The organism is Pseudomonas sp. WS 5412, assembly GCF_012985615.1.
GTDB lineage: Bacteria > Pseudomonadota > Gammaproteobacteria > Pseudomonadales > Pseudomonadaceae > Aquipseudomonas > Aquipseudomonas shahriarae.
In genome coordinates this window covers 1-56590 of record NZ_JAARMB010000020.1, presented here as the reverse complement: position 1 = coordinate 56590, position 56590 = coordinate 1, and the positions used below count along the sequence as shown (strand labels likewise).

The window sequence follows — 56590 nt, the reverse complement described above, 5'->3', positions numbered from 1 at the left end:
CGCTTTGCTGACGCTCGATTGGGTAAGCGAAACCATCTCCGCCGCCTGTGAGAAACTGCCTTGGCGCACCACTTCGACAAAGGCTCGCAGCGTTCGCAGGTTCATGACTATTCCATTTGCGACTTGAATGAAGTTGTAAAAGTTGTTTTTACCATGAAATGCCTTTGACTATCCTCCACCCACCGTTTTCTTTATTCCGGGGCCTCACTGTTCATGATCATTTCGTCCGCATCGGATTACCGCGAAGCCGCACGCCGCAAACTGCCGCGTTTCCTGTTCGACTATATTGACGGTGGCGCGTACGCCGAGCACACCCTCAAGGCCAACAGTTCGGACCTGGCAGACATCAGCCTGCGCCAGCGTGTCCTGCGCAACGTCGAGAGCCTGAGCCTGGAGACCACGCTGTTCGACCAACCGCTGGCGATGCCGGTGGTCATGAGCCCGGTAGGCCTGACCGGCATGTTTGCCCGACGCGGGGAAGTCCAGGTGGCCAACGCGGCGGCCAATAAAGGGGTGCCGTTTTGCCTGTCGACCGTGTCGGTGTGCCCGATCGAGGAAGTAGCGTCGCAGACGGCGCAGTCGATCTGGTTTCAACTGTATGTATTGAAAGACCGCGGCTTCATGAAAAACGCCCTGGAACGTGCGCAAGCCGCCGGGGTGAAAACCCTGGTGTTTACCGTCGACATGCCCACCCCCGGCGCCCGCTACCGTGATGCCCACTCCGGCATGTCCGGCCCGTACGCCGCCCAGCGGCGCATGTTGCAGGCCGTGACCAAACCGGCCTGGGCGTTTGATGTAGGGCTGATGGGCCGCCCCCACGACCTGGGCAATATCTCCAAATACCTGGGCAAACCGACCCACCTTGAAGACTACATCGGCTGGCTCGCTACCAACTTCGACCCCTCCATCAGCTGGAAAGACCTGGAGTGGATCCGCGAGTTCTGGAAGGGCCCAATGATCATCAAGGGCATCCTCGACCCACAGGACGCCAAGGACGCGGTGAGTTTCGGCGCCGACGGCATCGTCGTGTCCAACCACGGCGGCCGCCAGCTCGATGGTGTGTTGTCCACCGCCAAGGCTCTGCCTGAGATTGCCCAGGCGGTTGGCAGCGACCTCACGGTGCTGGTGGACTCCGGGGTGCGTTCGGGGCTGGACGTGGTGCGCATGCTCGCCCTCGGCGCCCGTGGCGTATTGCTGGGACGAGCGCCTGCTTATGCGCTGGCTGCCGATGGCCAGCGCGGTGTAGAGAATCTGCTGGATATCTTTGCCAAGGAAATGCGCGTGGCCATGACCCTGACCGGGGTTACGTCGATTGCGCAGATTGATGAGTCAATCCTGGTGCGCGGGCAGATCTGACCCGCCAGCCTCAGGCTTCGCTGATTTTGCTGACACTGGTGATCTGTCCATTCCAGACCATCTCGTAATGGGCGGCCTGGACAATCGACGACACCGGCCTGGGTGTCAGCAACGCCCAGCAGTGATCGCCTTCTGAGCGCACCGACAGGTAACGAAGGCCGGGACAACCGGCCTTCTTTAGCGCGCCCCCCAAGCGCTGGGCGTAGCTGTAGTCGTCAGGGTCGTAGATCGGATCGCTCATCGGCACCGACGTCGCATCCTTCATGGCGTCGCCGGCAAAGGTGCAAGACAGCCCACGAAAAACAAAGCGCTCATAGTTAAGGCCATGAACTCCGGACCAATACTGGTTCTGGTGATAACGCACTTCTGCCAGTGCCGTCTCGACCGTGGCCGCCAGGTACAGCACGCCAAAATCACCCGCGCTGAAACGCGATCCGGCCGGATTGACGTGGGTGAACGGGGCAATGGCGTAGGAACATCCCACAATCCCGAAGGGGATTTCCCTACGGGGTATCAGCTCGATCCGACCGACCTCATTGCCCAATCGTGGGTTGGTCAGGGCCTGGATCTGATAGAGCGCCTCAAACTCGTCGGCATCCGCCACATCGTCAAACAACGCAATCGGCGGGAATTTGGAATTGACCAGGCGATAGGCGTGCAACGGCCCGCTGGGCAAATCGCCCAACTGGCTCACCTTCACCATTGCGCACCACGCAACACGTCAATACGGCGGAAGGTCTCGTACAGGGAAATCATATCGCCCTGGGCCATAACCTCGAGGGGCGAGCGCCCGTTGAAAAACGCATTGTCGTTGGCCATCGCCGCAAAGCCGTACACGTTCTCGGGGTTATCGAACACCATGCGCAGCGTGGCGTGGATGTTCAGCACAAAACTGATGCGCTGCATCTGGTCGGCATCCAGGCTCACCGACCACGCGGCATCGCGCTGCCGCGCACGGGTATAAGTGCTGCGCGAGATACGCAGGATGCGACAGGCCTGGTCGCTGCTGGCCTGCCATTTTTCCAGGATGCCCACGGCCGCCCGGAGTCCGGCGACACATTGCTCCCGGGTGAAGGGCTGTGCTTGAAGGGCTAGGCTCATGGTTGCCACCTCGGAATTAATCTATAGATTCAAATATAGACAATATGAGTCTACAGAGCAAACCAGCGTTGGATAAACGTCAGCTATTACAACCAAAACCATCAGCAGTGTGGTTTTTGTATTTCGAATCGCACTTTACCGCCTGATGGGTGAGAATGGTTCCCGTCTACCTCTTCCCAATCTCTTTGTGCACGAGCCCCCAAGAAATGGAATTCAACGCGCCTTCTTCGTCCCGCTGGCTCCTGGCCTTGTTCGGTGCAAGCCTGCTGTCACTGTCCGGCTGCCAGAGCCACACCCCCGAACAGGCGGCAGCCTCAGCGGCAGCACAGCTGCAACAAAAAGACGAAAAATTCGTCACTACGTTCCAAACGATATTGCGCGGCTATGCCCTGGCCGCCAATGAACAGGAACTGACGGGGGTGATGAATATGATCCTGACCGTCGATGCGCAGAACCACGTAGTGGACTGCTCAGCCCAACGCGGAACCCTGCTGCCCAACGAGGGCCAGAACAACCTGCGCCAGGCAAAGCTGGCCAAATTGGTCACCGAACTGTGCTGGACCACCTTGTTTCCCGAAGTCTCGCCCAAGGTCTTCGCCGATGCCAAGGACACCCAAAAGATTATCGCCCCCATGGTGTTCACCCCTCTGATTGGGCTTTCGGAAGAACAGCAACAACTGCAGAAAAAGCGCATCGACCTCTACCGGCAGATCCGCTTCTTCCGTGAACAATTGTTTGTCGGGCATGACCCCCAGAGTATTGGCGTCGCGAGCTTCCACTTCATCGCCGATGCTCAGGGCAAAGTGAGTGAGTGCATGGTCAACCTGAATCAAAGCCCGTACCGCTCACAAGGCTTCAAGGTAGATAGCGCGTTGCAGCAGCGCCTTGTCACGCAGTGCAAACGACTGGACTTGCGACAGATGCCGGGGTTTGCCAACTATCCTCAAGGCCTGCCCCAGGGTTACGTGGAGGTGGACTACAGCCCTTGGATGAATGGAGCCAAGCAGCTTTGAGCCTAGGGTTGGGGCACGGTTCAGGGGCAGCCGAAGCCCATCTTCAGCCGATCGACATCAACCCACCCACGAAATGAATGGTCGCCGCAGACGGCTGCATGTCTAACCGGCAAGCAGCACGTCACGCTCCCAGAGAGCCCTGCGCGTGCTTTTGCACCAGGCAAAAAAAAACCCGGAAATCCTCACTTACGTGGGCCTTCCGGATTTTCTAAACCGCCAAAAATGGTGGGTCGTGTGGGATTCGAACCTACGACCAATTGGTTAAAAGCCAACTGCTCTACCAACTGAGCTAACGACCCGCTGTGTGGTGGCGCGTATAATACTGATTTCTAAGGATTATTCAACACCTTATTTTAAATAAATCAGAAATAACGCGTTGGGTCAGTAATTCCGGCCGCTTGGAAGCCTTCAGCACGCAGGCGGCAGCTGTCACATTTCCTACAGGCACGACCATCATTGTCCGCCTGGTAGCAGGAAACAGTCAGCGAGTAGTCGACACCCAGCCTTACACCCGCCTTGACGATATCCGCCTTGCTCAGGTTTTGCAGCGGCGCCTGGATACGGAAGCCGTGGCCTTCTACGCCGGCCTTGGTCGCCAGGTTGGCCATACGCTCGAACGATTCGACGAACTCTGGGCGGCAGTCCGGGTAGCCGGAGTAGTCCACCGCGTTGACGCCGATAAAGATGTCACGGGCGTTGAGCACTTCTGCCCAGCCCAGGGCCAGCGAGAGGAACACGGTGTTACGGGCCGGCACATAGGTGACCGGAATGCCCTCTGTGGGCGCCTCAGGCACGTCGATGGTGTTGTCAGTCAAGGCCGAGCCGCCAATACCATTGAGGTTCAGGCCGATTACCTTGTGCTCCACCACGCCGAGGTCGCGAGCAACCCGGGCGGCGGCGTGCAACTCGGCATGGGAACGCTGGCCGTAGTCGAAACTCATGGTGTAGCAGCTGTAACCCTCGGCACGGGCCATCGCCACCACGGTGGCGGAGTCAAGGCCGCCGGACAGCAGGATTACCGCACGTTTTTGATCAGTCGTTTGTTCAGTCATTTCAGCGTCCCGGCTCGTCATTCCAAAGGTATTTATGCAGCTGCAATTGCAGGCGCACCGGCAGGTTGTCCGCAACCACCCAATCAGCGAGGTCGCGAGCGTTCAAGTCATGGTGGCTTGGAGAGAACAACACCTCGCCGGCGCGTCGGTCCAGGCCGTACTGGATCAGCTTGGAGTTGGCCCAGTCATAGTCGTCCCGCGAACAAATGACGAACTTGACCTGGTCGTTGGCCGTCAGCAGCTCGATGTTCTCATAACGGTTGCGATGCGCCTCCTTGGAGTCCGGGGTTTTCAAGTCAACCACTCGGCTGACGCGAGGATCGACCGCGGAAATGTCCAGGGCACCACTGGTTTCCAGCGACACTTCGTAACCGGCGTCACACAGCTGCTTGAGCAAAGGAATGGCATTGGGCTGGGCCAGGGGCTCGCCGCCTGTCACGCAGACGTAGCGCGGCCGGAAGCCTGCAACCTGCTCCAGGATGTCGTCGAGGGTACGAATGGTGCCGCCGCTGAAGGCGTAGGCGCTGTCACAGTACTGGCAGCGCAACGGGCAGCCGGTGAGGCGCACAAATACTGTGGGCAGGCCGGCAGTGCGCGTTTCACCCTGTAACGAGTAAAAAACTTCGGTGATGCGTAATGTGTCTTGCATAGTCGCCACGGGCGTAACAGCTAAACAGGCTGTCCGCCTCCGTCAGGCACTTCATGGGATCCCGGCAAAGCGTGAACCCCAAAAAGCGTATTTCATAAAAGGGCGTGGATTCTAACGAAAAAACCCGCGACAGGCGCGGGTTTCTTCCAAGCGGGACAGCAGTGCTTACAAACGCTGCAAATCGCGCTGAGCCAACTGGGCAGCAGAGGTCCCAGGATATTGGGCCACTACTTGCTGCAGAATGCCTTTGACCTTGTCGGTATGACCCAGGCGGCGCTCTACGTCAGCCAGTTTGTACAACGAATCAGGCACCTTGGCATGCTTGGGGTAAAGCTGGCTGACCTTGGCAAACGCCTGGCCTGCACCTTGCAAATCACCCTTGGCCAGGTTGACCTCACCCAACCAGTACTGGGCATTGCCCGCGTACTGGCTGTTTGGATAACGTCCCAGGAAAGCGGTGAACGCTTTGCTGGCCTTGTCGAAGTCCTTGGCTTTGATCAGGTCGAAGGCTGCATCGTAATACAGCTTTTCCTTGGCCGGATCAGCCGGTTCGCTGCTGGCTGCAGGGGCCTGTGCGGCGCCTGCGGCTGCACCACCGGCGGCGCTTGCAGCGCCACCGGCAGAAGAATTCTCAGGAGTCGCGGCAGGTGTAACGCCGGTTCCTATACGCCGATCAAGATCCTGGTATCGCTCCAGGCCTTCTTGCTTCAGGCGGTTCACTTCATTTTGCAGAACCTCAATCGCACCTTGTTGCTGTGCCAATTGATCCTGCATGCGTTGCAGCTGGTTAAACAGCTCGCCCTGTGCCGAGGGAGCGGCAGTAGCCGCTCCCCCTGCATAGGCGCCGTTCGTGCCATAACCTGCTGGTGGATAACTACTCCCACTATTGTTATAGCCAGAGTTGCTATCTTCCACGGGAACCGCAGCCCACACCGCAAGCGGTGCGAGGCTGAGAGCCAATACGGTTACTACACGACGGCACGTTCGCATGACGAATTACTTACGCAGTTCGACGCGACGGTTTTGAGCCCAGGATTGCTCGTCGTTGCCGGTAGCAACTGGACGCTCTTCACCGTAGGAAACCAGTTCCAGCTGAGCTGGGGAAACACCTTGCAGTACCAGGTAGCGCTGAACGGCTTTCGCACGACGCTCGCCCAGTGCCATGTTGTACTCACGAGTACCACGTTCGTCGGTGTTGCCTTCCAGAACAACGCGAGCGCCGTTACCTTTCAGGTCTTTCGCGTGAACGTCCAGAGCGCGCATGGCTTCTGGCTTCAGGTCCGAACTGTCGTATTCGAAGTAGAAAGTGGTGATTGCGCGCAGAGCAGCTTCTTCGCTCAGGGAGCCGTCAACTGCACCAGTGTTAGCGCCGTAACCAGCGTTTGGATCAACAGCTGCGCCTTCACCGGCATTGTCGCCGCCTTTAGACGAGCAACCAACGGCTACGGACAGAGCCAGAGCCAGAGCAGCAAACTTACCAAACTTCAGCATTTCCATCGTGAAACTCCTAATGAACCCCAGTGTGTTAAGTACTTCTTTTTGTAGCGCCGCGTCAGTTCAGGTAAGGGGACCAGGATGGTTCTCTGACTTCGCCTTGTGCGGTAGGAAGCGGGAGCCTTACGCGTCCATTAATGGACACGAGCATCAAGACTCCCCGGCCCTGCTGGCGGGTGGCGTAGATTACCATGGTGCCGTTGGGCGCAACAGTAGGCGACTCATCAAGAGTGCTATCTGTGAGGATTTTTACGCTTCCGCGCTGCAAATCCTGGGCCGCCACCTTGAAATTAGTGAAACCATCCTGGCGATGAATCATTACCAGGGTCTTTTCATCAGCCGAAAGCTTCGGATTGGCGTTGTAGTTACCGATAAAGGTCACACGCTCCGCACCACCACCGCCAACACTGCTCTTATAGATCTGCGGTTTGCCGCCACGGTCTGAAGTGAAGTAGATGGTCGAACCATCCTTGCCCCAGAACGGTTCGGTGTTGATGCCAGGACCGGAAGTGACGCGGGTGATCTGGCGCGAACCAAGGTTCATCACGTAGATATCCGGGTTACCGTCCTTGGACAGCACGAATGCCAGGCGATTGCCATCCGGCGACCAGGCTGGCGCGCCGTTCAGGCCTTCGAAGTTGGTGATCTGCTCACGGCGACCGGTATCAATGTGCTGAACGAAGATGCGCGGACGCTTCTGTTCAAACGACACGTAGGCGATACGCTTGCCATCCGGGGCAAAACGCGGCGACAGGATTGGCTCGCGCGATTGCAACAGAGTCACTGCACGGGCACCGTCGTAGTCCGAACGTTGCAGGGTGTAGCGGGTGTTGTTCACCGAGAAACGCTCAGCCGTCACGTACAGGATGCGGGTGGAGAACGCACCTTTGATACCGACCAGTTTCTCGAACGATTGGTCGGCGATGTAGTGCGCCATGTCCCGCAGTTGGTCGACGCTGCCCGACACGCTACCGGTCAGCACTTGCTGCTCGGTGGCCACGTTGAACAGGGCGTATTGCACCTGCAAGCGACCGCCTGCTGGAACGATGCTACCTACCATCAGGTACTGGGCGCCCAGGGCTTTCCAGTCACGGTAGATCACTTCGCTGCCTTGGGTCGGCTGGCTGATCATGTTCTGTTTCGGAATTGGCGCGTAGTAACCCGAGTTGCGCAGGTCATTACCAATGATTTCCGCCATATCGTCCGGCAGCACGCTGCCGCCCTGCCAGCCAAACGGTACAACCGCAATCGGAGTGGCCCGATCGCTCCCGCTGGTTACCAGGATGTTCTTTTCATCCGCCGCCGCTATCCCTGCCATGCAGCAAATAACGACAAGCATTCCTCGAAGAAGGTTTCTCACAAGGCTAGATCCTCAGGTGTGAATGTCATCTTGAATGAACGATAGGGAGCGAAGTCGCTTGGTTTCATTCCCTGCATCTCGGTCAGCCGGCCAATATTCTTGACCGCTGCAACCGCCGAACTGTCGAACGAACCATCGCCACTGGACTTGGCCACGCTGACCGAAGTCACCGTACCATCCGGCAACATGCCGATCTGCAGCACGACTGTCATGCCTTTGCGTGCCGAAGGTGGACGTGTCCAGCCCTCCGCTGCGCGCGCGCGAATCAGATCGTCGAAACTGCCCGCGACTTCATCACCACGTTCATCGGCCAAGGCTTGCTGACGTTGCGGCGTATCGGAAAGCAAATCTGCCAGGGCCTGGGCCTTTTTATCTTCGGCGGATTTGCGCGCTGCTTCCTGGGCCTTTTTCTTGGAGGCGTCGGCGGCAGCTTTCTTCTTCGCGTCGTCGGCGATTTTCTTCTTCGCCTCGTCTGCTTCAGCTTTTTTCTTGGCGTCTTCGGCGGCTTTCTTCTTCGCGTCTTCGACTATCTTCTTCTTGGCTTCTTCAGCGGCCTTTTTCTTGGCCTCTTCTTCAGCCGCTTTCTTGGCTTCTTCTTCAGATTTCTTCTTGGCTATATCAGCCAATTGTTTCTCTTCGGCTTTTTTAGCTTCGGCAGCTTTCTCGGCTTTCTTGGCTTCATCAGCCTTTTTCGCCTCGTCGGCCTTCTTCGCTTCGTCAGCCTTTTTCGATTCCTCGGCCTTTTGAGCCGCCTCGTCTTTCTTTTGTTCCGCAGCAGCCTTCACCGCTTCCTGCTCGACCTTCTTCTGTTCCATCTGTTCGACTTCAGTCTGGCGCGCAGCCGACTTCTGGGCCTCACCCGCAATCTTCTGATTGGTCTGGGTGGTGGCCTGACTTTTCGATTTCAGCTGATACAGGGTCGCCTGCACGATCGGCTTGGCTGGCGGCAGCTCCGGGGTCATGGCAAAGCTGACAAACAGCATGCCAAACACCAGAACGTGCAGGGCTATTGCCCAGACGCTAGGCCAGAAGAAGCTTTCCGAGGCGGACGGCTCTCGCTGTTGCTGCATCAGGGCGCCTCGGTAATCAAGCCAACATTACCGACCCCGGCTTTCTGCAGCCCGCCCATGGCGCCCATGACGGAGCCATAGTCGACCGACTTGTCACCGCGGATGAACACCTGGGTGTGCTTGCCGCCTTCGTTGCCGGCGCGGATGATTTTGGTCACGGCGTCGGTCATTTGCGGCAAGGTCATGGCCTTGTCCTGCTGCTTCTGGGTATCGACTTCGCTGCCAAGGTTCCAGTAATAGGTCTTGTCAGCCTTGATCGAAATGGTCAGGACCTGGGTGTTGTTGTCCTGCGGCAAGGCTTCGCTGGAAACCTTGGGCAGATCAACTTTCACCCCCTGATTGAGCATCGGCGCGGTCACCATGAAGATCACCAGCAGCACCAGCATCACGTCGATGTAAGGCACTACGTTCATCTCGGCGACCGGCTTGCGCTTTTTGCGAGCTCGAGCGATTAAAGCCATTGGGAATTACCTGCTTATTCTTCGCTGGTGTGCACTTTACGGTGCAGGATCGCCTGGAATTCATCGGCGAAGGTGTAGTAACGGCCAATCAGGGTTTCGCTGGTGGCGGCGAAACGGTTGTAGGCGATTACTGCGGGGATTGCAGCGAACAGGCCGATGGCAGTGGCGATCAGCGCTTCGGCGATACCCGGGGCCACGGTGGCCAGGGTCGCTTGCTGGGCCGTTGCCAGGCCACGGAAGGAGTTCATGATGCCCCATACGGTACCGAACAGGCCGATATACGGGCTGACCGAACCGACGGTGGCCAGAAATGGCAGGCTCTGCTCGAGTTTTTCTTCCTCACGGGAGATCGCTACGCGCATCGCACGGGCCACGCCTTCCATGACGGCTTCCGGGTCAACGCCGGACTGCTGGCGCAGGCGGGAGAATTCCTTGAAGCCGGCGCGGAAGATCTGCTCGACGCCCGAATCCGGGTCCGGGTTGCTGCCCGCCTGGCGATACAGCTTGGACAGGTCGATACCCGACCAGAAGCGCTCTTCGAAGCTCTCCAGGGCACGTCGACCGGCACGCAGCAGGTTGCTGCGCTGAAAAATCATGACCCATGAGGTAACCGATGCGGCTACCAGGGTCAGCATGACCAGTTGAACCACGACACTGGCATTGCTGACCAGGCTCCACATGGAGGAATGGTCGACGACGGTAGGTTCCACGCTAAATCTCCTGCTTTGATTGTTGACCCGCGCCGCTCACGTTGGCAAAGGCCGCACGTAGAGTTTCGGGAATGGCCCTGGGTTTCAAACTGTTGGTGCGCACACACGCCACCAGGAACTGCCCCTCACAGAGCAGCGTTGCATCCGTTGCCCGCCTGACCTGCTGTTTAAAGCGCAGGCTGACACGGTTCAATTCGATTACTTCCGCGCTGACCAGCAATTCATCGTCCAGTCGCGCCGGCGCGTAGTAACGGGCCTCGCTGGAATGCACGACAAATAACAGGTCCTCCCCTGCCAGCTGGGATTGGGCAAAGCCCAGCTCCCGTAGCCGCTCGGTTCGAGCCCGCTCCATGAACTTTAGATAATTGACGTAATACACGATGCCGCCCGCATCGGTGTCCTCGTAATAAACGCGACAGCGATGTGCGAACGACTGATCCCCGTTTTGCGCGCGCATACTCTAGTGCTTACTCCTCAGGTTGCCAATCCGGCCAGGCAACTGTTTTTCATTCTCTGCAGCATTTCTAACGAAAGAATGACGACGCCAGCCACTAGGACAGCACAAACGTCGAATAAATCGACCCGCCATACCTTTTTAATCGTCCACTGCATCGAGGAATTCGTCTACCACAGGCATCTCCCCCAATCGTGACGGAATGTTTAACCCAAAGTGCAAATACGCATGGCGCGTGACCACGCGGCCCCTCGGCGTGCGCATGATGTAACCCTGTTGAATCAGGTACGGCTCCAGCACATCTTCGATGGTATGGCGCTCCTCACTGATCGCCGCCGCCAGGCTGTCCACGCCCACTGGCCCGCCATCGAACTTCTCGATCATGGTCAACAGCAGGCGCCGGTCCTGGTGGTCAAAGCCATGTTCATCGACATCCAGCAGGTTCAGCGCCAGGTCGGCCACGGCCTTGGTGATATGCCCCTTGGCCCGCACTTCGGCAAAATCGCGCACCCGCCGCAGTAAGCGGTTGGCGATCCGCGGCGTGCCACGCGCCCGACGGGCAATCTCGAAGGCACCCTCAGGGTCCAGCGGCAAGCCGAGAATCCCTGCCGACCGACTGACAATCGTCGCCAGATCGGCAGTGCTATAAAACTCTAGACGTTGAACAATGCCGAAACGGTCTCGCAACGGATTGGTCAGCATGCCGGCACGGGTGGTGGCGCCGACCAGAGTGAAGGGCGGCAGGTCGAGCTTGATCGAGCGCGCCGCCGGCCCTTCGCCAATCATGATATCCAGCTGGAAATCTTCCATGGCCGGGTACAGCACTTCTTCGACGATGGGCGACAGCCGGTGGATTTCGTCGATGAACAGCACATCATGGGGTTCAAGGTTGGTCAGCAACGCAGCCAGGTCGCCGGGGCGCTCCAGCACCGGACCGGAGGTGCTCTTGATCGACACCCCCATTTCCTGGGCGATGATATTGGCCAGGGTGGTCTTGCCCAGCCCCGGCGGACCGAAGATCAACGTATGGTCCAGGGATTCGGCACGCCCGCGCGCCGCCTGGATGAACAGCTCCATCTGCTCACGCACAGTGGGCTGGCCGATGTAGTCGGCAAGGCTCAGGGGGCGGATGGCCCGGTCCTGGACCTCTTCACGGTCGCGAGGGCCGGTGGCCGCAATCAGACGATCAGCTTCAATCACTTAAATCATTCCCTTCAGGGCTCGGCGGATCATGTCTTCAGCGCTCAGGTTCTTGTCCTTGATGGCCGACACTGCCTTGCTGGCTTCCTGCGGCTTGTAGCCCAGGGAGATCAGCGCATTGACGGCATCGCTTTCGGCACTGGCGACCTGGGCCGCCGGCATATCCGGCTGGTTCGGCACCAGGGCAAACATGCTGGGCGCCACTTCCCAGGCTTTGAAGCGGTCCTTGAGCTCCACCAACAGGCGCTCAGCGGTTTTCTTACCGACCCCTGGCACCTTGGTCAGCGCCGAGGTGTCCTGGGCCGAAACGGCACGTACCAGTTCGTCCACTTCCAGGCTCGACATCAAGGCCAGGGCCAGTTTCGGGCCCACACCATTGAGGCGGATCAGCTCACGGAAGAAGTCACGGTCGCGCTTGCCGATGAAACCATAGAGTAGTTGCGCGTCTTCGCGCACCACCAGATGGGTGTGCAAGGTTATCGGCTCACCGACCGACGGTAGGCGGTACAGGGTGGTCATGGGCACTTCCAGCTCATACCCCAGCCCGTTTACATCCAGAATCAGGTGCGGCGGCTGTTTCTCAGCCAGGGTGCCGCGCAAGCGTCCAATCACGGTTCAGATCCTTAAAGCTTGAGGTCAGATCGAGGCCCGACCATAACGATTGCGCTGATGCTATCAGAGACGCAGGCGCCCGCCACGACTGCGTGCCGTGCCAAGGCCATGGGGCAGCAGACTGGAACGGGTATGGGCATGGCAAATGGCAATGGCCAGGGCGTCAGAGGCGTCGATCTGTGGCTTGGAGGTGAGTTTGAGCATATGCATGACCATCATCTGCACCTGCTCTTTATTCGCCGCGCCGGTACCGACCACCGCCTGCTTGACCTGGGTCGCAGTGTATTCGGCGATTTCCATGCCCTCCTCCGCCCCGGCAACAATGGCTGCGCCCCGCGCCTGGCCCAGCTTCAAGGCCGAGTCGGCATTTTTGGCCATGAACACCTTTTCAATGCCCATGGTCACCGGCCCGTAGGTCTGGATCACTTCACGCACACCGCGATAGACGATCTGCAAACGCTCGGCCAACTCGCCGGCGCCAGTGCGGATACAACCCGACGCCACGTAGACGCAGCCACGCGGGGTGTGCTGCACCACGCCAAAGCCGGTGATGCGTGAACCGGGGTCGATACCTAGGATTAAAGTCATAACGCCTGCAGGTTGGGTAAACACATTTTTTGATACAGCGAAGATCCAATGTGGGAACGGGCTTGCTCGCGAAAGCGGTGTTTCAGTCAACGCATGTACTGACTGACCGCTTTCGCGAGCAAGCCCGCTCCCACATTTTGGTCTACACCAGCCTTCAGACTAGCTGTGCGGCCACGTCTTCTGGAATGTCGGCGTTGGAGTAGACGTTCTGCACATCATCCAGGTCTTCAAGCATATCCAGCATCTTGAGCACCTTCTGCGCGCCGTCCAGGTCCAGTTCGGCACTGGTGGTCGGCAGCATGACGATTTCCGCGTCGGTCCCCTTGAAACCAGCGGCTTCCAGGGCGTTACGCACCGCGTAGAAGCCGGCAAACGAGGTAAACACGTCGATGGAGCCGTCTTCGTTGGTCACCACGTCGTCGGCATCTGCCTCCATCGCGGCTTCCATCAGCGCATCTTCATCCGTACCCGGCGCAAAGGTAATCTGCCCCTTGCGCTCGAACAGATAGGCCACCGAGCCATCCGTGCCGAGGTTACCGCCACACTTGCTGAACGCATGGCGCACGGCCGCCGCAGTACGGTTGCGGTTGTCAGTCATGCACTCGACCATCACCGCGACGCCGCCCGGGCCGTAGCCTTCGTAGGTCAGCTCGACCATGTCGTCGGTATCCGCCGCACCGGCGCCACGGGCCACGGCGCGGTCGATGATGTCGCGACTCATGTTGGCGCCCAGGGCCTTGTCCAGCGCCAGGCGCAGGCGCGGGTTGGAGCCTGGATCACCGCCACCTTGGCGGGCAGCAACCGTCAGTTCACGAATCCACTTGGTGAAGATCTTGCCTTTTTTGGCATCCTGACGCTCTTTGCGGTGCTTGATGTTCGCCCACTTGGAATGGCCAGCCATAACACAACTCCGAAATTCTCTAGAAACCTTTCAATCCCGCCCCAGGCGAGATTTCCCTCTTTTAAACGCAAAGGCGCATCCGAAGATGCGCCTTTTTGACTGCGTACAACCTTATCGCGCTTTCACGCCGCAGCCTTACTCAGCCTTCGGCGCCTCGCGCAGACGGATGTGCAGCTCGCGCAGTGCCTTGGCATCCACCACACCTGGAGCCTGGGTCATGACGTCCGCAGCACTCTGGGTTTTCGGGAAGGCAATCACTTCACGGATCGACTGGGCACCGGTCATCAGCATCACCAGGCGGTCAAGGCCGAAGGCCAGGCCACCGTGGGGTGGAGCACCGTATTTCAGGGCATCGAGCAGGAAGCCGAACTTCTCTTCCTGTTCCGCTTCGTTGATGCCCAGCAGGCGGAACACCGACTGTTGCATCTCCTTGCGGTGGATACGGATCGAACCGCCGCCCAACTCAGTACCGTTGAGCACCATGTCGTAGGCACGGGACAGCGCGCCGGCTGGGTTGGCTTCCAGCTCCTGTGGCGTGCACTTGGGTGCGGTGAACGGGTGGTGCAGGGCGCTGAAGCTGCCGTCGTCGTTTTCTTCGAACATCGGGAAGTCGACAACCCACATCGGGGCCCACTTGCAGGTCAGCAGGTCGAGGTCGTGACCCAGTTTGATCCGCAGCGCGCCCAGGGCTTCGCTGACGATCTTGGCCTTGTCGGCACCGAAGAACACGATATCGCCATCGACTGCGCCAACGCGATCGAGGATCACATTGAGCTTGTCTTCCGGGATGTTCTTGACGATTGGCGACTGCAGGCCTTCAACACCCTTGGCGCGCTCGTTGACCTTGATGTACGCCAGGCCCTTGGCACCGTAGATACCCACGAACTTGGTGTAGTCGTCGATCTGCTTGCGCGGCATGCTCGCGCCGCCTGGCACGCGCAGTGCGGCGATGCGGCATTTCGGGTCGTTGGCCGGGCCGCTGAACACCTTGAAGTCGACTTCCTTGAGCTGATCGGCAACGTCAACCAGTTCCAGCGGGTTACGCAGGTCTGGCTTGTCGGAACCGTAGCGGCGCATGGCCTCTTCGAAGGTCATGTGCGGGAACTCGCCGAATTCCAGACCCAGCACTTCCTTGAACAGGTTGCGGATCATTTCTTCGGTCAGGCCCATGATCTCTTTTTCATCGAGGAAACTGGTCTCGATGTCGATCTGGGTGAATTCCGGCTGACGGTCGGCGCGCAGGTCTTCGTCGCGGAAGCACTTGGCGATCTGGTAGTAACGGTCGAAGCCGGCGACCATCAGCAGTTGCTTGAACAACTGTGGCGATTGCGGCAAGGCGAAGAAGCTACCGGCGTGGGTACGGCTTGGCACCAGGTAGTCACGTGCGCCTTCTGGCGTAGCGCGGGTCAGGATCGGCGTCTCGACGTCGAGGAAGCCGTTCTCGTCGAGGAAGCGACGGATGCTGGTGGTCATGCGCGAACGCAGGCGCAGCTTCTCGGCCATTTCCGGGCGACGCAGGTCGAGGAAGCGATAACGCAGGCGGGTTTCTTCGCCAACGTCAGAGAACTCGTTGAGTGGGAACGGCGGGGTTTCCGACTCGTTCAGCACTTCGAGCTCATAGCCCAGGACTTCGATCATGCCCGACGCCATGTTGGCGTTGGTGGCACCGGCCGGACGCAGGCGGACCTTACCGGTGATTTTCACGACGTACTCGCTGCGCACGCGGTCGGCGGCGGCGAAGCTCTCGGCGCGATCCGGGTCGAATACCACCTGGGCCAGACCATCACGATCACGGATATCGAGGAAAATCACCCCGCCATGGTCGCGGCGACGGTGAACCCATCCGCAAAGGGTGATTTCCTGACCTTCCAGGGTCTCGTTCAGTTGGCCGCAATAGTGGCTGCGCATCATGGTAGTGGTTTCACTTCTCGTAATTCGAAATTCGGTGGAGTTCCTGCTCGGACACCGCACCTTTTAAGTCAGGCCACGGATAATGCAGGAGCTCGCGCGTAGAGTTCAACTCAGTCTGCTTTGTCGCCGCCCGCCAGATTCTTCTTGGCGCCGGTCTTGAAGTCGGTCTCGTACCAGCCGCTACCGCTCAGGCGAAAACCCGGCATGGACAGCATCTTTTTCAGCTCGGGCGCCTGGCAAGCAGGGCAATCGACCAACGGCGCGTCGCTGATCTTCTGAATGGCTTCCAACTGGTGACCACAGGAAGCGCATTGGTAATCGTACATGGGCATGGGATGTCTCGGCGATCACGTCATTGCTGCGCTGCGCCCGGGTAGAGCCGGTTGCGCAGCAAAGGGCGAGATTATATCCGTTAAATCGAGGCTGTGCAGCCGTGGCAACGTGCAACGCACTATATAGAAACACCCCTGCGGCTCCGGTCTCGGCTAACCCGGCTATATAAGGCCCGCCTGATTGACGGCTGAAGCCTGCCCTTTCAACGCATGAACCACACACACGACCCGGACCAGACCGCTGAAATTCTTCACCCCGCCATAACGCAAGTGCACCTCGCGATCCACGTAGGACAGCAACGCACTGACCGAACAGGTATTGATCCTGGCGATTTCGCCAAGAATATTCCAATACACTTCTTCAAGCCGCAGGCATGTTGAAAAACCATTCAACCGGACAGAGCGCGACAGTGGCCGTGCCAATGCCATATCGAACCCTTTGACGAAAGGGTCGATCTTTATCTTGTAGACGCCGGAAGTTTCCAGCACACCTTTACCCGTACTACGCGACATACACCTGACACTCCCTTGCCAAACGGCTCTTGAACAAACGGCTGTTATTGGCCGTTGAGCCTATAAAACATCAAGCAGGCAAGTGCAGCCAGAAGAAGGAGAGTTGTTGTGCGTAGGACAAGCCAACGCAGGTATCAGGAAGCAATCAGCTGAAGCCAGTGGCGCCTGCCAGGCACCACTGGCCTGCGGTGCTTACTTGCCTTCGAGCAGCGAGCGCAGCATCCAGGCGGTCTTTTCGTGGATCTGCATACGCTGGGTCAGCAAGTCCGCAGTCGGCTCATCGCTGACTTTATCAAGTAACGGGAAGATCCCACGTGCGGTGCGGGTAACGGCTTCCTGCCCATCGACAAGTTGCTTGATCATGTTTTCAGCACTGGGCACGCCTTCTTCTTCCTTGATCGAAGACAGACGGGCATAGATAGAGTAGGCACCCGGCGCAGGAAAGCCCAGGGCACGAATACGTTCGGCAATGGAGTCAACCGCCAGCGCCAGTTCGTTATATTGCTCTTCAAACATCAAGTGCAATGTACGAAACTGTGGCCCCGTGACGTTCCAATGAAAGTTATGGGTTTTCAGATAAAGTACATAGGTATCTGAAAGCAGCCGTGAAAGTCCGTCAACAATGGATTTACGATCTTCTTCGCTGATACCGATATCGATTGCCATGTCTATTCCCTTCAATTGATGAAAATTCATTGATCAGGTGCTTACCCACTCTAGCAAGAGTCCTCGCCTTGCGCAGCCCTACCGCCGCAGGTGGCCTGCGGCAAATCGCCCCTTTGCATCGCGCTCGACCAAAGGCGGCAAGGCCTGCCACGGTTAAAAACACCCGCACCTGTCTAGGACAAGGGTTTGCCGCACAAATGCGATGATCTTTGCAACGCCCTGAAACGCTTGATTTGAGAAGGCACAGGCTTTGCTGTTAAATAGGCTGCGTGTCGCCGCCGCTATTTCCTGCGGCAAGCGGCATAGGCTGAATAATCGCGCACGTGCCCAACGCCTCCCATTGTTCAGAAGCGAACCGTGCCAGTCAGCTCTTCCTTCGTGATCCGTCTTAACGTGAGTTAATCAAAATGTTGAAAATCGTCCACCTGCTAACGGGCGCTGCAGCGTTGCTGCTGTCCTTTATCCCGAGCCTGCAACCAGAAAGCCTGCCGTACCTGCAACAACACGACGCGCTGTACCTGGCTCTGTTCGGCCTTCTCAACCTGACGCTGGCGCCAGTGATTCCCTACTGGAACAAAGGCACACGCCATCAACTGCAAAACCTGGTCAGCGCCTTGCTGGTGCTGGCTGTCGTGGTACAAACCCTCACCCTCCTGGCCCCTATGCCTGAAGTCGGCGGCCATCCAGCCATCCTACTCAGCCTGGCCATTGCGGTGGTCGCGATCGTTCTTCACCTGGCCATCAGCTTCTACCGTTCGTCTGCCCCGGCCAGCTCGCAAAACTACGACATGACCAACCGGGATACCGGGACCGTTAAGTGGTTCAACACATCCAAAGGCTTCGGCTTTATTTCCCGGGACTCGGGCGACGATATCTTCGTCCACTTCCGGGCCATCCGCGGCGAAGGCCATCGCGTCCTGGTGGAAGGCCAGCGCGTGGAGTTCTCCGTGATGAACCGCGACAAAGGCCTGCAAGCTGAAGACGTGATCGCCGCCCTGCCGCGTCGCTGACCCCAGAGCAAGCCTCAAAAAAAACCGCGATGCAGCTAACACTGCATCGCGGTTTTTTATCGCCGGGACTTTTCCCGAACCCTCAATAATGAGGCGGTGGCGCTTCTTCCTCGGAAGACTCGAACTGCCCGCCCATTTCTTCCTGACGCTTGAGCAAGGCCGTCATCTGCAATTGCAGACGCTCTACCGCACGCTGCTGGGCGACCAGGATGTCATTCAATGTCTCGATGGTGTCGTCCTGGAAAGCCAGGCGGCTCTCAAGGTCCATCACGCGGTCTTGCAGGTCCATGGTTCAGTCCTGGGCAAAAATGAATTCGGGCGGCAGCAGCTCCCGCAGGCGGGTACGAATCAGCGCCACCTGATCGTCGCTATAAGGTACTGCCGGGTGCTTGCTCCAGACTGGTGCAGGCCAAGCCGCATCGTCACGTTTGCGCACAATCACGTGCACATGTAACTGGTTGACCACGTTACCCAGCGCACCGATGTTCATTTTATCGGCGCCGAACCCATCATTGAGCAACTGTGCCAACGTGGTGGTTTCGTGCCACAACCGGGACTGGTCGCCAGCGTCGAGCTGGAACACTTCGCTGATGCCGGCAATGCGCGGCACCAGGATAAGCCAGAGGTAGTTAGAGTCATTGGACAGCAGCAGCCGGCACAGGGGGAATTCCCCGATGGGCAAGGTGTCGTTTTGCAGACGTGGATCCAAGGCGAACACCGCAGTCACTCCGTTCGGCTAGTCAGTTTCAGGCGCCCAGCATACCTGCGAATGGCGACTGCTTCACGGGGCAATCCGCGCGACACCTGCGGCAATCGGCAGATGCACCAAAATGAGTCTTTTATGCCCTACATCGGGCAGGGGTTATCCGCCGATTACTCACTCCACAGGGTGGACCGGTAACATTTCTGACAGAAACGTATTTTTGCGCGTTCGAAATCCCGCACAGCCGGCACCACGAATTCCAAAAAAAACCACGCAAAAGCCCCGTTTTCAGGCGCTTTTCACAGATCCAACACATTTTTCACGAAAAAATGACATCCGCCCGGCAGTTTGAGCACGCTTGTTGCATTCACTCCCATATCGTCGACAACGGCACTTGCCAGGAAGGCAGTGTTTCACGATAAAAACAACAGTGAGTCAATACACCTACAGGAAGTTTTAAAACTTTGAACAGGGTACTTTGCACCCCTGTACAGGGTATTAAAGACAGTATTGAAGTTGTCAGTCTGGTGACAAACAGACTGTAGATTTGCGACATGGATCTAGCAATTTACGACAGCCTCGTAAAGAAGCTGAAAGGACAGATGTGCAAGTATCGCCAATTATTGCCAGCGTGCTATAAGTTTGCGCTGTCACAAAAAAGAAAGAGCCGCCCAGACAAAAATACAGGTGGGACGGCAGTACTCTTCCTAAAACCAAAGGAGCAAATCACGATGCGCGTGATGAAGTGGAGCATGATCGCCCTCGCTGTCTCAGCAGGCACCTCACAGTTCGCTATGGCGTCCGCCCAAGATGATGCCAAAGGCTTTGTCGAAGACAGTACCTTCAGCATCAACACCCGCGCCCTGTACTTCAGCCGGGATAACCGCAACAACAAGTCGGGTACAAGCTACACCCGGGAAAGCGGCCTGGGCTTCAACGGTTTGTACCAATCGGGTTTCACCCAGGGCACCATCGGTGTGGGTGTTGACGTAATCGGCCTGCTGGGCGTGAAACTGGACAGCGGCAGAGGCCGGAATGGCACTGGCTTGTTCCCGGAAGGCTCGGATGGCCGCTCAGAGGATGAGTACTCCAAGGGCGGCGGCGCCATCAAGTTCCGTCTCTCCAATACCGTGCTGAAAGTCGGCGACCAGTACACCACTGCGCCGGTCTTCGCGTCCGACGACAGTCGCTTGCTGCCGGAGCTGCCGCAAGGTATCTCGATCGTCAGCAACGAGATCAAAGACCTCAAGCTTGAAGCCGGTCACTTCACTTCCAGCGTTGCCCAGGCGCAAACCTACAGGGACAGTATCCTCGACTTCCCTGAAACCTCCCGGGGTATCAAGCAAGCCAATTTCGTGGGTGGTACCTACGGTTGGACGCCTGAGTTCACCACCAGCCTCTACTACTCGAAAGTCGAAGACTACTGGCGCAAATACTACGCCAACGTCAACTGGACCCATGCTCTGAGCGATGACCAGTCGGTGGCTGTAGACTTCAACATCTACGACACCAAGAGCGACGGTGCCGGCCTGCAACGCGCCTTCAAAGACAACGAGACCAAACTCGACAACCGTGCGTTCAGCTTGCAGGGTGCCTACACCATCGGTGCACACACCTTCACCCTGGCTGCCCAGAAGGTTACCGGTGACGGCGACTACGGCTACGGCATTGATGGTGGCGGCACAGTGTTCCTGGCCAACTCCGTCGCCCGTTCCGACTTTAACGCCGAAGGTGAAAAATCCTTCAAAGCCCGTTACGACCTCGACATGGCCACCTTCGGTGTACCTGGCCTGAGCTTCCTGGCTGCGTACGTCACCGGTAGCGGCGCCAATACCGCCCTGACCTCGAACGGCAAAGAGTGGGAACGCGACCTCGAAGCCAAATACGTGATCCAGAGCGGCCCGGCCAAAGACCTGAGCCTGCGTATTCGCCAAGCGACTTATCGTTCGTCTGATGGCGTTTACTACGGTTCTTCGTCGATCGACGAACTGCGTCTGATCGCGCAATACCCGCTGAATATCTTGTAATCGAAGATGCCCAGGGGCTTCGGCCCCTAATTAAAAAGCCGCTCACTGTTAACCAGTGAGCGGCTTTTTATTGCACTAATATTTCTACCGCTTAAATAACTAGCAAGCTAGCTATCTAGTTTGTTACCGCGATTAAACTTGACCATTCAGCCAAGTTCGATCCCTGCTCCCGTCATTACTTGGCAGGTGCTTCTTGCATCACGCGAATAACGCGCTGCGGGAATGGGATATCAATCCCTGCAGCTTTCAAGCGATCCCGCGCCAGTTCATTAAACATGAACATCACATCCCAATAATCTGCAGTCTTGGTCCATACGCGCAGGGAAACAGTGATCGAACTGTCGCCCAGGGTCGAAATCACGGCGACCGGCTCTGGGTCCGCCAGAACCCGTGGGTCCTTGGCCAGTTCCAGCAGCACTTCACGGGCCTTTTGCAGGTCGGCTTCGTAGTCGACACCTACGTCAAACACCACCTTGCGGGTCGGTTGGCGGTTGGTGTTGGTGATGATGCCGTTGGACAAGATGCCGTTAGGCACGATGACCGTCTTGTTGTCGCCGGTACGGATCACCGTGTGAAAGATCTGGATGCTATCGACGGTACCCGCCGTGCCCTGGGCTTCGATCCAGTCACCGATGCGGAACGGGCGGAACAGCAGGATCAGCACACCACCGGCAAAGTTAGCCAGGCTGCCTTGCAACGCCAGGCCAATGGCCAGGGTCGCGGCACCGATCGCGGCGACGAACGAGGTGGTTTCGACACCAATCATCGAGGCGACGCTGACAATCAGCATCACTTTGAGCACGATGTTCGCCAGGCTGGTCACAAAGCCCTGCAACGCCAGGTCAGCATTGCGCAGGGCCAGCAGGCGCCCTACCTTGTGGGTCAACTTGTTGATCAACCACCAACCAATGGCCAGGGTCAGCACCGCCAGCAATACCCGGCTGCCGTACTCCATGATCATCGGGACCCAGGCTTGGGAAGCCTTGATCAATTGATCCACTTCAGCATTCAAGTCCATCTAGATTCTCCTGTTTAGCACTGCATATAAAGGTCGCCACAGCAATTGAGCCCCGTAGGGCTCAATCGTTTCTGCAGGTTCTGGGGCGTGGGACGTCGAAATCCCTTACGGGTTCCCGAAAACCGGATCAGTCGCGGAAGTTGTTGAACTGCAGCGGCATATCAAAGGTCTTGGCGCGCAGGGCGGCAATCGCATCCTGCAAATCGTCGCGCTTCTTGCCGGTGATACGCACCTGCTCGCCCTGGATCGCGGCCTGGACCTTGAGCTTGGCGTCCTTGACGTGAGCGACGATTTTCTTCGCCAGCTCCTTGTCGATACCTTCCTTGAGCACCGCTTCCTGCTTCATCAACTTGCCCGAAGCGTAGGCATCCTTGACCTCAAGGCACTGCACATCAATCTTGCGCTTGACCAGGGCCAGCTTGAGGATCTCGATCATCGCTTCCAGCTGGAAATCGGCTTCAGCGGTCAGGTTGACCGTCAGTTCCTTTTCCTTGAACTCAAAGCTGCCTTTGCCTTTCAAGTCATAACGACGGTCCAGCTCCTTGACGGCGTTCTCGACGGCGTTGGTGACTTCGTGCTTGTCCAGTTCAGATACCACGTCGAACGACGGCATGTAGTTTCTCCAATAAAAAAGGGGCGCGGCTCAGTAAAGATGGAGCGCGCCTGGCTTGCGGGTAAAATGCCGGGGCATTATAACGACTCTTTACCCTGAGCTGCTTGGCTCACCCAGCGGCTTACGGAGCAAAATTGATGTCCACCACCTGGCATGTCCTCGGCGCAGGCAGTCTCGGCACATTATGGGCCACACGCCTGGCCCGCGCTGGCCTGCCCGTCACGCTGATCCTGCGCGATCAGGCGCGCCTGAGCCGCTATCGGGCATCTCCCGGGCTGACCCTGGTCGAGCAAGGGCATGCCCAGACTTATCCGGTGGCTGCACAAACATCCGACAGCCCCGAGCCAATTGATCGCCTGCTGGTCGCGTGTAAAGCCTACGATGCTCCTGGCGCTGTCGCACAGCTGGCACGACGCCTGACACCCAATGCCGAGGTAATCCTGCTGCAGAACGGCCTGGGCAGCCAGGATGCGGTTGCCGCCCTATTGCCCCAGGCACGCTGTATCTTCGCCTCCAGCACCGAGGGTGCGTTTCGGCAAAGTGATGGCAGCGTGGTATTCGCCGGCCACGGCTTCACCTGGCTCGGTGACGCCAGCCATCCCACGGCGCCGCTGTGGCTGGACGACCTGCACGCTGCCGGCATTCCCCACCAGTGGAGCACTGACATCCTCACGCGGCTCTGGCGAAAACTGGCACTCAACTGTGCGATCAATCCACTGACGGTGCTCTATCAATGCCGCAATGGCGGATTGCAGGCGCATCACTGCGAGGTGGCGACCTTGTGTGCCGAGCTCGGCGAGCTACTGACGTGCTGCGGCCAACCCGCGGCGGCCGAGAATCTGCAGGCCGAAGTGGAGCGGGTGATCCAGGCGACAGCGGCCAACTTCTCGTCGATGTACCAGGATGTGGCCAACGGGCGGCGCACCGAGATCAGCTATCTGCTCGGCCATGCCTGCCAGGCGGCCTTGCGCCATCGTTTGAGCCTGCCGCATCTGCAACAACTGCAGGTACGCCTGGCCGGCTACCTGGACGCACACGGATTGCCCAGCGACTGAGGCACGCGCTACCCTGCCAACTGGATCCTTGCCTGCGAACCACCTGATGCCACTGCGCCAGCGTCTCGAAAACCTCCCCGTCGGGCAGAAACTGCTGGCGGCCCTGCTGGTACTGCTGACCACCGTGCTGCTGGTGGCCAACCTGACCTTTATCAGCGCCGCCTATTGGATCTCCCAGGAAAGCATGGCCCCGCAAGCCTTGCAGGCAATTGGCCGGCTGGTTTCCAACCCCGCCCTCGCCGCGCAAGCCCTGGACTCTCCCGCCAACGCCGATGCCTTGCTCAACGAGCTGACCAGCTATTCGCCACTGCGGGCGGCGGCCCTGTATGACGGCGAAGGTAGTCGCCTGGCGCAACTGCAACACGGTGATCGCCTGCAACTGCCGGCGCACTATCGCGACATCGAGGCGTGGCGGGTTACCGAGTTTCGCAGCAATCAAGTCATCACCCTGCCCCGCCCCGGCCTGCCCTCAGGGCATCTGCTGCTGGTGGCCAGCAGCGAACTGCCAGTCGCTTTCTACACCGGCACCCTGACCGCCAGCCTTGGCATCCTGATTTTCAGCATCCTGCTGTGGATGGTGATCGCCCGGCAGATCAAACGCCTGATTACCCGGCCCATCCACGAGTTGGAAGAGTTGTCGCGCCAGGTCACCCGCGAGGAGAACTACGCCCTGCGGGCCGGTCGTGGCAACCATGACGAAATCGGCAGCCTGGCCGAAGCATTCAATACCATGCTGTCGCGCATCGAAGCTCGGGAGCAGCAACTCAAGCGCGCACGGGACGACTCCCAGGCCGCCTACGACCAGGCCCAGGGTCTGGCCGAGGAAACCCGGCATACCAACCGCAAGCTGGAACTGGAAGTGCAGGTTCGCAGCAAGATCGAGAAAAAACTCACCGGCTTTCAGAACTATCTCAACAGCATCATCGACTCCATGCCCTCCGCCCTGATTGCCCTGGACGAGCAGCTCTACGTCACCCAATGGAACCAGGAAGCCAGCGCCCTGTCCGGCACGCGCCTGGATGAAGCCCTGAACCAGCCGATCTTCCTCGCCTTCGAACCGCTCAAGCCCTATCTGCCCCAGCTCAAGGCCACGGTAGAGCAGCACACGGTGGAGCGCATCGAGCGCGTTACCTGGATCAAGGACGACGAACCCAAGCACTATGCCCTGACCTTTTACCCGCTGATGGGTGGCGCCGGGCGCGGGGTGGTGATCCGTATCGACGACATTACCCAGCGCCTGTCCCTGGAAGAAATGATGGTGCAATCGGAGAAAATGCTGTCAGTCGGCGGGCTCGCCGCAGGCATGGCCCACGAAATCAACAACCCGTTGGGGGCAATCCTGCACAACGTGCAGAACATTCGGCGACGCCTGTCGGCGGACCTGCCGAAAAACCAGGAGCATGCCGAGCAGGTGGGCGTGGAACTGGAAACGGTCAACCGCTACCTGCAAAGCCGCGAAGTACCGCAGCTGCTCGACGGCATCCAGCAAGCCGGGGCCCGTGCAGCGAAAATCGTCACCCATATGCTCAGTTTCAGCCGCCGCAGCAACCGCCAGATGGCGCCTTGCGACCTGCCGGCCCTGATTGACCAGGCCGTGGAAATTGCCGGTAACGACTTCGACCTGACCATCGGCTTCGACTTCAAGGGCCAGGCGATCATCCGCCAGTTCGACCCATTGCTGGGCCCCGTGCCGGGCACCGCCAACGAATTGGAGCAGGTCCTGCTCAACCTGCTGAAAAACGCCGCCCAGGCCATCCACCTGCGCGAAGACGACAGCGAGCCGGGGCGCATCATCCTGCGCACCCGGCTCAACCCACCCTGGGCCGAGATCCAGGTGGAAGACAATGGCATCGGCATGAGTGAGAACGTGCGCAAACGCACGTTCGAACCGTTCTTCACCACCAAGGAAATCGGCCAGGGCACGGGGCTGGGCCTGTCGGTCTCGTACTTCATCATCACCAACAACCACAAGGGCCAGATGGAGGTTCACTCCACCCTGGGCCAGGGCACCTGTTTCACCTTGCGCCTGCCACTGGCCGGCAGCCAGCTTGCCCCCCACGAACTGACTCAACTGGAGCACTGACCATGGGCTTTCGCCTGTCGAAAATTTACACCCGTACCGGCGACAAGGGCGAAACCGGCCTGGGTGACGGCCGCCGCGTGCCCAAGGATCACCCCCGGGTGGAGGCGATCGGTGAAGTGGACAGCCTCAACAGCCAACTGGGCCTGCTGTTGGCCGGCCTTGAGGAGCAAAGCGGCCAGCATCCCGCGCTGAACGATGTGATCGAGGTACTAACACCCTGCCAGCATCGACTGTTTGACCTCGGTGGCGAGCTGGCAATGCCGGTCTACAAGGCGCTCAATGCGGGCGAGGTGGACCGCCTGGAAGCCGCGATTGATCGCTGGAATGAAGAAGTCGGGCCTTTGGAGAACTTCATCCTGCCCGGCGGTTCGGCGCTGATTGCCCAGGCCCACGTGTGCCGCAGCCTGGCCCGTAGCGCCGAGCGGCGCTGCCAGCAACTGAATGCGCTGGAGCCGTTGGAAGGGGTGGGATTGGCGTATATCAATCGGCTATCGGATTTGCTGTTTGTGGCAGCAAGGGTGATTGCCCGGAGGCAAGGGATTGCGGAGATTTTGTGGCAGGCGGCGGCTAAGCCGCACTGAGACTCTGCGGGGTTTTGTATTGTTTGGCAGGGCCTCATCGCGGGCAAGCCCGCTCCCACATTTTGATTTGTGAGTACATTCAAGTGTGGGGGATTTTGTGGCAGGCGGCTAAGCCGCACTGAAATTCTGCAGGTTTTGTATTGTTTGACTGGGCCTCATCGCGGGCAAGCCCGCTCCCACATTTTGATTTGTGAATACATTCAAATGTGGGGATTTTGTGGCAGGCGGCTAAGCCGCACTGAAATTCTGCGGGTTTTGTATTGTTTGACTGGGCCTCATCGCGGGCAAGCCCGCTCCCACATTTTGATTTGTGAATACATTCAAATGTGGGAGCTGGCTTGCCTGCGATGGGGCCAGCAATGACAACTCACACCTCAGGCCAGAACACCCGAATCCCCGCCACACCCTGCGCCCCGCTCTCCCAGGCCTTCTCCCGCTCGTCAGGCCCAACCCCGCCCAACAGAAACACCGGTTTGCTGAAGCCCTTGATCAACTGCGCCGCCTCTTCCCAACCCAGAGGCTGCGCATCAGGGTGAGTCTGGGTCGGCTGCACCGGCGACAGAGTGACAAAATCCACGTCCATCAGTTCGGCCAATGCCAGTTCCTCGGCATTGTGGCAAGACGCCGCCAACCAGCGGTCCCTGGGCAACGGTCGGCCCTTGCTCGCGTATTTGCGCAGTTGCGCCGAGGTCATGTGCCAGCCAGCAGCCGGGAAATCACCGAGCCATTCAAACGGCCCCTTGAGCATCAATTGCGCCTTGCCAGCACACAGGCCTACGGCGTCCACCGCCAGGTCGCGGTATTTGGGGTCGTAGCCATTGGGCGCACGCAACTGGATCAGTTTGATACCACCGGCAACGGCTTTCTGGATACCGCGCAACAGCACCGGGGTTTCCAGTTCGCCTGGGGTGATCAGGTAGTCGGCGGGCAAACGGGCAGCAGCAACGATGGGCGCATTGGCCGCGGGAAACTCGTAGTTCTGCAAGTCCCGTGGCGCCACCCATTCAAGGGGCTGCCCTTCCGCGCCGTGGGGCTCGCCGGTAAACGCCGAGACCTCCCAGACATCCAGCAACACCTGCTTGTCCGGGTAATCATGCTGTACCTGGATCAACGGCCGGGCCGTGGTGACCTGGATACCCAATTCTTCCTGCAGCTCTCGCCCCAGTGCGGTGAGCACCGACTCATCGGCCTCCACCTTGCCACCGGGAAACTCCCAGAGGCCGCCCTGGTGCTGGGTATCTGCACGACGGGCCAACAGAATCCGGCCATCGGTACCGCGAATGACTGCGGCTGCTACATGAACTCGTTTCACGGTTTTACGTCCTCTAAGCCGGCGCCTGCCGGGGCATTGCCAATGCCCCGGGCAGGTATCAAGTACGGTATTCGGCGTTGATCTTCACGTACTCGTGGGACAGGTCGGTGGTCCAGATGGTTTCGCTGCACTCACCGCGACCCAACTCGATACGGATGGTGATTTCTTCCTGCTGCATCACCGCCGAGCCCTGGGCTTCGGTGTAGGTCTCGGCACGGGCGCCACGGCTGGCGATGCACACATCGCCGAGGAACACGTCGATCTTGCTCACATCCAGGTTCGGTACGCCGGCACGGCCAACCGCCGCGAGGATCCGGCCCCAGTTCGGGTCGGACGCAAACAGCGCGGTCTTGATCAATGGCGAGTGGGCCACGGTGTAACCCACATCCAGGCACTCCTGGTGATTACCGCCGCCGTTGACTTCAACGGTAACGAACTTGGTCGCGCCTTCGCCGTCACGCACGATGGCCTGGGCCACTTCCATGCACACTTCAAACACCGCCTGCTTCAACGCCGCGAACAGCGGGCCGTTGGACGAGGTGATTTCCGGCAGATCGGCCTTGCCGGTGGCAATCAACATGCAGCAGTCGTTGGTCGAGGTATCGCCGTCGATGGTGATGCGGTTGAACGACTTGTTGGCGCCATCAAGCATCAGGTTTTGCAGCACGTCACGGGAGACTTTGGCGTCGGTGGCGATGTAGCCGAGCATGGTCGCCATGTTCGGGCGGATCATGCCCGCGCCTTTGCTGATACCTGTCACGGTGACGGTCACGCCGTCATGCACAAACTGGCGGCTGGCGCCCTTGGGCAAGGTGTCGGTGGTCATGATCCCGGTGGCCGCGGCCGCCCAGTTATCCACCGACAAGTCGTCCAGCGCGGCTTGCAGGGCGCCTTCGATTTTTTCCACGGGCAGTGGCTCACCGATCACCCCGGTGGAGTACGGCAGCACTTGGCTGGCGTCCACGCCGGTCAACTCCGCCAGCTTGGCGCAGGTGCGCGCGGCAGCGGCCAGGCCTGGTTCGCCGGTGCCGGCGTTGGCATTGCCGGTGTTGGTCAGCAGGTAACGTACCGGGCCTTCGACGCGTTGCTTGGCGAGGATCACGGGCGCGGCGCAAAACGCGTTCAGGGTGAAAACACCGGCGATGGTCGAGCCTTCGGCACAGCGCATCACCACCACGTCTTTGCGCCCAGGGCGTTTGATGCCGGCCGAAGCGATACCGAGTTCAAAACCGGCAACCGGGTGCAACGTGGGCAAAGGACCAAGACCAACAGCCATGAATGCGCTCCTTAACGATGTCTGCACCGTCGTCGTCGACGGTGATTAAATGGCAAAACGCCGCGACGGCTGATGCCGGTCGCGGCGCGGGGTATTGCAGCGTCAGGCAAAAATCTTAGTTGATTTCGCCGTGGCAGTGTTTGAACTTCTTGCCCGAACCGCACCAGCACGGCTCGTTGCGACCCAGCTTCTGCTCGTTGCGCACCGGCGCCTGGGCCAGGGCCACGTCGACTTCTTCGCCCAGCACTTCAGGTGCTTCAAGACCCGGTGCTTCGTCATGCTGGAACTGCATGCGCGCGGCAAGGGCTTCGGCTTCCTGGCGCAGACGGGCTTCTTCTTCGATCGGGTCTTCGCGACGCACCTGAACGTGGGACAGCACACGAATCGAATCGCGCTTGATCGAATCCAGCAACTCGGAGAACAGCGTGAACGACTCGCGCTTGTACTCCTGCTTCGGGTTCTTCTGGGCGTAGCCGCGCAGGTGGATACCGTGACGCAGGTGATCCATGGTCGACAGGTGGTCTTTCCACAGGTCGTCCAGCACGCGCAGAACGATTTGCTTCTCGAAGGTGCGCAGTGCTTCGGCACTGGCTTGCTCTTCTTTCTCGTTATACGCGGCCAGCAGTTCGGCCATCAGTTTTTCGCGCAGGGTTTCTTCGTACAGGTGGTCGTCTTCGTCGAGCCATTGCTGGACCGGCAGATCGACACCGAAGTCGCTCTTCAACGCCGCTTCCAGGCCGGCAACATCCCACTGCTCAGGCAGGGACTGTGGCGGGATATGGGCGCTGACGGTGGCGTTGAGCACGTCCTGACGGAAGTCGGCGATGGTTTCGCCAATGTTGTCGGCGGCCAGCAACGTGTTACGCATGTGATAAATCACTTTACGCTGTTCGTTGTTGACGTCATCGAACTCCAGCAGTTGCTTACGAATGTCGAAGTTACGACCTTCGACCTTGCGCTGGGCCTTTTCGATGGCGTTGGTCACCATGCGGTGCTCGATGGCTTCGCCGGACTGCATGCCCAGGGCCTTCATGAAGTTCTTTACCCGATCCGAGGCGAAGATGCGCATCAGGCTGTCTTCCAGGGACAGGTAGAAACGGCTGGAACCGGCGTCACCCTGGCGACCGGCACGGCCACGCAGTTGGTTGTCGATACGACGCGATTCGTGACGCTCGGACGCGATCACCTGCAAACCACCGGATTCCAGCACTGCCTGGTGGCGTTTCTGCCAGTCGGCCTTGATCTGGGCGATCTGCTCAGGGGTCGGGTTGTCCAGGGACGCCACTTCCACTTCCCAGTTGCCGCCCAACAGGATGTCGGTACCACGACCGGCCATGTTGGTCGCGATGGTCAGCGCGCCTGGGCGACCGGCCTGGGCAATGATCTCGGCTTCTTTTTCGTGGAACTTGGCGTTGAGGACCTTGTGCTCGATACCTTCCTTGTTGAGCAGGTTCGACATGTGCTCGGAGGTTTCGATGGTGGCAGTACCCACCAGGACCGGACGGCCGTGGGTCATGCATTCCTTGATGTCGGCGACGATGGCCGCGTATTTCTCGTCGGCGGTCAGGAACACCAGGTCGTTGTAGTCTTTACGCGCCAGCGGCTTGTTCGGCGGGATAACCATCACCGACAGACCGTAGATCTGGTGGAATTCGAACGCTTCGGTATCCGCAGTACCGGTCATGCCGGACAGCTTGTTGTACAGGCGGAAGTAGTTCTGGAAGGTGGTCGAGGCCAGGGTCTGGCTCTCGGCCTGGATATTGAGCTCTTCCTTGGCTTCGATGGCCTGGTGCAGGCCTTCGGACAAGCGACGACCGGGCATGGTACGGCCGGTGTGTTCGTCGACCAGTACTACCTGGCCGTCCTGGACGATGTATTCGACGTTGCGATGGAACAGCTTGTGGGCGCGCAGGCCGGCATACACGTGGGTCAACAGGCCCAGGTTGTGCGCCGAGTACAGGCTTTCGCCTTCAGCCAGCAGGCCGATCTGGGTCAGCATTTCTTCGACGAACTGGTGACCGGCTTCGTTGAGTTCGACCTGACGGGTCTTCTCGTCGATGGAGTAATGACCTTCTTTGGTCACCACGCCTTCCACTTCCTCGATATGTTGCTCAAGGCGCGGGATCAACTTGTTGATTTCGGTGTACAGGCGCGAGCTGTCTTCGGCCTGGCCGGAGATGATCAGCGGGGTACGGGCTTCGTCGATGAGGATGGAGTCGACTTCGTCGATCACGGCAAAGTTGAGTTCGCGCTGGAATTTTTCTTCCATGCTGAACGCCATGTTGTCGCGCAGGTAGTCGAAACCGAATTCGTTGTTGGTGCCGTAGGTGATGTCGGCGGCGTAGGCGGCACGCTTCTCTTCCGGCGGCTGGAACGGCGTCACGACGCCGACGGTCAGGCCGAGGAATTCATACAGCGGACGCATCCAGTTGGCGTCCCGGCGGGCCAGGTAGTCGTTCACCGTCACAACGTGCACGCCCTTGCCGGACAGTGCGTTGAGGTAAACACCCAGGGTTGCCACCAGGGTCTTGCCTTCACCGGTGCGCATTTCGGCAATCATGCCTTCATGCAGGGTCATGCCGCCGATCAACTGGACGTCGAAGTGGCGCATGCCCATCACCCGCTTACCGGCTTCGCGGGCGACCGCAAAGGCTTCAGGCAGCAGTTTGTCGAGGGTCTCACCTTTGGCTATGCGGGCCTTGAACTCTTCGGTCTTGGCGCGCAATTGCTCGTCCGACAAAGCAACCATCTGCTCTTCGAAGGCATTGACCAGCTGCACCGTCTTGAGCATGCGTTTGACTTCGCGCTCATTCTTGCTTCCAAAAAGTTTCTTTAACAAAGGCGCAAACATATCGGCAGGTTCTTCCACACATTAGGGATGAAGGGGCGCCCCGTGAGTCGCCCGAGCAGCCCTCACGGCCGCATGCGAACGAGCATTCTACCCGGAAACGAGGGTGAGGAAAGTGGCGTTGTTCCACGATGCAGGCACAGCGTTCCCAGAGGGCTTGTTTAAAATAGGGGCTTTTTGCTGAACTTCAACCCATTCGAGTGAGAAGTTACTTATTGATTTAATGGATAAACTGCTGACAAAGCAATGACCACGGTGCCGCACACGCTTTCTGCTACCATGGCGGCTCTGTTACCTAAGGTGTCTAGATCATGGCATTTCGCCCTCTTACGGCCCGTGCTCCCGCCGTGTTGCTGCGCGAAGCCAAGCCTTTAAAAGCCATCTTTGGCCATGCGCAACGCCTGGGCCATCTGCAACGCCTCCTGGAAAGCCAACTGCAACCTGCTGCTCGCGAACACTGTCATGTGGCGTCGTGGCGTGAAGGTACGCTGCTGCTGATCGTCACCGATGGGCATTGGGCAACCCGCCTGCGCTACCAACAAAAACGCTTGCAGCGCCAGCTACAGGCATTTGAGGTATTTGAGAGCCTGCAGCGCATCCAGTTCAAGGTCCAGCCACCGACCGTGCAGCAAGGTGCGGTGGGGCATACCATGGATTTGTCGGTGAATGCCGCCGAAACCATCCAGGCGACGGCAGACGGGATTACAGATCCGAAGTTGCGCGCAGCGCTGGAGCGCCTGGCCAGTCACGCCAAGCCCAAGACCTGAGAGCGGGCAGCCGCGAGTGCGGTGTGCCAGTCGGCACATGTATCGACTGATACAGCGCAATCGCGGGCAAGCCCGCTCCCCCATTGGGTTGCATAGACCTTGATGGCTACTTGCGCTTGCTACCGCCAAGCAAAGACCCCAACAGCCCGCGCACCAACTGGCGGCCCATCTGGTTGGCCGCCTGCTGCATCGCCGATTTCAGGGCCTTGCCCGCGGTCGTGCCAAGAAACGCCCCGGCCTTGTCGGTGAAGCTCGGTTCTTCAGCGGCAGGCGCAGCACTCGCCTCGGGCCCCAGCTCCTTGCGTGCCATCAGCACTTCATAGGCGGATTCACGATCAATCGGCTTGTCATAGCGCCCCTGTAGAGGCGAGCCGGCAATCAACCCTGCCCGCTCGGCGGCAGTCAACGGCCCGATCCGCGACTGCGGCGGCGCGACCAGCACCCGCTGGACCACCTCGGGGGTGCCTTTTTCCTGCAGCGTACCCACCAGTGCCTCACCCGTGCCCAGCTCGGTCAATACCGCCAGCGCATCAAACGCAGGATTTGGTCGGAAACCATCGGCCACCGCCCGCAGGGATTTTTGCTCCTTGGTGGTGAACGCCCGCAGGCCATGCTGGATCCGCAAACCCAGTTGCGCCAGTACGCTATCCGGCAAGTCGCCCGGCGACTGGGTGACAAAATACACCCCCACACCTTTGGAACGAATCAACCGCACCACTTGCTCCAGGCGGTCCTGCAAGGCCTTGGGCGTATCGGCAAACAGCAAATGCGCTTCGTCGAAGAACAGTGCCAGCAGCGGCTTGTCGGCATCCCCGCGTTCCGGCAACTGCTCGAACAACTCCGCCAGCAACCACAGCAGGAAGGTCGCATAGACCTTGGGTGACTCGTGCACCAGGCGGCTGGCATCCAGCAAATGAATACGCCCTCGCCCATCGCTGGCCGGTTGCAGAATATCTTCCAGTTGCAGCGCCGGCTCGCCGAACAGGGCCTCTGCGCCCTGCTGTTCCAGCACGGCCAGGCGCCGCAGCAAAGCCTGGCTGGAGCCCGTGGTCATCAGGGCCGCATCATCGCCGAGCAATTCGGGGTGGAATTTGAGGTGATTGAGCAGGGCCTTGAGGTCCTTGAGATCCAAGAGCAACAAGCCCTCGCGATCGGCCACTTTAAACGCCGCATACAAGGTCGACTGCTGGCTGTCGGTCAACTCCAGCAGGCTGCCCAGCAACAGTGGGCCCATTTCACTCAAGGTTGTACGAAGCGGATGACCGGACTGACCGTGGATATCCCACAGCGTTACCGGATATGCCTTAGGCGCGTAATTCAGGAACGGCATGCCGGCGATCCGCTCGGCCACCTTGCCCTGGGGATTGCCTGCAGCGCCCAGGCCACACAGGTCACCCTTGATATCTGCAGCGAACACCGCCACGCCAGCATCACTGAACGCCTCTGCCAGCCGCTGCAACGTCACGGTCTTGCCGGTGCCGGTAGCGCCGGCGATCAGGCCATGGCGGTTAGCCAGGCGCATGGCCTGGGCGATGGGTTGGCCTTCAAGGTCTGCGCCAATAAGAAGTTGCGAGGAGTCAGGCATTTTGTCACCCATGGTTAATCTTTAGCCCTGCACGGTCGATACAGATAAAGCGAGAGACCCAAAAAGTCTAAAAAAGTTAGGCCAGATAATTCCTGCAGGAGCAAATGGAAATATCACACTTTATTTAACGCTGTCATTTATGCGTTGCCATAAAAGACGCGCCTTGGACATTAAGACCCTAGCGGACACGACGAGCCATGAATAAAAATCTGCGCTTCAGCCACAAAATCCTGCTTGCAGCCGCCCTTATCGTCATTGCCGCATTTGCGTTGTTTACGCTGTACAACGACTACCTGCAACGCAACGCGATTCGCAATGACCTCGACAGCTACCTCCATGAAATGGGGGATGTCACCGCCAGCAATATCCAGAGCTGGCTGGCCGGACGTATTGTGCTGGTGGAAAACGCCGCCCAGAACATCGCCATCAACCCCGAGCCGAGCGTCATCGCCAGCCTGCTAGAGCAGAAAGCCCTGACATCTTCGTTCATGGCAACCTATCTGGGCGATAGCAAAGGCGGCTTCACCATTCGCCCCGATGCCAAGATGCCCGACGGCTTCGATCCACGCGTGCGCCCCTGGTACAAGGGTGCCCAGAGCAGCAATGGCTCGACCCTGACCGAGCCCTATATCGACGCCGCCACCGGCCAGTTGATCATTTCCATCGCCACCCCCAGCAGCAAGGCCGGGCAAAGCGTCGGCGTGGTCGGCGGTGACCTGAGCCTGCAAACCCTGGTGGACAATATCGGCGCACTGGACTTCGGCGGCATGGGCTACGCGTTCCTGGTCAGTGCCGACGGCAAGATCCTGGTGCACCCGGAAAAAAACCTGGTGATGAAGACCCTGGGCGAGGCGTACCCGAACCAGACCGTCAAGATCAGTGCCGACTTCAGCGAAATCGAGGTCGAGGGCAAAACCCGTATCGTCACTTTCGCCCCGATCAAGGGTTTGCCGTCAGTGAACTGGTATATCGGTCTGTCGGTAGATAAAGACAAATCCTTCGCAATGCTCAGCGAATTCCGCACCTCGGCCATTATTGCCACGGTGATTGCCGTGGCGATCATCATCGCGCTGCTGGGCATGCTGATCCGCGTGCTGATGCAACCGCTGCATGTCATGACCCGGGCCATGGAAGACATCGCCGATGGCGAAGGTGACCTGACGCGCCGCCTGACGATCCAGAACCACGACGAGTTCGGCATTCTGGGCAAAGCCTTCAACCGCTTTGTGGAGCGGATTCATACCTCGATTCGCGAAGTGTCCTCCGCCACCGGCCAGGTCAATGAAGTGGCCCTGCGCGTGGTCAGCGCCTCTAACTCATCGATGGTCAACTCCGACGAACAGGCCAACCGCACCAACAGTGTCGCGGCAGCGATCAACCAGTTGGGTGCCGCTGCCCAGGAAATTGCCCGCAACGCCGCCCAGGCCTCGAACCAGGCCAGCGACGCACGCCATCTGGCCGAAGATGGCCAGCAAGTGGTGGAGCGCAATATCAAGGCCATGACGCAACTGTCCGAGATGATCAGTGCCTCCAGCAGCAATATCGAGGCACTTAACAGCAAGACCGTGAATATCGGCCAGATCCTCGAAGTGATCACCAGTATTTCCCAGCAAACCAACCTCCTGGCACTCAACGCGGCCATTGAAGCCGCGCGAGCCGGGGAAGCCGGACGCGGGTTTGCGGTGGTGGCCGACGAGGTGCGCAACCTGGCCCACCGCACGCAGGAATCGGCGCAACAGGTGCAAAAGATGATCGAGGAGCTGCAAGTCGGCGCCCGGGATTCGGTCAGCACCATGAGCGACAGCCAGCGCCACAGCCTCGAAAGCGTGGAGATCGCCAACCTGGCAGGCGAACGCCTGAGCAGCGTGACCCAGCGCATCGGTGAAATCGACGGCATGAACCAATCGGTGGCTACCGCGACGGAAGAGCAGACCTCGGTGGTGGAGTCGATCAATATCGACATCACCGAGATCAACACGCTCAATCAGGAGGGTGTGGAAAACCTGCAGTCCACCTTGCGCGCCTGCTCCGATCTGGAGCAGCAAGCAGCGCGCTTGAAACAACTGGTGGGGAGCTTCCGCATCTAGACCTCAACACAGCAGCGCCTACATTCAGCCAGCGTTGTTTTTGTCAGGGCCGGGCTTGTCGTGCGGCTCTGACTCCTCCTGCAACTGCTCCCACAACCGGGCAGCATCGGGGAAGTCCGTGCCGTCCTCGGCATCCAGGGCATCCGGGTCATAGCGGCTCAAACAGCCCTCCCCCAAGGTGGCGGGCGCCTTGGACGTGGCTTTATCCAGGGGATCACTCATGGTTCGATCCTCGCAACTGACACTAATAAAAAGGGCCTGGGTGATTTAACGCCCAAGCCCTTTTTGCTTCAACCCAAAACAGTCGATCAGAACACCACGGTCTTGTTGCCGTGCACCAGCACGCGGTCTTCCAGGTGATAGCGCAGGCCACGGGCCAGGACCATCTTCTCGACATCGCGGCCGAAACGCACCATGTCTTCAATGCTGTCGCTGTGGCTGACGCGGACCACGTCCTGCTCGATGATGGGACCTGCGTCCAGCTCTTCGGTGACGTAGTGGCAGGTTGCACCAATCAGCTTCACGCCGCGCAGCGACGCCTGGTGATACGGCTTGGCCCCGACAAAGGACGGCAGGAAGCTGTGGTGAATGTTGATTACCTTGCCTGCGTATTCGCGGCACAGTTCCGGCGGCAGGATTTGCATATAGCGCGCAAGGACCACAACGTCCGCTTGATGCTGCTCGACCAGACGTGAGACTTCGGTGAAGGCCGGCTGTTTGTTCTGCGAGTCGACCGGGACGTGGTAATACGGAATGCCATGCCACTCCACCATGCTGCGCAGGTCGTCGTGGTTGGAAATCACACAGGCGATCTCACAGTCCAGCTCATCGCTGTGCCAGCGGTGCAGCAAGTCCGCCAGGCAGTGGGATTCGCGGCTGGCCATCAGCACCACGCGCTTTTTCTGCTCGGTGTCGGTAATACGCCAGGTCATCGAAAACTCTTCGGCGATGGGCGCAAACGCCTCGCGAAACGCTTCAAGGCCAAACGGCAGGGTGTCCGCGCGAATTTCGTGGCGCATGAAAAACCAACCACTGAGATTGTCCGAGTGATGACTCGCTTCGGTGATCCAGCCATTGTGGGAGGCCAGAAAGTTACTGACTTTAGCGACGATACCAACCCGATCCGGGCAAGCAATCACCAGACGAAAAGTGCGCATTAGGGGCAAACTCCAGAACTTCGCAAAGGCCGCCATTCTAGCGACACCGTAGAAAAACTGCAGTACTCCTCAGCGCTTATTCGCGCGATTCGTTGCGGCGGCCCTAAACAACGTATGGTTTTTACCTGGGCACTATGTCAGTACAAGCAGCTGTTACCGCAATTAGCCGAGATCTAATGAGAATATCTATAGCTGGCTGGGGCGCACTAAATAATGCACTCCGAGCCTTTCGCTACAAACATTCAAAGTAAATTACATAAAACCGAGCTTAAATGTTTACTTGGGCAAACTGTCTGACTATTATTAGGCCACTATCCCTGTCCCTCAGCGCCCCGTATAAGGTAGTCCACATGTCCCTGATCAACGAATACCGTGCCACCGAATCCGCTATCAAAGAGCTGCAAGAACGTTTGAAGAATCTGTCCCAAGACGACAAATTGCAAACCGAGCTGGAATTCGAAGGCAAATTGCGCACCCTGATGGGTGAATACTCCAAATCCCTGCGTGACATCATCGCGCTGCTGGATCCGGAATCGAAAGTTAAAGCACCACGCGCCGCCGTGAAAGTTACCGGTACCAAGCGCGCGCGCAAGGTCAAGCAATACAAAAACCCGCACAACGGCGAAGTGATTGAAACCAAAGGTGGCAACCACAAGACTCTGAAAGAGTGGAAAGCCAAGTGGGGCGGTGACGTGGTTGAAGGCTGGGCTACCCTGCTGGACTAAGGTTCGCCAGATCGTCACCTGATTCGCGACACAATAAAAAACGCCAGTTCGCTGGCGTTTTTTATTGCCCACTTTTTATCAAACGCCGATTACAGGCCCAGGCGCTGGCTTAAAGCGTCAGCATATTCCTGCCACTCATCCAGCACCTGACGCTGAAACGATGTAGCACTAGCGTCCAATTCAAGCCTGGCCTTATTGAAACTCTCAAGGGTATTTGGCGCGCCGTAATCCGCATCTGACAAGCGTTGCTGACAGAAGAGTTTCCAGCGTTGTTGCTCTTCACTGTCCAAGGTGTGCGCAAAGTTGCGGGCACGATAGCGAAATAATAATTCCGGCAAACGATGATCATCAAAAGGCCACTGCTGGCGTGCTAGTTGCTCGGGTTCAGCAGTGCGGACTTGCTCACATAAACGTCGATCCCGATCACCAATAAAACCATCGTAGAGCTGTTGCTCCGGGTCGGCGCTTGCGGCGAAATCGTCCTCGGCATAAATCGCCGGCAATTTATCCAGCCAAAGTTCCTGTGCGTCAGTTAGCCGCAGTGCCCGGGCCTGATATTCACGCATGTCCAGGTTCAATCGCTGCTGGTCTTGCGCCCGCAACACATTCAGCGGCGCGACGACCGGACAACGATTGATGTGAATGAGTTTGAGCGGCACCGGCAACTCACCCTCGGCCAATTGATCGCGCCGGGTATACAAGCGCTGGCGCAGGGTTTCGGCATCCAGGTCCAGCAGCGCCTGTGGGTCGAGCCCCAGGTCGCAGACAATCAACGCGTTGCGATTGCGCGGATGCCACGCCAGGGGCAGGACCACCCCCAGGTAATGGCGCTCAGCGGAAAAGCGCCCGGAAATATGCACCATGGGCTGCAACAGGCGGATTTGATCCATGACCCGCTGCTTGCTGCGCAGTTGAAACAACCAATCGTACAACTTCGGTTGTTTTTCCCGGACCAGCCGCGCCAGGGCGATGGTGGCCCGCACGTCAGCCAAAGCTTCGTGAGCCTGGCCATGGTCAATTCCATTCGCCGCCGTCAGGCGCTCCAGCTTGAGGGTCACGCGCCCGTCCTGCTCGGGCCAGACAATGCCGTCGGGGCGCAGGGCATAGGCCGTGCGCATCACGTCGATCAAGTCCCAGCGGCTGTTGCCGCTCTGCCATTCCCGTGCGTAAGGGTCGAAAAAATTGCGATACAAACTGTAGCGGGTCATTTCGTCATCGAAACGCAGGGTGTTGTAACCCGCACCACAGGTGCCGGGGGCGGCCAGCTCGGCATGCACCCGCGTCATGAAGTCGGCTTCGGCCAGGCCTTTTTCCGCCAGTTGGCCGGGGGTAATGCCCGTGATCATGCACGCGGCTGGGTGCGGCAGGATATCGTCGCTGGGCTGGCAATAGAGGTTGACCGGCGGCCCGACCTCATTGAGGTCATGGTCGGTGCGAATCCCGGCAACCTGCAGCGCACGGTCGCTGCGTGGGTTGATGCCGGTGGTTTCATAGTCGTACCAGAAGATCGAGGTCACGGGCTATTCCTGTGCTGAAGACCGACAAAGTCTAGGCGCTGGACGCCGCCCGGGGCCAGCGCCGTGTGCACTGGATAAACATTCAGTGAAACCTTGGCGCATTTTCAGGTGTTACTTCCGTCCGCGACACTGCTAGCATCGGCCTCTCGAATTGCCGGCTGCCCGACGAGGTTGCCCATGCCCAGCCACACCGCACTGCCAGGGAATGCAATGCCCACCGCACCATTGGACACCCGCTATCAGATCGAGACCCCGGAAGGCATCGACCTGCCCTTGCGCCCCGCCGGGCTGATGCCCCGGGCACTGGCATTCGGCTTCGACCTGGGCCTGCGCGGCCTGATCCTCGGTGTCCTGTTCATCGCCCTGGCGTTTCTCGGCAACCTGGGCATCGGCCTGGGCTCGATCCTGCTGTTCCTCGTCAGTTGGTGGTACATGGTGCTGTTCGAAGTGCTCAACCAGGGCAGTTCACCGGGCAAACAGATCATGGGCCTGCGCGTGGTACAGGATGACGGCACGCCCATTGGCTGGTCCGCATCCCTGATCCGCAACCTGCTGCGGTTTGTCGATATGTTGCCGTTCGGCTATTTCCTCGGGGCCATCAGTTGCCTGCAACATCCCCACTTCAAACGCCTGGGCGACATTGCGGCCGGTACCCTGGTGATCTATCGCGAACAGCCCCTGGCCCGCCCTCACCTGCCCCAGGCCCCGGCATTGCGCCTGCCCTTTGCCCTTGAGCTGGACGAGCAACGTGCGATCCTGGGTTTTGCCGAGCGCCAGGGTGAGCTGTCCGCCGAACGGACCCACGAGCTGGCGGCGATTCTGGCCACGCCCCTGCAAGTCTCCCCCGCGCGCGCCGTGGAACAGCTCAATGGCGTGGCCCGCGGCCTGCTGGGGCCGACATGAAGCAAAGCCTGTTCGAAACCCGTCACCAGCCGCACTGGCAGGCATTTGCCAGCCAGTTGGCACTGCTTGAACAAGGCAAGGCAAAGGCCGAGGAGCTGACGCGTTTCCCTCAAGATTACCGACGCCTGTGCCAACATCTGGCACTGGCGCAGGAGCGGGGCTACAGCAGCTACCTGATAGACCCGCTGCAACAGTTGGCCTTGCGCGGCCATCAACAGTTGTATCGCCATCGCAGCCAGCTCGGTGCCAAGGTGCTGGGCTTCCTGCTGGCGGATTTCCCCCGCACGGTTCGCGAGCAATGGCGCTTCGTGCTGGTCGCCAGCCTGCTGTTCTTTGGCAGCCTGATCGGCATTGCGCTGCTGGTCTACCTGTTCCCCGAACTGATCTACACCATCGTCAGTGCCCCGCAAGTGTCCGAGATGCAGGAGATGTACGACCCCGACGCCAGTCGCCTGGGCCGCGCAGCCGCGCGGGCGTCGAGCGAAGACTGGATGATGTTCGGCTACTACGTCATGCATAACATCGGCATCGCCTTCCAGACCTTTGCCGGCGGCCTGCTGTTTGGCCTGGGCAGCGTGTTTTTCCTGTTTTTCAATGGCCTGATGATCGGCGCCATCGCCGGTCACCTGACCGAAATCGGCTATGGGCAGACCTTCTGGTCCTTTGTCATCGGCCACGGCGCCTTTGAACTGACGGCCATCGCCCTGGCCGGCGCGGCCGGCCTGCAACTGGGTTGGGCCTTGATCGCGCCGGGAGCATTGCCCCGGGGTGAAGCACTGCGTCTGGCAGCCCGCAAAAGCGTGAAAATGATCTGCGGCGTGATTTTATTCCTGCTGATCGCGGCCTTTATAGAGGCCTATTGGTCCTCCACCACCGCAGTGGAACCTTGGGGCAAGTACCTGGTGGGCGCCGCGCTCTGGGCCATGGTGCTCGCCTATCTGCTGTTTGCCGGCAGGGGTCGTCATGCGCCTGAGTGACGCCAGCGTGGTAATCCGCCCCCGCACTACGTGGGAAGCCATGGACCTGGGGGTATTGCTGGCCCGCAAGCACCGCGTGCTCTTGATGAGCAGTTGGGCCTTGGTCAGCCTGCCGATCTTTATCCTGATCAGCCTTGCGCTGTGGGACTACCCATCTGTTGCTGTACTGGTGTTCTGGTGGTTGAAACCGGCCTTTGAGCGCCTGCCGCTGTATATCCTGTCCACAGCACTGTTTGGCGAAACGCCTACCCTCAAGCAGGCGCTGCGCCAATGGCCACGCCTGCTCAAAGGTCAACTGCTGGCCAGCCTGACCTGGAGGCGCTTGAGCCTCAGTCGCAGCTTCGTCATGCCCGTGGTGCAACTCGAAGGCCTCGGCGGCCTGGCCCGCCAACAACGGCTGGGGGTGCTGCAACAGCGCAATGCCGGCGCAGCGCGCTGGCTGACGCTGATCGGTATTCACCTGGAAACAGCACTGTGGGTTGGCTTGATGGCGCTGTTCTACCTGTTCCTGCCACAACAGGTCGAGCTCGACTGGGACTGGCAACAACTGGCGCTGGCCAGCAGCCAGGACTGGCTCTGGCTGGAACACCTGACCAATGCCTTGTACGCCCTGGTCCTGGTGCTCTGGGAACCGATCTATGTGGCCTGCGGGTTCAGCCTCTACCTGAACCGGCGTACCGTGCTCGAAGCCTGGGACCTGGAGTTGGTGTTCCGCCGTCTGCGCCAGCGCCTGGGGTCAACGGTGGCCGTCCTGCTGCTGGCTGTCGGCCTTCTGCTGCTCCCGCCAACACCCCAGGCCATGGCCGATCAACCCGTGGCTGCACCACCCTTGAGTACGCCAGCCGCCAGCCAGGCGATCAAGCGCCTGCTGGAAGAGCCCCCGTTCAAGAATCCGGAATCCGTGACCCGCTACCGTTTCGGTGAAGACCAGACCATCGACAAGACCAAGCCCACAGGGGATGCCCGGTTGCCTGCCTGGCTTAAATCCTTGCTCGACAACCTCAACAGCGACACCTTCAAGTCCCTGGCCCTGGTCATGGAGGTGCTGTTGTGGAGCCTGCTGATCGCCGGTATTGCCTTGGTGGCCTGGCGCTATCGTGATTGGCTGCACGCCTTTGTCAGCCATCGCCGCGCCCCCCGCACCGTTGACCAGCCCGTGCCGTCACAACTGTTCGGCCTGGACATGGGCGTGGAAACATTACCCGATGACATCGCCGGTACCGCCGAGCAACTGTGGGCCACCCAGCCCCGTGAAGCGCTTGGCCTGCTCTATCGCGGCCTGCTTAGCCGCCTGTTGCATGACTTCAACCTGCCCCTGAAAAACGCCGATACCGAAGGCCAGGTCCTGGAGCGTGTGCGTCACTTGCAACAGCCGCAATTGCTGGCATTCAGCGACGACCTGACCCGCCACTGGCAAAACCTCGCCTATGGCCATCGCGTACCGCCTGCCCTGGCCCAACAACAACTGTGCGCCCACTGGCGCGCGCTGTTTGACAGCGAGGCCACGGGATGAACCGGCCACTGATCTGGCTCGCGCTGATCCTGGCCTGCCTGCTGACGGCGGGGGGCTTCTACGCCTGGCACAAGGCGATCCCCTACGAGGAAGTGGTCGAGCGCGGGCCATCACCCGAAGCCCAGGCTAATCCCTACCTGGCGGCGGAGCATTTCCTACGCCAGCAAGGCATAGCCGTCGAGCACGCCAACAGCCTGGAACGCCTGGCTACCCTGCCCTCCAAGGGCGGCAGCCTGCTGTTGCTCAGCGAACGCAGCAACATGACCCCGCGCCAGGTTGACCAGTTGCTGGAGTGGACCCAGGCCGGCGGCCACCTGCTGCTGGTGGCCGAAGCTATATGGGATGAAGAAACCCAGGACAGCGGCGACCTGCTGCTCGATCGCCTGCAGTTGCGCCAGGCCTTCAGCGATGACTTCGACCAGCCAGCCCCACCTCGCAAGGGCAAGAAACCGGACCTGACACGCCTGTATGTCGATAATGAAACCGCACCGGCCTTCTTCAGTTTCGACACCGACTTCAACCTGATCGACCCCAGGCACCTGGCCCAGTTTTCGGCCAACAGCGCCAAGTCCAGCCACTTGATGCAACTCGATCTCGGGCAGGGCCGTGTGACAGTGATCACCGACAGCGAACTGTGGAAAACCCCGGATATAGGCCTGCACGATAATGCCTGGCTGCTCTGGTACCTGACCCAGGGCAGCAATGTCACCCTACTGTCCAACACGGATGTCGAGAACCTGTTCAGCCTGTTGCTGCGTTACTTCCCCCAGGCCCTGTTGGCACTCGCCGCCTTGATTGTGCTGGGGTTGTGGCGCGCCGGCATACGCCAGGGGCCCATCCAGGCACCCGCGCCCAAGGCGCGCCGGCAACTGCTGGAGCACTTGAATGCCAGTGCCGATTTCCTGCTGCGCCGCAGCGGGCAAAACAGCCTGTTGCACGCCCTGCAGCGGGACATCCTGCGCACCGCCCGCCGCCGCCACCCCGGCTTCGAACAGTTGGACACTGCCGGGCAATGGCAAGCCCTTGAACGCCTGACTCGCCAACCGCCATCCATTATCAGCCAGGCCCTGGGCCCACTCCCGGCAAAGCGGCTTTCCAGCGCCGACTTCAGCCGCCAGGTGGCCTGCCTGCAAACCCTCAGGAATGCCCTATGAGCGACTCTCCAGTGGATTCACCCAACACCCTCGACACCGGTCGGGCCACCCAGTTGGCCCAGGCGCTGCGCACCGAGTTGCGTAAGGCCGTGATTGGCCAGGATGGAGTGATTGATGACGTGCTGACCGCATTGATCGCCGGCGGCCACGTGTTGCTCGAAGGGGTTCCCGGCCTGGGCAAGACCTTGCTGGTACGGGCCCTGGCCCGCTGTTTTGACGGCGACTTCGCGCGTATCCAGTTCACCCCGGACCTGATGCCCAGTGATGTAACCGGGCATGCCGTGTACGACCTGCACACCGAGCAGTTCAAACTGCGCAAGGGGCCGTTGTTCACCCACTTGCTGCTGGCGGACGAGATCAACCGGGCCCCGGCAAAAACCCAGGCCGCCCTGCTCGAAGCCATGCAGGAACGCCAGGTCACCCTCGAAGGCGAAGCCCTGCCTATCGGCCAGCCCTTTATGGTGCTGGCCACCCAGAACCCCATCGAACAGGAAGGCACTTATCCACTACCGGAGGCCGAACTCGACAGGTTCATGCTCAAGGTGCGCATGGACTACCCCGAGGCGCAGCAAGAGGTGGATATGGTGCGTGAAGTGACCCGTTCATCGCGCGCCGACATGCTCGACGTGCAACCACTGCGCACCGTGCTGCAAGCCGCTGACGTGTTGCTGTTGCAGCAGGTCGCCAGTGAGCTGGCCCTGGATGAACAGGTACTCGACTACGCCGTGCGCCTGGCTCGTACCACCCGCACCTGGCCCGGTCTGGCCCTGGGCGCGGGCCCGCGTGCGTCCATCGCCCTGGTGCGGGGTGCCCGTGCTCGCGCCCTGCTGCGAGGTGGCGAGTTCGTCACTCCGGACGACATCAAGAGCTGTGCGCTGGCAGTGTTGCGCCATCGGGTACGCATCGCCCCGGAGCTGGATATCGAAGGCCTGGAGGTGGATCAGGTGCTGACCCAGTTGCTCGACCAAGTGCCGGCACCACGCCAGTGACATGCCCATGAGACCGACTCGCCTGTTGCTGGCCTGGCTTGCCGTGTTGCTGGGCCTGAACATCGCCCTCGGGACGGCCGTGGCCCTGCAACTCAACGTGCCAGCCGCCCTGCATTCCATCGCCTGGGGCCTGCTCCTGGCGCTGCTCTTGCTGGCCTTGCTCGATGCTGGCCGGCTGAAACGCCGCCCCTCGCCACGCCTGCGCCGGCAGATGCCCGGCAGCCTGGCGCTGGGGCGTTGGAGCGAGGTGCGGATCACCCTGGAACATGACTATCCACAGCCGTTGGTCCTGGAGGTGTTTGATCACGTACCGGATGGTTTGAGCGTGCAAAACCTGCCCCAGTCCATCGCCCTGCGCCCCGGGGAACAGAGCGAACTGGGCTACCGCCTGCGCCCCTTGAGCCGTGGGCATTTCAGTTTTGAGCGCTGTGAGGTACACCTCCCCAGCCTCCTGGGGCTGTGGACTGCCAAGCGCCAGGTGCCGGTCAAGGACGCCACCCGGGTCTATCCGGATTTTGCCCGCCTGTACGGCGCGCAATTACTGGCGGTAGACAACTGGCTCAGCCAACTGGGTGTACGCCAGCGCCAGCGTCGCGGCCTGGGCCTGGAGTTTCACCAGTTGCGGGAATTTCGCGAGGGTGACAGCCTGCGCCAGATCGACTGGAAGGCCACGGCCCGGCAACGCACGCCGATTGCCCGGGAATATCAGGATGAGCGCGACCAGCAGATTGTGTTCATGCTCGACTGCGGCCGGCGGATGCGCAGCCAGGACAACGAGCTGGCGCATTTCGACCACGCTCTCAACGCGTGCCTGCTACTCAGCTATGTGGCCCTGCGCCAGGGCGATGCCGTGGGCTTGTGTACCTTCGCCTGCGACCAGCCGCGCTACCTGGCACCCGTCAAGGGCAGCGGCCAGTTGAACCAGTTGCTCAACGCGGTATACGACCTGGACACCACCCGGCGCGCGGCCGACTACCAGGCTGCGGCCAACCAACTGCTGGCCCGCCAGAAACGCCGGGCCTTGGTGATTATCGTGACCAACCTGCGTGATGAGGACGACGAGGATCTGCTGACCGCCGTCAAGCGCATCAGCCGCCAGCACCGGGTATTGGTCGCGAGCCTGCGCGAAGAAGTGCTGGATCAAGTGCGCCAGGCGCCTGTGCAAACCTTGCCGGAAGCGCTGGCCTACTGTGGCAGCGTCGACTACCTCAATGCCCGGGAAGAATTGCATGACCGCATGAAGGCGCAGGGCCTGGCGGTATTGGACGCCCGACCCTCGGACCTCGGCGCAGACCTGGTAACCCGTTACCTGGGCTGGAAAAAGGCCGGCGTGCTATGAATGGCGTATGACGCTAGGCCGAAGCCTGCAAGGGATCAAAGCTGAAGTACTGCAACAGCGCAGCAATCAATTGCCCGTACTCGTCGGGGGCCTGCAGCAGGGTGAACCCCGAATCGTAATGCTGGGGATTGATATCCTCACGGCTCCACAGGCAGGTAGCAGTGAAGTCAATGGCATGCACATCCCCCTCAGGTCCGGGGATCTTCAAGCGCAGCTCAAAATCCGCGTTGACCATCATGGGTAATCGGCTGACCAACATCAGCCCGTCGCTGGAGATGTTACCCAAGTAACCGATGGGTTTATCCGTGTGGCGGTTGAACACCTGTAAAAAACAGGGCAACTGGTGTCGCTCAATCCTTCGGTCGGTAAACATGATGAGATCGCCGTCCAATGGCCATGATTCTGGCCGTTCCTGTGATTCGGACCGGAGCGCTGCCAGCAGCACCCCGCTCTCCCCCGGACTTCGCTACAACAGCAGCCTTTGCCCTGTCGCTTTAACGCCATCGAATCAGGGGCTACATCTATCTGGATTGAAAGTTGTACAAACAGACATCCAAAGAATAGCCCAACTCTGGCAAGAGGCCAGCTATCAAATTACAAATGCCATCACAAGGCGGCTGGCCGCGCTCGTGCAGTACTTGCACCCGGGTAATGCCCCAGTTGTTGCAGGGTATCCAGGCGTGCGCGGGCACGGAATGCGTATTCGCTCGACGGATATTGGCTGATGATGAACTGATAGGTCTGCACGGCATCCACGAACAACTTCTGCCGTTCCAGGCACTGCCCACGCAGCATCGAGACCTCCGGCTGCACGTAGCGACGGGACCGGCTTTGACGGTCGACCTGGGACAATTCCAGGGTAACCCGTTCGCAGTCGCCTACGTTGTAGGCCCGGTAGGCATTGTTCAAATGATGGTCCATCGACCAACGGGTACAGCCGACAACACTGACGGCCAGGGCTGCAATGATCAAAACTCGCATGGGTGTTCTCCTGTCTTGAGCAGTGTATCGACCCTTGGGCGAAAATCTTCAAGGTTGTTCGTCTGGCGTCATCGAGTGAAAACAAGCGAATCGACAATAAGTAGTGCAAACGAACAATGACTACAGCCAAAGAGCATAGTAGCCTTCCCCAGCGCTAGAACTCAGGAGTCCGTGCATGTCCGTCCGTCGTACCAAAATCGTCGCCACCCTTGGCCCGGCCAGTAACTCGCCGGAAGTCCTCGAACAGCTGATTCTGGCTGGCCTGGACGTTGCCCGTCTGAACTTCTCCCACGGCACCCCGGACGAGCACAAGGCTCGCGCCAAGCTGGTACGTGACCTCGCCGCCAAGCATGGCCGCTTCGTCGCGCTGCTGGGTGACCTGCAAGGGCCGAAGATCCGTATCGCCAAATTCGCCAACAAGCGCATCGAGCTGAAGATTGGTGACAAATTCACCTTCTCCACCAGCCATCCGCTGACCGAAGGCAACCAGCAGGTCGTGGGTATCGACTACCCGGACCTGGTCAAAGACTGCGGCGTCGGCGACGAACTGCTGCTGGACGATGGCCGCGTGGTCATGCGTGTCGACACCGCCACCGTCACCGAGCTCAACTGCACCGTGATCATCGGCGGCCCGCTGTCCGACCACAAAGGCATCAACCGTCGCGGTGGTGGCCTGACTGCACCGGCCCTGACCGAAAAAGACAAGGCTGACATCAAGCTCGCCGCCGAAATGGAAGTGGACTACCTCGCCGTATCCTTCCCGCGCGACGCTGCCGACATGGAATACGCCCGCCAACTGCGCGACGAAGCCGGCGGTACCGCCTGGCTGGTGGCGAAGATCGAGCGCGCCGAAGCCGTGGCCGACGACGAAACCCTTGACGGACTGATCAAGGCGTCCGATGCAGTGATGGTTGCCCGTGGCGACCTCGGTGTAGAAATCGGTGACGCAGAACTGATCGGCATCCAGAAGAAAATCATCCTGCACGCACGCCGCCACAATAAAGCGGTGATCGTCGCGACCCAGATGATGGAGTCGATGATCCAGAACCCGATGCCGACCCGTGCCGAAGTGTCCGACGTGGCCAACGCCGTGCTCGACTACACCGACGCCGTGATGCTCTCGGCGGAAAGTGCTGCCGGCCCGTACCCGCTGGAAGCAGTCCAGGCCATGGCGCGTATCTGCGTCGGCGCTGAAAAGCACCCGACCAGCAAGACCTCCAGCCACCGCATCGGCAAAGTGTTCGAAAGCTGCGACCAGAGCATCGCCCTGGCCGCCATGTACACCGCCAACCACTTCCCCGGTGTGAAGGCTATCATTGCCCTGACCGAAAGTGGCTACACGCCGTTGATCATGTCGCGTATCCGTTCCTCGATCCCGATCTACGCGTTCTCCCCGCACCGCGAAACCCAGGCCCGTGCGGCCATGTTCCGTGGCGTCTACACCGTACCGTTCGACCCGGCGTCGCTGCCGCCTGAGCAAGTCAGCCAGGCTGCCATCGACGAACTGCTCAAGCGTGGCGTAGTCGAGAAAGGCGATTGGGTGATCCTGACCAAGGGCGACAGCTACCACACCATCGGTGGCACCAACGGCATGAAGATCCTGCACGTTGGCGATCCAATGGTCTGAGTGACCCGCTGAAAAGCAAAGGCCCTGGCACGTGAGTGACAGGGCCTTTTGCATTTCAAGTCATGGTGATGTGGTGACTGGACTGGCGTTATCGCGGGCACGCCCGCTCCCACACTTGAAATGCACTCCAATGTGGGAGCGGGCTTGCCCGCGATAACGCCAGTCCAACCACTTGGATTTCAGCGCCGGGCAATAAACCCAGACAACGCCGCAATCGCCTCCGGCGACCTCAAGCGCTGGGTAAACAATGCACCCTCCTCCTCGATCACCTGGCGCAATTGCTCGCGGTCGACGCTCTTCATCAATTGCTTGGTCACCTGCACCGCCCCCGGCGCCAGGGTCTCAAAGCGCCTGCCGACTTCCCGCGCCTTGGCCAGGGCCGCTTCGCCGCTGCCCAACGCTTCGGTGGCGATCCCCCACTGCGCAGCCTGCTCTCCACTGAACCCTTCGCCCAGCAGCAGTAACTCGGCAGCTTTCGCGTGCCCCAGCAAGCGCGGCAGGATCAGGCTGGAGCCAAACTCAGGGCACAGCCCCAGGTTGACGAATGGCATGCGCAACCGGGCATCGCGACTGACATACACCAGGTCGCAATGCAGCAGCAGCGTGCTGCCAATGCCCACCGCCGCCCCGGCCACGCCGGCAATCACCGGTTTGCGGCAGTTGAGCAGGCTTTGCATGAAATGAAAGGGTGGGCTGTCCAGGTCTGTGGGCGGCTGCTCAAGGAAGTCGCCGATGTCGTTGCCGGCGGTAAAGCAGTCGCTGCTGCCCTGGATCAGCACGGCATTGACCGTCGTGTCGGCATCGGCCTGCTCCAGCGCCGCCGCCAATTGGCTGTACATGGCGCGGGTCAGGGCATTTTTCTTGTCGGGGCGATTGAGCTGCAGGATCAGCAGCCCACGGTCACGGTGCAGCAGGATGGCGTCGGTCATGGTGAGTCTCGCAGATAGACATCAGCGCTCAACCACGGGGCAGGAACACATCGGCCAGCAGTTGATTGCGCGGCAAGCCAGCCAGGAACAGGCGCTTGGAAAAGGCCTCGACACTGCTGGGGTGCCCGCAGAGTAAGGCCAGGGTTTGCCGGGAAACAAGCCGCAGTTGCGCCAAAGCCTCGGTCAACTGCGCCGCCGTCCACAGCTCCACACTGAGGCTGGGATGGCTCGCGGCCAGTTGCCTCAGGGGCTCGGCCAGATAATGGCTGTCGGCATCATGGGCCAGGTGAATCACGCGAATGGCGCCCTGGTGATCCTGGCGCAACGCCTCACGCAACACGCCCCACAACGGGCCCATTCCGGTGCCGGATGCCAGCAGCCACAGCGGCCGGGATTGCCAGTCCGAATCGTAGTGCAACGCGCCGCCGCGCAACTCGCCCAGGCGCAATGGATCGCCGGCCTGTAACTGCCGCGCAAGGTCGCTGAATTCGCCGGGCAGGCGGCAATCGAGGTGGAACTCCAGGAACGGATCTTCCTCGGGCAGGCTGGCCAGGGAATACGGCCGCGCCACGGTGCCCGCCCACAACACCAGGTGCTGGCCGGCCCGGTAGCGCAACCCACGTTCCGCTTGCAGGCGCAGGCGCAACACTGTCGGGCTCAACCAATCGGCGCTCAGCACCGTTGCCGCCGCGCCGTCGCGCAAGGGGTCAAAGGTCTCGACCTGTACATCGCCCACGACCTGGCACTGGCAGGCCAGACGCCAACCGTCCTGGCGTTGTGCCGGGTTCAGGGCATCGGGCTGCTTGTCATCAACCTCGCCCTGGCAGCGCACCAAACACGCATGGCAACTGCCCGCGCGACAACTGTAGGGCACAGCCACACCGGCCTGGTTCAAGGCATCCAGCAGATTGCTGCCGGTGGAGACCGACCAGCGGCGTTCGCCGACGTGCAGTTCAGGCATGAAAGGCCTCGCATCAAAATGTGCGATCACTGTAACTGCTTTTTGCAGGAGTCGGCTCCTCCAGGAGGGTGGTCGGCAGCGTTTGACCATCGTCGGGTGTATCGGCCATCGCGCCGGGTTATACTGCCGCGCCTTTTTAGCGTCGCGCCAGCACTACCCGGCGTGCCTTGGAAAAGGTGGCTTCAGCGACCGATGCACCCATCTGAAGCCACCTTTATTGAATGTTCCCTTATAGAGGAGCGCGACTCATGACCGTGATCAAGCAAGACGACCTGATTCAGAGCGTTGCCGACGCCCTGCAATTCATTTCCTACTACCACCCCGTTGACTTCATCCAGGCGATGCACGAGGCCTACCTGCGCGAAGAATCGCCGGCAGCCCGTGACTCCATGGCGCAGATCCTGATCAACTCGCGCATGTGTGCCACCGGCCACCGCCCGATCTGCCAGGACACCGGGATCGTCACCGTGTTCGTACGCGTGGGCATGGATGTGCGTTGGGATGGCGCCACCATGGGCCTGGACGACATGATCAACGAAGGCGTGCGTCGCGCCTACAACCTGCCGGAAAACGTCCTGCGCGCCTCGATCCTCGCCGACCCGGCCGGTGCGCGCAAAAACACCAAGGACAACACCCCGGCCGTGATCCACTACTCCATCGTCCCGGGTAACACCGTGGAAGTGGACGTGGCCGCCAAAGGCGGTGGTTCCGAGAACAAGTCGAAAATGGCCATGCTCAACCCGTCCGACTCGATTGTCGACTGGGTGCTCAAGACCGTTCCGACCATGGGCGCCGGCTGGTGCCCACCGGGCATGCTCGGCATCGGCATCGGCGGTACCGCCGAGAAAGCCGCAGTGATGGCCAAGGAAGTGTTGATGGAATCCATCGACATCCACGAGCTGAAAAAGCGCGGCCCGTCCAACCGTATCGAAGAGATGCGCCTGGAGCTGTTCGAGAAGGTCAACCAACTGGGGATCGGCGCCCAGGGCCTGGGTGGCCTGACCACCGTGCTCGACGTGAAGATCATGGACTACCCGACCCACGCCGCCTCGTTGCCGGTGTGCATGATCCCCAACTGCGCCGCCACCCGTCACGCGCACTTCGTGCTCGACGGTTCCGGCCCGGCCTCCCTGGAAGCGCCACCGCTGGACGCGTACCCGGAAATCGTCTGGGAAGCCGGCCCGTCGGCCCGTCGCGTCAACCTCGACACCCTGACCCCGGAAGACGTGCAAAGCTGGAAGCCGGGCGAAACCGTACTGCTCAACGGCAAGATGCTCACCGGTCGCGACGCGGCGCACAAGCGCATGGTCGAGATGCTGAACAAGGGCGAAACCCTGCCGGTGGACCTCAAGGGTCGCTTTATCTACTACGTCGGCCCGGTAGATCCGGTGCGCGAAGAAGTGGTTGGCCCGGCTGGCCCGACCACCGCCACGCGGATGGACAAGTTCACCCGCCAGATCCTCGAACAAACCGGCCTGCTGGGCATGATCGGCAAATCCGAGCGCGGCCCGACCGCCATCGAAGCGATCAAGGACCACAAGGCCGTGTACCTGATGGCCGTCGGCGGCGCTGCTTACCTGGTGGCGCAAGCCATCAAGAAGTCGCGCGTGGTAGCTTTCGCCGAACTGGGCATGGAAGCGATCTACGAGTTCGACGTCAAGGACATGCCGGTCACTGTTGCCGTCGACAGCAAAGGCGAGTCGGTACACATCACCGGTCCTGCCATCTGGCAGAAAAAGATCAGTGAGAGCCTGGCGGTAGAGGTGCAGTAAGCACTTCTCCGCAAGGATAGAAGGCGACTGCGGCTCCATGCCGCAGTCGCCTTTTTTATGACCGACGATTTTGTGGGAGCGGGCTTGCCCGCGATGCAGGCACTGCGGTCTGGCTGCAGAACGCGTCGATGCAATCGCGGGCAAGCCCGCTCGCCACAAGTACTGCGCTCGTCCTGCTGCATGGTATGGTGCTCGCCCCCTACTGCAGCTGTTCATTCTCGTATGATCGCGATCCCTCGCCCATTGCGTCTGACCTTCTACTCCCTGCTGATTATCGCCGGTACCGTTTTGGCCGCCGCTCTTGCCACGCGCCAGGCTGAACGCCAGTCCCTGGTGGACGATGCCGGCCGTGCCAATCAGCAACTGGCGCTGTACGCCAACTCCCTGCACACCCTGATTGAACGTTACCGCGCCCTGCCCGCCGTACTGGCCCTGGATTCGGAAATGATCCGCGCCTTGCAAGGCCCGCTGGATCCGGCGACCCAGGACGTGCTCAACCACAAACTGGAACGCATCAACGGTGCCGCGCAGTCGTCGACCCTGGAGCTGATGGACCGCACCGGCCTGGCCGTGGCGGCCAGCAACTGGCGGTTGCCCAGTAGCTATGTCGGCCACAACTATGCGTTTCGCCCGTATTTCAGCCAAACCCGCAGCCAGGGCACCGGGCGCTTTTATGCGGTGGGGGTGACCACCGGGATTCCGGGGTATTTCCTGTCCAGCGCAGTGCTGGATGAACAGGAGCAGTTTCTCGGCGCCATGGTGGTGAAACTGGAGTTCCCGGAACTGGAGCGCGAATGGGCCCAGGGCGACGACCTGCTATTGGTCAGCGATGCCCGGGGCATTGTGTTTATCGCCAATAAACCCGGATGGCGTTACCGCAACCTGCGCCCGCTGTCGGCCAACGATCTGGCCGAGCTCAAAGCCACGCGCCAATACGATAAAAAACAACTGCAGCCCCTGGACACCCAGACCTTGCAGCGCTTTGACGAAAACAGTCACTTGATGCGCGTCGCCGGGCCCGAAGGCAATGCCAACTACATCTGGGAATCCCTGCCTCTCAAAGCCGAAGGCTGGACCCTGCACCTGCTGCGCAAACCCCAGGTCGCCTTTGAAGACCAACGTAACGCCGGCCTCGCCGCCGCTGGCCTGTGGTTGACCCTGGTGTTCCTGGTGCTGTTCCTCAGCCAGCGCTGGCGCCTCGCCCGCTTGCGCCAGCGCAGCCGCGCAGAGCTTGAGAGCCTGGTGGAAGAACGCACCCGGGCCTTGCGCACCGCCCAGGATGGCCTGGTGCAGTCGGCCAAGCTGGCGGCGCTGGGACAGATGTCCGCGGCCCTGGCCCATGAAATCAACCAGCCACTGACTGCCCAGCGCATGCAACTGGCCACCTTGCGCCTGCTGCTCGACCACGGGCGTATCGACGACGCCTACCAGGCCCTGACGCCGTTGGACGACATGCTCACCCGCATGGCCGCCCTCACCGGCCATCTCAAGACCTTCGCCCGCAAAAGCCCCAGTGGCCTGCGCGAACGCCTGGACCTGGCGACCGTGGTCGACCAGTCCCTGCAGTTGCTCGACGCACGCCTGCGGGATGAAGCCATCGGCACCGTGCTCGACCTGACCCGCCCGGCCTGGGTGCGCGGCGATGCCATTCGCCTGGAACAAGTGCTGATCAACCTGCTGCGCAATGCCCTGGACGCCATGGCCAACAAGCCACGCAAGCGCCTGGAAATCCGCCTGCATGCTGATCAACAACTGTGGCACCTGAGCGTCAGCGACAGCGGCGGTGGGATTGCCGAGGAACACCTGAACAATGTGTTCGACCCGTTTTTTACCACCAAGCCGGTGGGGGACGGGCTCGGACTTGGGCTGGCGGTGTCGTACGCTATCGTGCATGAACTGGGGGGGCGCCTGATTGCTGCCAACCAGGGGGACGGCGCCGTCTTCACCCTGATCCTGCCCATCGCGCTGGAGGCGCCAGACCTATGCTGAACGCGGTGATCGTGGTTGATGACGAGGCCAGCATCCGCACGGCCGTGGAACAGTGGCTGAGCCTCTCCGGGTTCGAGGTGCAGTTGTTCAGCCGTGCCGAGGACTGCCTGGCCAAACTGCCCAGGGATTTCCCCGGGGTGATTCTCAGCGACGTGCGCATGCCGGGCCTCAGCGGCCTGGAGCTGCTGGCCGAGGTGCAACGGCGCGATACCGATTTGCCAGTGATCCTGCTAACCGGCCATGGCGACGTGCCGATGGCCGTCGAAGCCATGCGCGACGGCGCCTACGACTTCCTCGAGAAACCCTTCAGCCCCGACGCCCTGCTCGCCAGCCTGCGCCGGGCCCTGGACAAACGCGGACTGATCCTGGAAAACCGCCGCCTGCACCAACAGGCCGATCATCGCGCCCAGTTGGAGTCGACCCTGTTGGGGGTATCGCGCAGCCTGCAGAACCTGCGGCGCCAGGTGCTGGACTTGGCCGGTTTGCCGGTCAATGTGCTGATCCGCGGCGAGACCGGCAGCGGCAAGGAACTCGTCGCCCGTTGCCTGCATGACTTCGGGCCCCGGGCAAAGAAGCCATTTGTCGCGCTCAACTGTGCGGCGATTCCCGAGCAACTGTTTGAAGCCGAACTGTTCGGCCATGAAAGCGGCGCCTTCACCGGCGCCCAGGGCAAGCGCATCGGCAAGCTGGAGTACGCCAACGGCGGCACGTTGTTTCTCGACGAGATCGAAAGCATGCCCCTGGCCCAGCAGGTGAAGCTGCTGCGGGTGTTGCAGGAACAGAAACTGGAGCGCCTGGGTTCCAACCAGAGCATCAAGGTCGACTTGCGCATCATTGCGGCCACCAAGCCCGACCTGTTGGACGAAGCCCGCGCCGGGCGTTTTCGTGAAGACCTGGCCTACCGCCTGACGGTGGCACAACTGCGCCTGCCACCGTTACGCGAACGCCGCGAAGATATCCCACTGCTGTTCGACCACTTTACCCAGATAGCCGCCGAACGCCTGGGCCGCGAGACCGTGCCCCTCAACGGGCCGCAACTGGGGCAGTTGCTGAGCCATGACTGGCCGGGCAACGTGCGCGAACTGGCCAACGTCGCCGAACGCCAGGTGCTGGGCCTGGGCGAGCCGGAGCCGGAGGGTATCGAGGCCGGGCGATCCCTGGCGGCGCAGCAGGAGGCATTCGAGGCCCATTGCCTGAAAGCCGCGCTGACCCGGCATAAGGGCGATATCAAGGCGGTTCTGGCCGAACTGCAACTGCCACGGCGGACCTTCAATGAAAAGATGCAGCGCCATGGGCTGACCCGGGAAATGTTTCTGTCGATAGATTGAGGGCCACCTGAGGGCCTCATCGCAGGCAAGCCAGCTCCCACACTTGAATGTATTCGCAAATCAGAATGTGGGAGGCGGTTCTGGCCGAGCTGCAACTGCCACGGCGGACCTTCAATGAAAAGATGCAGCGCCATGGGCTGACCCGGGAAATGTTTCTGTCGATGGATTGAGGGCCCCCCGAGGGCCTCATCGCAGGCAAGCCAGCTTGTATGGTTAGACTTGTAGGGGTGGTGGGACTAAAAGCCAGCATCTGACTCTAGCCAGTACAGACCGTGGGAGACTTCGCCCCACCCCTTCACCAAAGCGCCGATAAGGAATGCA

55 protein-coding genes and 1 tRNA gene (1 of these 56 cut by a window edge) are annotated in these 56590 nt (G+C 60.1%); 20 read left to right on the top strand and 36 right to left on the bottom strand.

Features of this window, described 5'->3' with window-relative positions; genetic code table 11:
- Positions 1 to 105, bottom strand: partial view of a LysR family transcriptional regulator gene (locus tag HBR94_RS22570; protein WP_057440005.1) — the 5' portion only. 786 nt of this gene lie to the left of the window's left edge; 105 of the gene's 891 nt are visible here — the first part of the coding sequence; its start codon is at positions 103 to 105; its stop codon lies off the left edge, out of view.
- 108 nt (positions 106 to 213) lie between these two features.
- On the opposite strand from HBR94_RS22570, the gene lldD reads away from it, so the two are divergent.
- A complete protein-coding gene (gene lldD, locus HBR94_RS22565; RefSeq protein ID WP_057440006.1) occupies positions 214 to 1356 on the top strand; it encodes an FMN-dependent L-lactate dehydrogenase LldD in 1143 nt (380 codons plus the stop codon).
- 10 nt (positions 1357 to 1366) lie between these two features.
- Here lldD and HBR94_RS22560 read toward each other — a convergent pair whose 3' ends face one another.
- Positions 1367 to 2059, bottom strand: coding sequence for an RES family NAD+ phosphorylase (locus tag HBR94_RS22560; RefSeq protein ID WP_057444165.1), 693 nt, complete (start codon positions 2057 to 2059; stop codon positions 1367 to 1369).
- On the bottom strand, positions 2053 to 2457 hold the full coding sequence (locus tag HBR94_RS22555; protein WP_057440007.1) for an antitoxin Xre-like helix-turn-helix domain-containing protein: 405 nt from the start codon (positions 2455 to 2457) through the stop codon (positions 2053 to 2055). The genes HBR94_RS22560 and HBR94_RS22555 overlap by 7 nt, the downstream gene beginning before the upstream one ends.
- Before the next feature lie 155 nt (positions 2458 to 2612).
- Here HBR94_RS22555 and HBR94_RS22550 point away from each other — a divergent pair, with 155 nt between their 5' ends.
- Positions 2613 to 3470 (top strand): hypothetical protein, encoded by an 858-nt coding sequence (locus HBR94_RS22550; protein ID WP_170045567.1) that lies wholly within the window; start codon positions 2613 to 2615, stop codon positions 3468 to 3470.
- 223 nt (positions 3471 to 3693) lie between these two features.
- Here the strand turns inward: HBR94_RS22550 and HBR94_RS22545 are convergent.
- The 18 genes from HBR94_RS22545 to HBR94_RS22460 all read right to left on the bottom strand — a co-directional run bounded on the left by HBR94_RS22545 (position 3694) and on the right by HBR94_RS22460 (position 17443).
- A tRNA-Lys gene (locus tag HBR94_RS22545) sits at positions 3694 to 3769 on the bottom strand.
- A 63-nt stretch (positions 3770 to 3832) separates the two neighbouring features.
- Positions 3833 to 4522, bottom strand: a complete 690-nt coding sequence (gene queC / locus HBR94_RS22540; protein WP_057960521.1) for a 7-cyano-7-deazaguanine synthase QueC — start codon at positions 4520 to 4522, stop codon at positions 3833 to 3835.
- Between the two features lies 1 nt (position 4523).
- Positions 4524 to 5171 carry a 7-carboxy-7-deazaguanine synthase QueE gene (gene queE / locus HBR94_RS22535; RefSeq protein ID WP_057441364.1) on the bottom strand — a complete coding sequence of 216 codons (648 nt, stop codon included), beginning with the start codon at positions 5169 to 5171 and terminating at the stop codon, positions 4524 to 4526.
- A gap of 165 nt (positions 5172 to 5336) precedes the next feature.
- A complete protein-coding gene (gene ybgF, locus HBR94_RS22530) occupies positions 5337 to 6161 on the bottom strand; it encodes a tol-pal system protein YbgF (RefSeq protein ID WP_057445194.1) in 825 nt (274 codons plus the stop codon).
- Positions 6162 to 6167: 6 nt separating this feature from the next.
- On the bottom strand, positions 6168 to 6668 hold the full coding sequence (gene pal / locus HBR94_RS22525) for a peptidoglycan-associated lipoprotein Pal (RefSeq protein WP_029300299.1): 501 nt from the start codon (positions 6666 to 6668) through the stop codon (positions 6168 to 6170).
- Between the two features lie 55 nt (positions 6669 to 6723).
- Positions 6724 to 8004 (bottom strand): Tol-Pal system beta propeller repeat protein TolB, encoded by a 1281-nt coding sequence (gene tolB, locus HBR94_RS22520; protein ID WP_154220440.1) that lies wholly within the window; start codon positions 8002 to 8004, stop codon positions 6724 to 6726.
- A 17-nt stretch (positions 8005 to 8021) separates the two neighbouring features.
- Complete coding sequence (gene tolA / locus HBR94_RS22515; RefSeq protein WP_029300302.1) at positions 8022 to 9095, bottom strand: cell envelope integrity protein TolA; 1074 nt, start codon at positions 9093 to 9095, stop codon at positions 8022 to 8024.
- Positions 9095 to 9547 carry a protein TolR gene (tolR, locus tag HBR94_RS22510; protein WP_162473200.1) on the bottom strand — a complete coding sequence of 151 codons (453 nt, stop codon included), beginning with the start codon at positions 9545 to 9547 and terminating at the stop codon, positions 9095 to 9097. The genes tolA and tolR overlap by 1 nt, the downstream gene beginning before the upstream one ends.
- 23 nt (positions 9548 to 9570) lie before the next feature.
- Positions 9571 to 10266: a protein TolQ gene (gene tolQ, locus HBR94_RS22505; RefSeq protein ID WP_029300305.1), complete on the bottom strand. Its 696-nt coding sequence runs from the start codon at positions 10264 to 10266 to the stop codon at positions 9571 to 9573.
- A 1-nt stretch (position 10267) separates the two neighbouring features.
- On the bottom strand, positions 10268 to 10723 hold the full coding sequence (ybgC, locus tag HBR94_RS22500; RefSeq protein WP_057441374.1) for a tol-pal system-associated acyl-CoA thioesterase: 456 nt from the start codon (positions 10721 to 10723) through the stop codon (positions 10268 to 10270).
- Positions 10724 to 10861: 138 nt separating this feature from the next.
- A complete protein-coding gene (ruvB, locus tag HBR94_RS22495; RefSeq protein ID WP_029300308.1) occupies positions 10862 to 11920 on the bottom strand; it encodes a Holliday junction branch migration DNA helicase RuvB in 1059 nt (352 codons plus the stop codon).
- Positions 11921 to 12532, bottom strand: a complete 612-nt coding sequence (gene ruvA, locus HBR94_RS22490; protein ID WP_057441376.1) for a Holliday junction branch migration protein RuvA — start codon at positions 12530 to 12532, stop codon at positions 11921 to 11923.
- Between the two features lie 63 nt (positions 12533 to 12595).
- Positions 12596 to 13120: a crossover junction endodeoxyribonuclease RuvC gene (gene ruvC / locus HBR94_RS22485; RefSeq protein ID WP_024077147.1), complete on the bottom strand. Its 525-nt coding sequence runs from the start codon at positions 13118 to 13120 to the stop codon at positions 12596 to 12598.
- A 154-nt stretch (positions 13121 to 13274) separates the two neighbouring features.
- Positions 13275 to 14021, bottom strand: coding sequence for a YebC/PmpR family DNA-binding transcriptional regulator (locus tag HBR94_RS22480; RefSeq protein ID WP_038442836.1), 747 nt, complete (start codon positions 14019 to 14021; stop codon positions 13275 to 13277).
- Positions 14022 to 14156: 135 nt separating this feature from the next.
- Positions 14157 to 15932 (bottom strand): aspartate--tRNA ligase, encoded by a 1776-nt coding sequence (aspS, locus tag HBR94_RS22475; RefSeq protein ID WP_057960524.1) that lies wholly within the window; start codon positions 15930 to 15932, stop codon positions 14157 to 14159.
- Positions 15933 to 16042: 110 nt separating this feature from the next.
- A complete protein-coding gene (locus HBR94_RS22470) occupies positions 16043 to 16264 on the bottom strand; it encodes a zinc ribbon domain-containing protein (protein WP_057441377.1) in 222 nt (73 codons plus the stop codon).
- Between the two features lie 162 nt (positions 16265 to 16426).
- Positions 16427 to 16777, bottom strand: coding sequence for a ribbon-helix-helix domain-containing protein (locus HBR94_RS22465; protein WP_057441379.1), 351 nt, complete (start codon positions 16775 to 16777; stop codon positions 16427 to 16429).
- Between the two features lie 192 nt (positions 16778 to 16969).
- Positions 16970 to 17443 (bottom strand): Dps family protein, encoded by a 474-nt coding sequence (locus HBR94_RS22460; RefSeq protein ID WP_029300319.1) that lies wholly within the window; start codon positions 17441 to 17443, stop codon positions 16970 to 16972.
- Positions 17444 to 17850: 407 nt separating this feature from the next.
- Here HBR94_RS22460 and HBR94_RS28915 point away from each other — a divergent pair, with 407 nt between their 5' ends.
- Positions 17851 to 18453 carry a cold-shock protein gene (locus HBR94_RS28915; RefSeq protein WP_057441381.1) on the top strand — a complete coding sequence of 201 codons (603 nt, stop codon included), beginning with the start codon at positions 17851 to 17853 and terminating at the stop codon, positions 18451 to 18453.
- Between the two features lie 82 nt (positions 18454 to 18535).
- On the opposite strand, the gene HBR94_RS22450 is transcribed toward HBR94_RS28915, so the two are convergent.
- Both HBR94_RS22450 and HBR94_RS22445 read right to left on the bottom strand, forming a co-directional pair.
- Entirely contained in the window at positions 18536 to 18742 is a 207-nt protein-coding gene (locus tag HBR94_RS22450; RefSeq protein WP_057441383.1) for a SlyX family protein, read from the bottom strand.
- Positions 18743 to 18745: 3 nt separating this feature from the next.
- A complete protein-coding gene (locus HBR94_RS22445; RefSeq protein ID WP_170045566.1) occupies positions 18746 to 19171 on the bottom strand; it encodes an HIT domain-containing protein in 426 nt (141 codons plus the stop codon).
- A gap of 716 nt (positions 19172 to 19887) precedes the next feature.
- Between HBR94_RS22445 and HBR94_RS22440 the strand changes: the two genes are divergently transcribed.
- Positions 19888 to 21183, top strand: coding sequence for an OprD family porin (locus tag HBR94_RS22440; protein ID WP_057440145.1), 1296 nt, complete (start codon positions 19888 to 19890; stop codon positions 21181 to 21183).
- 175 nt (positions 21184 to 21358) lie between these two features.
- Here HBR94_RS22440 and HBR94_RS22435 read toward each other — a convergent pair whose 3' ends face one another.
- Both HBR94_RS22435 and HBR94_RS22430 read right to left on the bottom strand, forming a co-directional pair.
- The gene (locus HBR94_RS22435; RefSeq protein ID WP_115128830.1) at positions 21359 to 22201 is read right to left on the bottom strand and encodes a mechanosensitive ion channel family protein; all 843 of its coding nucleotides are present in this window, start codon (positions 22199 to 22201) and stop codon (positions 21359 to 21361) included.
- Between the two features lie 127 nt (positions 22202 to 22328).
- Complete coding sequence (locus HBR94_RS22430; RefSeq protein ID WP_057440144.1) at positions 22329 to 22814, bottom strand: YajQ family cyclic di-GMP-binding protein; 486 nt, start codon at positions 22812 to 22814, stop codon at positions 22329 to 22331.
- 137 nt (positions 22815 to 22951) lie between these two features.
- On the opposite strand from HBR94_RS22430, the gene HBR94_RS22425 reads away from it, so the two are divergent.
- The 3 genes from HBR94_RS22425 to HBR94_RS22415 are packed head-to-tail and all read left to right on the top strand — an operon-like array spanning position 22952 to position 26533.
- Entirely contained in the window at positions 22952 to 23869 is a 918-nt protein-coding gene (locus tag HBR94_RS22425; RefSeq protein WP_057440143.1) for a putative 2-dehydropantoate 2-reductase, read from the top strand.
- Between the two features lie 46 nt (positions 23870 to 23915).
- Positions 23916 to 25952 carry a HAMP domain-containing sensor histidine kinase gene (locus tag HBR94_RS22420; protein ID WP_057960531.1) on the top strand — a complete coding sequence of 679 codons (2037 nt, stop codon included), beginning with the start codon at positions 23916 to 23918 and terminating at the stop codon, positions 25950 to 25952.
- A 2-nt stretch (positions 25953 to 25954) separates the two neighbouring features.
- On the top strand, positions 25955 to 26533 hold the full coding sequence (locus HBR94_RS22415) for a cob(I)yrinic acid a,c-diamide adenosyltransferase (RefSeq protein ID WP_115128832.1): 579 nt from the start codon (positions 25955 to 25957) through the stop codon (positions 26531 to 26533).
- A gap of 367 nt (positions 26534 to 26900) precedes the next feature.
- Here HBR94_RS22415 and HBR94_RS22410 read toward each other — a convergent pair whose 3' ends face one another.
- The 3 genes from HBR94_RS22410 to secA form a co-directional block, all read right to left on the bottom strand.
- Entirely contained in the window at positions 26901 to 27845 is a 945-nt protein-coding gene (locus HBR94_RS22410) for a Nudix family hydrolase (RefSeq protein ID WP_170045565.1), read from the bottom strand.
- 58 nt (positions 27846 to 27903) lie between these two features.
- Positions 27904 to 29121, bottom strand: coding sequence for a bifunctional glutamate N-acetyltransferase/amino-acid acetyltransferase ArgJ (gene argJ, locus HBR94_RS22405; RefSeq protein WP_057960534.1), 1218 nt, complete (start codon positions 29119 to 29121; stop codon positions 27904 to 27906).
- Between the two features lie 115 nt (positions 29122 to 29236).
- Positions 29237 to 31972 (bottom strand): preprotein translocase subunit SecA, encoded by a 2736-nt coding sequence (secA, locus tag HBR94_RS22400; protein WP_115128834.1) that lies wholly within the window; start codon positions 31970 to 31972, stop codon positions 29237 to 29239.
- Between the two features lie 308 nt (positions 31973 to 32280).
- Here secA and HBR94_RS22395 point away from each other — a divergent pair, with 308 nt between their 5' ends.
- Positions 32281 to 32736: a DciA family protein gene (locus tag HBR94_RS22395; protein ID WP_057440138.1), complete on the top strand. Its 456-nt coding sequence runs from the start codon at positions 32281 to 32283 to the stop codon at positions 32734 to 32736.
- Positions 32737 to 32842: 106 nt separating this feature from the next.
- On the opposite strand, the gene HBR94_RS22390 is transcribed toward HBR94_RS22395, so the two are convergent.
- Positions 32843 to 34321: a helicase HerA-like domain-containing protein gene (locus HBR94_RS22390; protein WP_057440147.1), complete on the bottom strand. Its 1479-nt coding sequence runs from the start codon at positions 34319 to 34321 to the stop codon at positions 32843 to 32845.
- A gap of 197 nt (positions 34322 to 34518) precedes the next feature.
- Here HBR94_RS22390 and HBR94_RS22385 point away from each other — a divergent pair, with 197 nt between their 5' ends.
- Complete coding sequence (locus HBR94_RS22385; protein WP_057440137.1) at positions 34519 to 36408, top strand: methyl-accepting chemotaxis protein; 1890 nt, start codon at positions 34519 to 34521, stop codon at positions 36406 to 36408.
- A gap of 24 nt (positions 36409 to 36432) precedes the next feature.
- Here HBR94_RS22385 and HBR94_RS22380 read toward each other — a convergent pair whose 3' ends face one another.
- Together HBR94_RS22380 and purU are read right to left on the bottom strand one after the other, a co-directional pair.
- Positions 36433 to 36630, bottom strand: coding sequence for a hypothetical protein (locus tag HBR94_RS22380; protein ID WP_057440136.1), 198 nt, complete (start codon positions 36628 to 36630; stop codon positions 36433 to 36435).
- 86 nt (positions 36631 to 36716) lie between these two features.
- Positions 36717 to 37565: a formyltetrahydrofolate deformylase gene (purU, locus tag HBR94_RS22375; protein WP_029295472.1), complete on the bottom strand. Its 849-nt coding sequence runs from the start codon at positions 37563 to 37565 to the stop codon at positions 36717 to 36719.
- Positions 37566 to 37915: 350 nt separating this feature from the next.
- On the opposite strand from purU, the gene mvaT reads away from it, so the two are divergent.
- On the top strand, positions 37916 to 38290 hold the full coding sequence (gene mvaT / locus HBR94_RS22370) for a histone-like nucleoid-structuring protein MvaT (protein WP_057440135.1): 375 nt from the start codon (positions 37916 to 37918) through the stop codon (positions 38288 to 38290).
- Between the two features lie 89 nt (positions 38291 to 38379).
- Here the strand turns inward: mvaT and sbcB are convergent, their stop codons facing one another.
- Positions 38380 to 39807: an exodeoxyribonuclease I gene (gene sbcB / locus HBR94_RS22365; RefSeq protein ID WP_170045564.1), complete on the bottom strand. Its 1428-nt coding sequence runs from the start codon at positions 39805 to 39807 to the stop codon at positions 38380 to 38382.
- Positions 39808 to 40017: 210 nt separating this feature from the next.
- Here sbcB and HBR94_RS22360 point away from each other — a divergent pair, with 210 nt between their 5' ends.
- From HBR94_RS22360 to HBR94_RS22335, 6 genes are read left to right on the top strand one after another with little or no spacing between them, the layout of a single operon-like run.
- Entirely contained in the window at positions 40018 to 40710 is a 693-nt protein-coding gene (locus HBR94_RS22360) for an RDD family protein (protein ID WP_115128837.1), read from the top strand.
- Positions 40707 to 41687, top strand: a complete 981-nt coding sequence (locus HBR94_RS22355; protein ID WP_169959670.1) for a stage II sporulation protein M — start codon at positions 40707 to 40709, stop codon at positions 41685 to 41687. The genes HBR94_RS22360 and HBR94_RS22355 overlap by 4 nt, the downstream gene beginning before the upstream one ends.
- Positions 41674 to 43200 (top strand): DUF4129 domain-containing protein, encoded by a 1527-nt coding sequence (locus HBR94_RS22350; protein WP_170045563.1) that lies wholly within the window; start codon positions 41674 to 41676, stop codon positions 43198 to 43200. Before HBR94_RS22355 ends, HBR94_RS22350 begins: the two co-directional genes overlap by 14 nt.
- A complete protein-coding gene (locus HBR94_RS22345; RefSeq protein ID WP_170045562.1) occupies positions 43197 to 44354 on the top strand; it encodes a DUF4350 domain-containing protein in 1158 nt (385 codons plus the stop codon). The genes HBR94_RS22350 and HBR94_RS22345 overlap by 4 nt, the downstream gene beginning before the upstream one ends.
- Entirely contained in the window at positions 44351 to 45343 is a 993-nt protein-coding gene (locus tag HBR94_RS22340) for a MoxR family ATPase (RefSeq protein WP_115128840.1), read from the top strand. Before HBR94_RS22345 ends, HBR94_RS22340 begins: the two co-directional genes overlap by 4 nt.
- Positions 45344 to 45350: 7 nt before the next feature.
- The gene (locus HBR94_RS22335) at positions 45351 to 46682 is read left to right on the top strand and encodes a DUF58 domain-containing protein (protein WP_170045561.1); all 1332 of its coding nucleotides are present in this window, start codon (positions 45351 to 45353) and stop codon (positions 46680 to 46682) included.
- A gap of 13 nt (positions 46683 to 46695) precedes the next feature.
- Here HBR94_RS22335 and HBR94_RS22330 read toward each other — a convergent pair whose 3' ends face one another.
- Both HBR94_RS22330 and HBR94_RS22325 read right to left on the bottom strand, forming a co-directional pair.
- Entirely contained in the window at positions 46696 to 47055 is a 360-nt protein-coding gene (locus HBR94_RS22330; protein ID WP_057440146.1) for a PilZ domain-containing protein, read from the bottom strand.
- A gap of 233 nt (positions 47056 to 47288) precedes the next feature.
- Positions 47289 to 47663: a hypothetical protein gene (locus HBR94_RS22325; RefSeq protein WP_057440129.1), complete on the bottom strand. Its 375-nt coding sequence runs from the start codon at positions 47661 to 47663 to the stop codon at positions 47289 to 47291.
- A 175-nt stretch (positions 47664 to 47838) separates the two neighbouring features.
- Here HBR94_RS22325 and pyk point away from each other — a divergent pair, with 175 nt between their 5' ends.
- Complete coding sequence (gene pyk, locus HBR94_RS22320) at positions 47839 to 49290, top strand: pyruvate kinase (protein ID WP_029295454.1); 1452 nt, start codon at positions 47839 to 47841, stop codon at positions 49288 to 49290.
- 179 nt (positions 49291 to 49469) lie between these two features.
- On the opposite strand, the gene HBR94_RS22315 is transcribed toward pyk, so the two are convergent.
- Positions 49470 to 50219 (bottom strand): enoyl-CoA hydratase, encoded by a 750-nt coding sequence (locus HBR94_RS22315; RefSeq protein WP_170045560.1) that lies wholly within the window; start codon positions 50217 to 50219, stop codon positions 49470 to 49472.
- Positions 50220 to 50247: 28 nt separating this feature from the next.
- Positions 50248 to 51180, bottom strand: a complete 933-nt coding sequence (locus HBR94_RS22310; RefSeq protein WP_170045559.1) for an iron-sulfur-binding ferredoxin reductase — start codon at positions 51178 to 51180, stop codon at positions 50248 to 50250.
- A gap of 248 nt (positions 51181 to 51428) precedes the next feature.
- Between HBR94_RS22310 and HBR94_RS22305 the strand changes: the two genes are divergently transcribed.
- The 3 genes from HBR94_RS22305 to HBR94_RS22295 all read left to right on the top strand — a co-directional run bounded on the left by HBR94_RS22305 (position 51429) and on the right by HBR94_RS22295 (position 56269).
- On the top strand, positions 51429 to 52952 hold the full coding sequence (locus HBR94_RS22305) for a fumarate hydratase (protein WP_057960547.1): 1524 nt from the start codon (positions 51429 to 51431) through the stop codon (positions 52950 to 52952).
- A 222-nt stretch (positions 52953 to 53174) separates the two neighbouring features.
- Positions 53175 to 54941, top strand: a complete 1767-nt coding sequence (locus HBR94_RS22300; RefSeq protein WP_170045558.1) for an ATP-binding protein — start codon at positions 53175 to 53177, stop codon at positions 54939 to 54941.
- Positions 54935 to 56269, top strand: coding sequence for a sigma-54 dependent transcriptional regulator (locus HBR94_RS22295; protein WP_170045557.1), 1335 nt, complete (start codon positions 54935 to 54937; stop codon positions 56267 to 56269). The genes HBR94_RS22300 and HBR94_RS22295 overlap by 7 nt, the downstream gene beginning before the upstream one ends.
- Positions 56270 to 56590: the final 321 nt, after the last annotated feature.

Bases quoted from the DNA above. Each gene is read 5' to 3' on its own strand.
- HBR94_RS22330 (WP_057440146.1), bottom strand. From the start codon at position 47,055: ATGTTTACCGACCGAAGGATTGAGCGACACCAGTTGCCCTGTTTTTTA.
- HBR94_RS22430 (WP_057440144.1), bottom strand. From the start codon at position 22,814: ATGCCGTCGTTCGACGTGGTATCTGAACTGGACAAGCACGAAGTCACC.
- HBR94_RS22420 (WP_057960531.1), top strand. From the start codon at position 23,916: ATGCCACTGCGCCAGCGTCTCGAAAACCTCCCCGTCGGGCAGAAACTG.
- tolA (WP_029300302.1), bottom strand. From the start codon at position 9,095: ATGCAGCAACAGCGAGAGCCGTCCGCCTCGGAAAGCTTCTTCTGGCCT.
- HBR94_RS22395 (WP_057440138.1), top strand. From the start codon at position 32,281: ATGGCATTTCGCCCTCTTACGGCCCGTGCTCCCGCCGTGTTGCTGCGC.
- HBR94_RS22315 (WP_170045560.1), bottom strand. From the start codon at position 50,219: ATGACCGACGCCATCCTGCTGCACCGTGACCGTGGGCTGCTGATCCTG.
- HBR94_RS28915 (WP_057441381.1), top strand. From the start codon at position 17,851: ATGTTGAAAATCGTCCACCTGCTAACGGGCGCTGCAGCGTTGCTGCTG.
- HBR94_RS22355 (WP_169959670.1), top strand. From the start codon at position 40,707: ATGAAGCAAAGCCTGTTCGAAACCCGTCACCAGCCGCACTGGCAGGCA.
- HBR94_RS22310 (WP_170045559.1), bottom strand. From the start codon at position 51,180: ATGCCTGAACTGCACGTCGGCGAACGCCGCTGGTCGGTCTCCACCGGC.
- HBR94_RS22450 (WP_057441383.1), bottom strand. From the start codon at position 18,742: ATGGACCTGCAAGACCGCGTGATGGACCTTGAGAGCCGCCTGGCTTTC.
- ruvC (WP_024077147.1), bottom strand. From the start codon at position 13,120: ATGACTTTAATCCTAGGTATCGACCCCGGTTCACGCATCACCGGCTTT.
- pyk (WP_029295454.1), top strand. From the start codon at position 47,839: ATGTCCGTCCGTCGTACCAAAATCGTCGCCACCCTTGGCCCGGCCAGT.
- tolB (WP_154220440.1), bottom strand. From the start codon at position 8,004: ATGCTTGTCGTTATTTGCTGCATGGCAGGGATAGCGGCGGCGGATGAA.
- lldD (WP_057440006.1), top strand. From the start codon at position 214: ATGATCATTTCGTCCGCATCGGATTACCGCGAAGCCGCACGCCGCAAA.
- mvaT (WP_057440135.1), top strand. From the start codon at position 37,916: ATGTCCCTGATCAACGAATACCGTGCCACCGAATCCGCTATCAAAGAG.
- queC (WP_057960521.1), bottom strand. From the start codon at position 4,522: ATGACTGAACAAACGACTGATCAAAAACGTGCGGTAATCCTGCTGTCC.
- argJ (WP_057960534.1), bottom strand. From the start codon at position 29,121: ATGGCTGTTGGTCTTGGTCCTTTGCCCACGTTGCACCCGGTTGCCGGT.
- HBR94_RS22480 (WP_038442836.1), bottom strand. From the start codon at position 14,021: ATGGCTGGCCATTCCAAGTGGGCGAACATCAAGCACCGCAAAGAGCGT.
- HBR94_RS22300 (WP_170045558.1), top strand. From the start codon at position 53,175: ATGATCGCGATCCCTCGCCCATTGCGTCTGACCTTCTACTCCCTGCTG.
- HBR94_RS22345 (WP_170045562.1), top strand. From the start codon at position 43,197: ATGAACCGGCCACTGATCTGGCTCGCGCTGATCCTGGCCTGCCTGCTG.
- aspS (WP_057960524.1), bottom strand. From the start codon at position 15,932: ATGATGCGCAGCCACTATTGCGGCCAACTGAACGAGACCCTGGAAGGT.
- HBR94_RS22360 (WP_115128837.1), top strand. From the start codon at position 40,018: ATGCCCACCGCACCATTGGACACCCGCTATCAGATCGAGACCCCGGAA.
- HBR94_RS22390 (WP_057440147.1), bottom strand. From the start codon at position 34,321: ATGCCTGACTCCTCGCAACTTCTTATTGGCGCAGACCTTGAAGGCCAA.
- ybgF (WP_057445194.1), bottom strand. From the start codon at position 6,161: ATGCGAACGTGCCGTCGTGTAGTAACCGTATTGGCTCTCAGCCTCGCA.
- pal (WP_029300299.1), bottom strand. From the start codon at position 6,668: ATGGAAATGCTGAAGTTTGGTAAGTTTGCTGCTCTGGCTCTGGCTCTG.
- HBR94_RS22325 (WP_057440129.1), bottom strand. From the start codon at position 47,663: ATGCGAGTTTTGATCATTGCAGCCCTGGCCGTCAGTGTTGTCGGCTGT.
- HBR94_RS22465 (WP_057441379.1), bottom strand. From the start codon at position 16,777: ATGTCGCGTAGTACGGGTAAAGGTGTGCTGGAAACTTCCGGCGTCTAC.
- HBR94_RS22385 (WP_057440137.1), top strand. From the start codon at position 34,519: ATGAATAAAAATCTGCGCTTCAGCCACAAAATCCTGCTTGCAGCCGCC.
- HBR94_RS22435 (WP_115128830.1), bottom strand. From the start codon at position 22,201: ATGGACTTGAATGCTGAAGTGGATCAATTGATCAAGGCTTCCCAAGCC.
- HBR94_RS22470 (WP_057441377.1), bottom strand. From the start codon at position 16,264: ATGCCCATGTACGATTACCAATGCGCTTCCTGTGGTCACCAGTTGGAA.
- HBR94_RS22415 (WP_115128832.1), top strand. From the start codon at position 25,955: ATGGGCTTTCGCCTGTCGAAAATTTACACCCGTACCGGCGACAAGGGC.
- secA (WP_115128834.1), bottom strand. From the start codon at position 31,972: ATGTTTGCGCCTTTGTTAAAGAAACTTTTTGGAAGCAAGAATGAGCGC.
- HBR94_RS22295 (WP_170045557.1), top strand. From the start codon at position 54,935: ATGCTGAACGCGGTGATCGTGGTTGATGACGAGGCCAGCATCCGCACG.
- purU (WP_029295472.1), bottom strand. From the start codon at position 37,565: ATGCGCACTTTTCGTCTGGTGATTGCTTGCCCGGATCGGGTTGGTATC.
- HBR94_RS22380 (WP_057440136.1), bottom strand. From the start codon at position 36,630: ATGAGTGATCCCCTGGATAAAGCCACGTCCAAGGCGCCCGCCACCTTG.
- HBR94_RS22335 (WP_170045561.1), top strand. From the start codon at position 45,351: ATGAGACCGACTCGCCTGTTGCTGGCCTGGCTTGCCGTGTTGCTGGGC.
- HBR94_RS22350 (WP_170045563.1), top strand. From the start codon at position 41,674: ATGCGCCTGAGTGACGCCAGCGTGGTAATCCGCCCCCGCACTACGTGG.
- HBR94_RS22425 (WP_057440143.1), top strand. From the start codon at position 22,952: ATGTCCACCACCTGGCATGTCCTCGGCGCAGGCAGTCTCGGCACATTA.
- ybgC (WP_057441374.1), bottom strand. From the start codon at position 10,723: ATGCGCGCGCAAAACGGGGATCAGTCGTTCGCACATCGCTGTCGCGTT.
- HBR94_RS22460 (WP_029300319.1), bottom strand. From the start codon at position 17,443: ATGGCAATCGATATCGGTATCAGCGAAGAAGATCGTAAATCCATTGTT.
- HBR94_RS22440 (WP_057440145.1), top strand. From the start codon at position 19,888: ATGCGCGTGATGAAGTGGAGCATGATCGCCCTCGCTGTCTCAGCAGGC.
- HBR94_RS22555 (WP_057440007.1), bottom strand. From the start codon at position 2,457: ATGAGCCTAGCCCTTCAAGCACAGCCCTTCACCCGGGAGCAATGTGTC.
- HBR94_RS22560 (WP_057444165.1), bottom strand. From the start codon at position 2,059: ATGGTGAAGGTGAGCCAGTTGGGCGATTTGCCCAGCGGGCCGTTGCAC.
- HBR94_RS22305 (WP_057960547.1), top strand. From the start codon at position 51,429: ATGACCGTGATCAAGCAAGACGACCTGATTCAGAGCGTTGCCGACGCC.
- queE (WP_057441364.1), bottom strand. From the start codon at position 5,171: ATGCAAGACACATTACGCATCACCGAAGTTTTTTACTCGTTACAGGGT.
- HBR94_RS22340 (WP_115128840.1), top strand. From the start codon at position 44,351: ATGAGCGACTCTCCAGTGGATTCACCCAACACCCTCGACACCGGTCGG.
- HBR94_RS22550 (WP_170045567.1), top strand. From the start codon at position 2,613: ATGGTTCCCGTCTACCTCTTCCCAATCTCTTTGTGCACGAGCCCCCAA.